This is a genomic window from Solirubrobacter deserti (assembly GCF_027587175.1).
In the GTDB taxonomy this organism is placed as follows: Bacteria; Actinomycetota; Thermoleophilia; order Solirubrobacterales; family Solirubrobacteraceae; genus Solirubrobacter; species Solirubrobacter deserti.
In genome coordinates, this window is record NZ_JAPCID010000015.1 from 1 (window position 1) to 55598 (window position 55598).

A 55598-nucleotide genomic window follows, 5' to 3' on the forward strand; every position below is an offset into this window, starting at 1 on the left:
CCGCCGCACCAGACCCCGCCCGGTCACGCGGCCTACGCGAGCCCGCCGCCGCAGCCCACGCCCGTCGGCGCGCCGCCGCACGGAACGCCGCCAGGCCAGGCGGGCTACGCGAGCCCGCCGCCGCAGCCCACGCCCCTGGGCGCGCCGCCGCACGGGACGCCGCCGCCGGTCATCGACGCGACCTTCTCCCCGCAGCGCCCGCTCCCCACGCCGCCGCCCGGCCCGACGCCGGTCGGCGAGCGCCGCCGCGGGCGCCGGCTCGGCCTGCTGGTCGTGCTCGTGCTGCTCGCCGGCGGTGCTGCCGCCGGCGCCTTCCTGGCGCGGCCCGACGGCGCCGCCGAGCAGCCGCCCGCCGCGTCCGCGACACCGGCGCCCAAGCAGGAGGCGCCGGCCGCCCAGGAGCTCGAGAGCGACGCGTACCGGCTCGTGCTGCCCGCGGGCTGGTCGACGATGTGCGAGGGCGGCAACGCGGGCTACTGCCAGGCGTCGGACCAGCGGTGGGAACGCGCGGCGGTGACGAGCGGGCCGATGGTGACCTGGCTCGACCACTCGCCCGAGAACCGCTGGGACCGGGGCGTCGGCCTGCAGAACGTCGCGCAGATCATCCAGTCGAACTTCAGCCTCACGCTGGACTCGTTCGAGCCCACGGATGTCGGCACGGAGACCATCGAGGGGCGCAAGGTCCGCCAGATCGTCTTCACCTACGACGACCGCCAGCAGGGACGCGTTCACGGGTTGAGCTACGTGTTCGAGGAACGCGGGACGTTCTTCGCCGTCACGGGCCTCGCGAAGGACGCCGACAGCGCCCGCCGCGCGGCGCGCGCGATCGTGCAGCCGCTCGAGCCCCGCTAGCCAGTTCGGCGGTTCGAGGTCGTTTGGATGCGGGTAATCCTCAGAACATGTTGCTGTCGCGTCGCGACATCGATGTGGTCCGTCACCACGCCTTGGTGCACGGGTTGCTGCAGCCTCCGGACGCCGACCTCGAGGAGATCGTCGAGGCCCTGCGTGAAGAGGTCCGGACCCTGCGTGCGCAGCTGTCGGAGCTGCGCACCGCACAGTCCTAGCTCGACCCTGCATACCAGAATTCGGCGGCCCGGGCCAGTGATTGCGCTGGCTCTCCGGAGTCTGTAGGGATCCCAAACGTGGTTGGATTCCGTGAGCACCCCCGTGCGGTGCGAGTCGCTCTTCTCTTCGTGGTCCTCGCCGCCGGCTTGGCGGCCGGGTGGTTCGTCGGTGGAGGACGCGAGGCCTCCGTGGCCAAGGCGGAGGAGGTTCCCTTCATCCCCGCCTCGTCGACGCAGCTCGCCGCGTTCACGCCGCCGGCCGAGGTCAAGAGCCTCGTCACGATCAAGAGCTCCGCGCAGTTCGGGGGCACCGGCTCCAACTACGTGTGCGACCGTGAGCGGCTGGTCGCCGCGCTGGCCGCCAAGCCCGACCACCTGAAGGCCTGGGCGCGCGTGCAGGGCCAGCGCCCGACCGCGGACGCGGTCGCGGGCTACATCCGCAAGCTGCGCGCGGTCACCCTGGTGGAGCCGACCCGCGTCACCGACCACGCGTTCGTGAAGGGCCGCGCCGAACCGGCGCAGGCGATGCTCGCCCAGGGCACCGCGGTGCTCGTGGACGCCGATGACGTCGTCCGCGTTCGCTGCCGCAGCGGCAGCCCGCTGCGCCCGCCGGTGATCGCGGAGAAGGAGGAGTGCAAGGGCTGCCCGGAGACCTTCCAGGCGCCGCCGCCGCTGCTCAGCTCCCCGTCCTACGTTGTGCACCCCGCGCCGCCGCCGGCCAAGGGCGACGTGAAGTCCGACGCCAAGCCGGTCACGCGCCCGACGACGATCCAGGTCGTCAAGCGGCTGCCCGTCCAGCAGGTCGAGCAGCGCAGCGAGACCGACGCCGAGGGCAAGACGGTGGTCAAGACCGTCACGGTCACCAAGGAGGGCACGCCCCAGCCGCCCGTCATCAAGATCAAGCGGGTCCCGGGGCCCACGCGCACCGTGATCGTCCGTCGCACCCGCACCCGCACGGTCCAGGTGCCGGTCGTGCGCACGCGCACGGTCGTGGTCGAGAAGCCCGTCATCCGCTACCGCACGCAGATCGTCTACGAGGGCTCGGGATGACCCCGTGCTCGGTTGTTCGGTGACGGTCGCTCTTCGCGCATCGATGCGCCGACTCGCCGGTCTGCTGCTGGCGCTGTGCGGCACGCTCGCCGTGGCGGGCGTCGCGGCGCCGGCGGCGAACGCGGGTGACGTGTGGCTGTGGGTCTGCCAGGGGCCTGAGGGTCAGCCGCTGCCCCAGACGGGCGATCGCGCCTCGAGAGCCGGCGGTGACGCCGCGGCCAACCGCTGCGGTGACGCCTCCGGGCGCGCGCTGACCGCGCGCCCCGCCTCCGGCCGCGCGGGGTGGTCGTTCTCCGTGCCGAGCCCGACGACGTTGAGGAGCGTCAAGCTCAACCGGAACGTGAGCCTTACGGAGGGCCAGCGCTACCAGCTGCTGGTCGGCGACACGCCGTTGGAGACCGCCGCCCCGGTCAACGGCGCGGCGGCGTACGACGCGACCGGCTCGCGCGTGGCCTTCGACGTCCAGTGCGTCGCCACCCGGTGCGACACCCCGGGCGGCGCCGAGGTCTCCTCGCTCGCGATGCGGGTCAGCGACACCGCGGCGCCCACGGGCGCGGTGGCCGGCTGGCGCAACCCGGCTTCCGGCGCGATGAAGATGGAGGTCAGCGCGATCGACAACGGAGTCGGCCTCAAGGAAGCGGTGCTCGCGGTGGACGGCGTGGAGAAGGGTCGCGCCACGTTCGGCGGCCCGGACCCGGCCTGCAAGGACCTGTCCAGCGACCCGGCTTCGGTCGACCTGGCATACGGGCTCGTCGGCCAGAACGACGTCGATTTCCAGCCCGTCGGCTGCATCACCCGCGGGCGCGTGGAGCTCAACCTCGACACGACCTCGCTTCCCGAGAGCTTCACCGCGGCCGACCTGCGCGTGATCACCGTGACCGTCACCGACCACGCCGGCAACGCGACCACGGTCATGACCCGCGGCACCGAGGTCATCAACCGGCAGCTGATCGAGAACATCCCGCAGCGCTCGCTGGTGATCGGCTCGAGCTTCACCGACCCGTTGATCCCGCAGCCCGGCAGCCCGGGCGGCGGCGTCCAGGGCGCCCAGGCGTCGTCGCCGGGCACGTGCGCCAACCCCGCCCTGACGATGGTCCTCGACCAGCCGCCGCTGCGGACCACGCGCGGCGTCATCGTCCTGCGGCGCAACAAGCGCTACCGCTTCGCGGGCCGCCTGACCTGCACCGTCGGCGGCGTCCGCCGCTCGGCGCCCAAGCGCACGCGGATCGACATCCGCACCACGATCGGGGGCAGGACCCGGAACGCGACCGCCCGCACCGGCGAGCGGGGCGCGGTCCGGGCCTTCCTGCGCGCGTCCCGCTCCGGCGCGGTCGTCTTCCGCTACACCAGCCCGGGCGGCAAGCGCTCGCAGGTGACGATCCGCTTCCGCGTCGAGCAGTCCCTGCCCCGCGGCACGACGATCTACGGCCGCTGGCTGCGCTACGAATCCCCGAGCGACCGCGTCCGCTTCACCGAGCTGGAGGCGCGCAAGGTGCCCGCCGGCGCGACGGTCACCGTCCGCTGCCGCGGCAGCGCCTGCCCCGGTGCCCTGGCCCGAAGCTTCTCGGTCGGCAAGTCCGCCCGCGGGTCGATGTCGCTGCTGGCCGCGGTGAACGGTGCTTCGCTGCGCCCGGGCGCCGCGATCGACGTCACGATCACCAAGCCCGGCTTCGCGGGCATCGGCAAGCTCTACTGCGTGCGCTCGGGCCAGAAGGTCCAGACCCGCTCCTACCGGGTGGGCGAGAACCGCCCGGCCTGCAGCGCGGGCGCGAGCGCCGCGGCCAAGCGCCCGCGCATCCGCGGCGCGATCCGCGAATCGGGCTGACGCTCGGCCGCGCGACGTTTAGCCGACGGTGGAGAAGGCGTACACCTGAGATCGGCGAACGGCCCGTCGGTCACCGTCGGACGACCGTCGCGCCCACGCACGGTCGTCGCGGTCGTCGCGGTCGCCGACGGCTGCAAGGGCTCGCCCTGCCACGCGATGCCGCCGCGCGAGCTCGGCGTGGAACTCGTCGAACGCCGTCACGGCCTCCAGGAACTCCGCGGGCGGGAGCGCAGAATCGACACGCGCACGCGAAACTGGCGCGACCCCGCTCGCGGCGTCAACTGCGGGGTGACGTTCGTCCGCGCGGGCCTGTGGCGCTCAGCCTGGCCGGCAGGCCGTTCGGTACGGCATGGCGGGGAGGGCTTCTCGCCATTCGCGCGAGGTCAGCTCACGCCCGGCGACGCGGCAGGCGTGCTGCTTTCACACGCGGATCGAGAGGTCCCAGCGCAGTGCGGTACGGCTCGTGGAGAGCGCGAACAGGTGGCGGCCGTCCGGCGAGAGCGCAGCGGCCACGAAGTCTTGGGGCTCGACGTCCAGCGGTACGCCGACCGGTGTCCGCGTGGCCATGTCGGGGAGCTCGATCTCGCGCTGAGTGCCGGCGCGCTGTGGGCAGCGAGCGCCGCGGACGACAGCGTCCTCCGGCTCGACCCGGACTCCGGCCGGCTGAGCGCTCGGATCCCGATCGCCGCGGCGGCCGGCGGGCGGGTCGCGGGGCCGTCAGCGGTGGTCGGCGGCTTCGGCTCGATCCGGGTCGCGAACAGCCTGGCCGGAACGGCCAGCCGCATCGATCCGCAACTCAACGCGGTGACCGCCACGATCCGCGTCGGCGAGCGCCCGACGCGCATCGCCGCCGGTGAGGGCGGCGTCTGGGTGCTGGACGCCGCTGACGGCAAGGTCGTTCGCATCGACCCACGACGCAACGTGCCGCTCGCAGCGCTCGACGCCCGCAGCCGCATGTCGGCCAGACGCCTGCCCGTGCCTCCGCGGCCCTCCACGCTCGCCGCCGTCGCGGCCGCCGAAGCGCTGCTCGACGCGGTCGCGCGCTCCGACGGCACGCGCGCTTCGGTCAACGCTTGGCTCCGGCGTCTGCGGACCACGACGATCATCGGCGCGGTGCGCTTCGACGGCGGCGGCGACATCGTCGGCCCTCGCTTCATGGTCATGCGCTCCCAGGCCGGCGCCACCGGAGCTGCCACCGGCGTCCCCAACACCCGTGCTCGATTCGTGTGTTGACGCCCGCGACCGGGAGCGCGTCGCGCGACGCGGGTGGGTGATCGCGGGGCCGCTCAACCCGCCGTACAGGCCCCTCCGTCGGCTGAACCGGCTTCCGTCGCGCCGTGCACCTGGTCGGACGTGCAGCGCACAGGTTCGCCGCCGCACCGTATTTTCGCCGGATGAATGGTCCGGGCGCGCGCTGCACGCGCGTGCATCCCTTCGCAACGTCCGCCGCACCCGGATGGACACCGGCCGCAGGACCGCACGGTCGCGGCCGATGGTCCGCCCGCGCGCTCGCCTGCGCACTGCTCGCACTTGCGGCTCTGGCCGTCGCCGCGGCGGCGGAGGCCGCGCCGCACTGCTTCGGCGCCGCTTCACGCGACCCCGAACGTCGCTGCCTGAACCCCGGGCTGGCCCGACTGGTCGCGCCCACCCCCGATCAGGCCCTCCTCAATCCCAACTTCGCGTGCCGTCCCCACAAGGTCACCGAGCAGCTCTCGCCGTGCACATTCGGCGCGACCCACCCAAGCGCGACCGTCGCGCTGATCGGCGACAGCCATGCGCAGCACATGCGCCCGGCGCTCGCGGTCGTCGCCAGGCGACGCAACTGGCGAGTGGAGGACGCCTCGGTGCCGCTGTGCATGTTCTCGACGGCGACCACGGGCGCCGGGCCGCCGTTCGATCAACGCTGCCCGCAATGGAACGCCGACGTCATGTCGTGGCTGCACGACCACCCGGAGATCCGGACGATCTTCGTCGCCGGCAAGGCCGAGCAGTTCGTCATGCCCGCGCCCGGCCAGAGCGCGCACGCCGCCCGTCTGGCGGGCTACATCGCGCGCTTCTCCGAGCTGGCCGACAGGAACGTGATCGTCGTCCGCGACGCGCCCGCGGAGCCCATCGCAACCAAGGACTGCGTCCGTCGCCGGATGGCTCACCAGCGCCCGCTCGAAGGCGCCTGCTCGTACCCGCGCCGGCTCGCTCCGGATCCAGCCGCCGCGGCCGCGCGTGCGACCGGCCGGCCGGCCATCGACCTGACACGCCAGTTCTGCGACTCGCGGCGCTGCTATCCGGTGATCGGCGGCGCGCTCGTGCACAAGGACACCGACCACCTCACGCAGGTCTTCGCCCGCACGCTCGGACCGTTCCTGGACCGCGCGCTGACCAAACACGCCGGCACGCGTCCGTCACGACCGTCGGCAGTCGCAGCGCCGGGCCACGGCCCACGATCAGGTCGGAAGGACCGCAATGGCCTCGATCGAGACGAGGAGACCCCGCGGAAGCCGCACGTGCGCCGGAGCGGAGCGCGCCGGCGGCGGGTCGGGCATGTGCCGCGCGTACACCTCATTCAGGCGAGCGAAGTCCTCGACGTCGGCGTAGAAGATCGTCGTCTTGACCACGTCGTCCATCGACGCGCCCGCCGCCTCGAGCACGCGCGCCAGGTTGGTCAGCGCCTGCTCGGTCTGAGCCTCGATCCCCTCCGGGATCGCGCCCGTCGGATCGATGCCGGCCATCCCGGAGCAGAAGACGAGGCCGTTGGCGACGATCGCCTGGCTGTACGGACCGAGTGCTGCCGGCGCCTGCTCGCTGGACACTGCGCGTCTGGTCATCGAGCAAGTCTCCCTTACGAGCCGCCATCGCGCCACGCGCGACGACAGGTCCGCCCGCGGACATCGACCCGACCGATGTGATCGTGGGTCGCGACCTCCGGCCGGGGGAGATCGACGGCGAGGAACAGGACGCGCGTCACGCGCGGAGTGACACGCCGCGGCCCGGCTGAGAGCATCCGCGTACAACGGTCGCTCAACCCTGAGCGCGCTGGACAAGCGGAGGTTCGATTCGTCGCCACCGCTCTCGGTGGCATCGTGGCCGCGGCTTTCGCGGCCCTCCTCGGGATCTTCATCGCCCGCCCCGCCGCCGCTCAGAGCGATGGTTCCAAGCGCCCATGGCGCCGCGGACGCCACGACCACCCCGAGACCCATGATGCTGCCAACCTGCGCTCGTGACCGGCCCAAGCGCGCCGATCCGCAAGGCCTATCGCGACAGACTTCCCGCGGAAGTGGCGGAGACAGGTCGCGGCAACGAGCTCTGGTACCTGCTTCCCGAGCTGATCGACGAGCGAGAGAGGGCGGAGGCGGGCGGTGATGCCCCGTCTGCGCCCACAGACACCCCGGGCGCGCCGGCCGCAGAAACCGTCCGTACTGCGAAGTAGCGCCGTCAGGCACCAAGGTGTGGACGTCCGAGGACGTCGGTGCCGGGCTGGGTTCGCGCTCAAAGCTCGACTCCACGGGCGTGGTCGCGGTCCCTGACCCGCCGGTACGGTTCCGCCCGTGAATCTCATCCGCCGCATCGAGACCGGTCACGGCGAGTTCCTGCTGTTCGCCCTCACGCCCCCGCGGCTGGCGACGGAACCCGGGCAGGTGCGCGAGATCGCCGACGTGACCACCGCCCGTCTGCGTCCGCTCGGCCTCGACGGCCTGATCCTCTACGACATCGCCGACGAGGCGGAGCGCAACCCGGCCGAGCGCCCGTTCCCGTTCATGCCCACGTTGGATCCCGCCGACTACCTCGCCGATCACCTCGACGCGTGGCCGACGCCGGTGATCGTGTATCGCGCGGTGGGCAAGTACGCGCCCGAGGAGCTGCGGGGGTGGCTGACGGCGCAGGATCCCGCCCGGGTCATGACGGTCCTGGTCGGAGCGGCGTCGAGCGCCGCGGCCACTCGAATGTCGCTCGCCGACGCCCAGGCGCTGCGCCGGGAGGCCAACGCGGCGCTCACGCTGGGCGGCGTCGCGATCCCTGAGCGCCACAGCCGGCGCGAGGACGAGCATCTGCGCCTGCTGGCCAAACAGGAGTCGGGTTGCCGGTTCTTCGTCACGCAGGTCGTCTACGACTTGAACGCCGCGAAGAGCTTCGTCTCCGACTATCACTATGAGTGTCGGTCGCGCGGCGTGCCGCGGGTCCCGCTCGTCTTCACGTTCTCGGTGTGCGGATCGATGAAGACGCTGGCCTTCCTGCGGTGGCTCGGCGTCGACGTCCCGCGGTGGATCGAGAACGACCTCCGACACGCCGCCGACCCGCTCGAAGCGTCCTACCAGCAGGCGCTGGCGACCGCCACCGAGCTGATTGCGTTCTGCCGCGCGCTCGACGTTCCGTTCGGCATCAACGTCGAGAGCGTCTCGATCCGTCGCGTGGAGATCGAAGCGTCAGTGCGCCTCGCCGAAGCGCTCCGAGCGCAGCTCAGGAGCTGAGAGCAGCCGACTGCAGCCGAAGCGAGACAATGCCAAGCGGTGCCGGCACGGGACCGGTGCCCCAGATCGCCACCTGGACCGCTGCTCGTTCGGCCTGGTTGAGACCGAAGCTGTTGTCGGCGTCGTAGCGCATCACGAACCTGATCATCTCCTCAAACACCATCGACGTCGTGCCCATGCGCGCGAGCGCGTCCACGGTGCTCTGTCCGTCGCGCGAGTCGACCAGTTCGTCAGCGTTCTGGTCGAGCCGGGCGAAGTGAAAGCTCGCCACGGCGGAAAAGTACGCTTCGGGAAGCGGCAGCGGGGGCGGCTGTGGCGATGGGGCAGTGGCGGTGGCGGCGGAGCCGGCGCGGGGGGCGCGGGAGGAGCAGGCACGAAGGGAGGCGGAGCAGGCGCGGTCAGGCCCCCCGGGCGACTCGCCGGCCACCCACCGAGTCGCGCCACGATGCGCTTGAGCTCGCCGCTGGAGACTCGTCCGTCGCTGCCGGCGTAGCGGCCGACGAAGGCGTGCAACTCCTGGCTCGATAGCCGGGCGTCGCGGTGGCGGGAGCCGGACCGTCGGTCGGCGGCGTCAAGCAGCCGGCCGGCGAAGGCGAACCCGCGCGCGTCGCGCCGGTCGATCGTTCCGTCGAACGTGCGGTCGGCGGCATATCTGAGCGCCGTCACCGCGTGACGCACGCCCTCGGGTGCTCGTGGGCCGAGGTGGGCGCGGGCCAACCCCCAGCTGGTCCAGCATCGTCCGCAGTTCGCGACTGGACGTCGTCCGGTCACGTCCAGCCGCGTGCTCGACGAACCGCCGGAGCTCGCTGTGCGAGACGCGTCCGTCGCCGCCTCGATCGGCCGCGGCGACGACCGCGCCGGCGAAATCCGAGCGACTGGCATCGGCGAGCGTCACCTCGCCGTCGAACGTCACGTCAGCGGCGTACAGAAGCGCGTTGTGGATCTGGCGTGCTGGCGTCGCGTTGATCGACTGAGCGCCTTGCGCGACTGAGACACACCTCGGAGCCGCCGCCACGACCGCGTGGTTGCGCCGTAGCTGCGGACCATCCGCGTGCGCGGAACCTCTCACCGCGCGCGAGAGCTGTCAACCGGTATCAGATGCCCTTGCAATCACCACGCCACCGTTTCGTCGCGCGTGGCGACGACCGGGACGCCGGCTTGGCGGAGCTGGTTGGCGTAGGCCTCGCCCTCGTCGCGCAAGACGTCGGCCCCGGCGGTGATGACCAGGGCCGGCGGGAGCCCGGCGAGCTGCTCGGTCCTGGCGCGCAGCGGCGAGGCCGTGATCTCCTCGCGCTGCCCGCGGGCGCCGAGACGAGCGTCACGTGCGCGCCCGAGCCCGCGAGCCGCGCGAGCAGCGCGTGCCGCGTGACCAGCGCGCGGTCCTGAGAAGGCCATACGGTCGTTCGCAGCCGCGCTCCTCGGCATCCCGGACGCGAGCCACCGGAGCCCCCTGGCGATGCAAACCGCGCCGGACCGACGGCGAATCCGAAGCGCCCCCGGTTGGATTCGAACCAACGACCTGCGGATTAGAAGTCCGCTGCTCTATCCAGCTGAGCTACAGGGGCCTGGCGGCGCAGCTTAGATGCTGCGCCGCCGGATTCCGTTAACAGGGCACCGGCTTGGCCGCGCCCGGCGCCTGGCACTGGGTCGTGACGACCGGGGTCTTGCGCGGGAGGATCTTGAGCGTCTTGATCGCGGTGCCCATGCCGGGCTTGGAGACGGTGACGACGATCGTCGAGCCGGCCTTGAACGGCTTCTTGAGGAGCTTCTTGAGGGAGACGGTGCCGGAGGCGTTGGTCTTCTTGAACCCCTTGGTGGAGACGGTCGCGCCGTCCGGGACGCCCTTGAGGACCAGCGAGGTGAGCTTGGTCTGCTTCTTGGTCGAGTTGCTGAAGGTGAAGGTCAACGTGACGTTGATCTGCGGCGCCGACTTGCCGGTGGCGTTCAGGCCCGGGATGGTCGAGCCCGTGGGGCCGGACGGGCCGGCGGGACCGGCGGGCGGAGCCGCGGGCGCGGGCGCGGGGACGACCGTGAACGTGCGCTTGACCGGGGCGGTCTCGACGTTGCCGGCCGCGTCGGTCGCCTGGACCTCGAACGTGTAGACGCCCGGGGAGAAGCCCGCGGCGGTGTGGGCGCCGGCCGCCGAGCACGGGGCGAACGCGCCCGGGGTCAGCGCCGCCGGGTACACGCGGCAGGCGAACGCCGCGTTGGGCTCGTCTGCGCCGAACGCCCACGTCAGCGCCGTGTCGGAGGTCGTGGCGCCGTCGGCGACGCCGGCGCTCACCGCCGTCTTGGGCGCGACCTCGTCGATCGCGAACGCGCGGGCCACGTCGGTCACGTTGCCCGCCTTGTCGGTCACGCGCGCGGTGAACACGTAGGCGCCGTGTGGCTTGCCGGACACGCTGTGGGCGCCGGCGGCGCTGCAGCTCGAGAAGGCGGCCGGCGCGCCGGCCGGGACGACGCTGCAGGCCACGGAGGCGACGCCGGTGGTCGCGTCGGACGACTGGATCGTCCAGGACTGCGTGCCACCGGAGCGGAACACGGCACCGTTCGGGCCGCCGACGGTGACGGACGGGGCGGCGTTGTCGATCACGGTGTTCACGGCGGGCGAGGTCTTGGTCCGGCCGGCGGTGTCGACCGCGGTGGCGACGGCGGTCACGGTCCCGTCCTTGAGCGCCGCGGTGTTGAAGGTGGCGGAGTACGGCGCGACCGGGTCGCTGATCGTCACGCCGCCGAGGGTGAAGTCGACCCGGGCCACCCCGCCGTTGTCGGTCGCCGTCGACTGCAGCGTGACGGCGCCGCGTACGGTCGGAGTGACCCCTCCGAACGTGATCCCCGGGTCCTGGATGTCCTTGAAGACCGCGGTCACGTCGAAGCTCCGGGTCATCGACAGCGTGCACGTGACCTCCTGGTTGGAGCAGGCGCCGGACCAGCCGTCGAAGATGAAGCCGTTCGCCGTGCCGTGCGCGGTCAGCTCGACGATCGCCGGGATCTCCTTGCACGTCGGCCGCGGGCCGGTCGTGCACTGCAGCGTGCCCTGGTAGGCGCCTGAGCACGTGCCCTTCGGAGCCTGGCCGCCCGGCGCACGCTCGCAGGCGATGCCCCCCGACCCGGTGACCTCACCCGCTCCGGAGATGTCCACCTGCAGGGTGCCGCCCGCGAACGCCGGGGAGGCGGTCGCGGCGAACACAGCGATCAATATCAGGGCGAGACGACTGGCAATGGACACGGGAGGACATCCTTGGCTCGGGTGCCGCGCAAGCAAAGCCGCGCGGGCTTGCCGCATCCTTGGCGGGACCTTGGCGCGCGCCGTCTACACGCGGCGGTAGAGCCGGCCGGGCCGCCCCGGCCCTTCCGAGCGCTGGGAGCCCGTGTCCTCGAGCAGCCCGGTGGCGCGCATGTCGCGGCGGAAGTTCGCCGCGTCCACCACTTCCCCGCGCAGCGCCTCGTACAGCAGCTGCGCCTGCTTGAGGGTGAACGGCTCCGGGAGCAGCGCGAGCGCCTTGCGCACGAACCAGACCTTGTCGGCGACGCGCGCGTGCAGGCGCCAGATGCCATCGTCGACGATCGTCGCGTGGTCGAGCGCCAGCTCCGGCAGCCGGTCGACGGGATGCCAGGACGCTTCGCGCTCCGCCGGCCCGTCCTCCGGCAGCGTCTCGGGTCGCACCAGGGCCATGTAGGCGATCGACGGCAGCCAGCCGCGCGGGTCGCGCGACGGATCGGCGTACGTGCGCAGCTGCTCCAGGTGCACGCTCCCGACGCCGGTCTTCTCGCGCAGCTTGCGCTCGGCGGTCTCGCTGGGGCTCTCGCTCGCGCCCACGAACCCGCCCGGGAGCGAGAAAAGCCCGCGCTGCGGCTCCTCCAGCCGGCGCGCGAGCAGCACGCACAGGCGCCCGTCGAGCAGCGTGAACACCACGGGATCGGCGGTCAGGCCGATCGGCGCCTCGTAGCCCGCGGTGTTCGTGGCCTTCACTGCACCGCGGCGCCGACGACGTTCTTGACCGCGGCGACGAACGCGTCGACGTCCTCCTCGGTCGTGTCCCAGGAGCACATCCAGCGCACCTCGCCGGTGTGCTCGTTCCAGACGTAGAACTTGAACTCGCGCTGGAGCTCCTCCGCCGCGCCCGGCGGCAGGATCGCGAACACGCCGTTGGCCTGGACGGGCTGGGTGAGCTGCACCACCTCGCGCACGCCGTCGGCGAGCCGGGCCGCCATCGCGTTGGCGTGGCCGGCCGAGCGGCGCCACAGGTCGCCCTCGAGCAGCGCGAGCAGCTGCGCCGAGATGAAGCGCATCTTCGACGCCAGCTGCATCGACTGCTTGCGCAGATACAGCAGCGAAGGCGCGATCTCCGGGTGCAGGACGACGACCGCCTCCGCCGCGAGCAGGCCGATCTTCGTCCCGCCGAAGGAGACGACGTCCGCGCCCTCGACCACCTCGCGCAGGGAGACGTCCAGCGACGCCGCCGCGTTGGCCAGCCGCGAGCCGTCGATGTGGAACAGCATTCCGTGCGCGTGCGCGTGATCGGCCAGCGCGCGCAGCTCGTCGACGCTGTAGAGCGTTCCGAGCTCGGTCGACTGGGTCACGGAGACCACGCCGGGCTGCACCGAGTGCTCATCGCCGATCCGGATCACGCGTGTGTCCACGAGCTCCGGCGTCAGCTTGCCGTCGGGTGTGGCGACCGTGAGCAGCTTGATGGCGCCCATGACCTCGGGCGCGCCGCCCTCATCCACGTTCAGGTGCGCGGTCTCGGCGCACACGACGCCCTGCCACGGCCGCAGCATCGCCCGCAGGCCGACCACGTTCGCGCCCGTGCCGTTGAAGACGGGATAGATGTCGCGCGTGCCGAAGACGTCCTCGGCCCGGTCGCGCAGCTGGTCGGTCCACTCGTCGGCCCCGTAGGAGACGGCGTGCCCGGTGTTGGCCGCCGCGATGGCCTCCAGCGCTTCGGGGAGGATCGGGGCGTAGTTGTCGGAGGCGAAGGCGCGCATCGGCGGTGACTTTAGGACGCGCACGGTCACGGTTCCCGGCGGGACCTCCGTCAGGCCCGCGTCGCGCACCTCGGCGACGCAGTTGTCCATCGCGTCCCAGCGTTCCGGGACGATCACCCGCGCGCGGCTCACGTCGAGGCCGAGCGCGTCCGCCATCACCGCGGCGTGCGCGATCTGGGCGAGCGTCTTGCCCGTGCTCATGTGGACATCCGGGTTGATGGCGTAGACGACGGGCGCGGACGAGCTGGACGGCGGCGGGTCGAGCTCGGTCGACATCGCCTGGATCTTGGTCAGCGTCTCCGAGCGCTCCGAACGCCGCCGCGGCGGCAGCGCGATCACGCCGTCCCCACCGCTCGCGTGCGGCTCTTCCAGCAGCCGCGCGAACTGCGAAGGCTGGCGCGCCCGCAGCACGACCTTCCCCGCCCGCCGCCGCCACTCGTCCGGCAGCTCGAACTGCTTGGTCGCCCGCACGGCCGCGAGCCCCACCATCCGTCCACCCTCGCTCAACGACGTGAACGCGCCGCGCCGGATGACGATGTACATCCGGTAGGGATCGTCGGTCACAGGTTCACGCCGAGCCAGACGATCACGAGCGAGACGAGCAGGATCGCGCCCTGCAGCCAGTGGGCGGCACCCCACTTCAGGTGCGCCAGGATCAGCCCGCCGGCGACCACGAACAAGGTGAGCTTCGCGTGCAGCGTCGAGTCGTCCCACAGATCGCGATCGCTCGCCATCCACGCGCCCGTCGCCAGCAGCACGGCCAGCGCGGCCAGCGACATCCAGCCGAACCGCCGCGCGACGGCCCGCAGCCCTTCCCGGTCGCGGCCGCGCAGCCCCGGCACCACCGCGAGGCCGAGGACCAGCTGCCCGCCGACGAACGTCGCCATGGCGAGCAGGTGTAGATAGAGCGCGAGCATCGCGGGATTCGTAGCACGGGCGTCAGAGACGCACGCGCCGCATGAACGCGGGATCCCGGGGGGCACGGCCGAGCATGCGATCGACGAGGCTCGGCCGCGGCGCGGGCGACACGCTGCGGCCCGCCCACAACGCGGCGTAGTCACTCTCCTGCGGCGGAATCCGCAGCGGCTCGGTCAGGTCCACTCGGCGCGCCTGCGCGTAGATCAGCATTGGGCGCCGGCGCGGGAGGACCGGCCGGCGACCGACCTCAAGCGGATCCGACAGCTCCCACCAGCGTTCTGCGCCCTCGGACACCAGCACCCGCTCGAGCTCGTACCCGTTCTCGCGGGTGAACGCTCGGAACGGGACCTCTGGGCCCAACTGATAGAAGCCATGGCCCGCGTAGTGGTCGAACGGGCTGATCGTGATCAGATGCCCGCCCTGGGCGACCATCCGCATGCAGCTGCGCAGCGCCGTCGGGAACTCGAACACGTGCTCGAGCGTGCCGCCGTCGAAGACGCAGGAGAACTGAGCGTCGAGCGTGTCGACCGGCCGGTTGAGGTCGGCGACGATCGTCGCGCCCTCGTAGTCGGACGCGTCGAGCGACGACACCGACCCGGCGCCCAGCCGCTCAAACAGCGGCTCCGCCCAGCGGTCACCGGCGAGTAACTCCCGTGCGTCGTGCGCCGCCAGCGGCCGCCCATGATCGCGGAACGCCGCCTCCAGCGCGTCCTGCTCCAGGAATAGCTGCTGACGGCCGATCGTAAGTGTGCGGGCCAGATCGACGCCTGTCGCGGTCAGTAAGAACCGCAGTCCCGCGGCATCGACACCCACCGTCAGTGCTGGATTCGGGTCGGCATGAGCCGACACGCTAGTGATCGGGGCGCCCGGATTCGAACCGGGGACCTCGTGCTCCCAAAGCACGCGCGCTAACCAGGCTGCGCCACGCCCCGTCAGAGGTCAGTATCGCAGCGGGCTAATGATTTGCCGCCAGCTGCCGATCAAGTAGGCAACAACTCGTTCCATCTCCCGACAAAGGCAAACCATCCGCGAGGACGGGGCGCAAAGCCACGGGGCTCTCTGAGCCAGCCGGGCTACCGAAGGATTCGTGCCTGCACGGCACGTCGGGTCGACGGAACGCACTGACCCGACCACTGACCGAGACGGAGCCGTCAGCCGTGCACGCCAAGAAGATCTTCACTCGCATGATCCCCGCCGTGGCCGTCGCCGCCGGCCTCGTGTTCGCCGCGCCCGCCTCCGCCGCTCCGGCGAAGAAGGGCAGCAAGGCGACCAAGACGATCACGGCCAAGATCGCGCTCGGCGACAAGCGCTCCACCAAGGCCAAGGCGAAGGCGACGAAGGCCAAGAAGGTCCAGGCCAAGGCCTCGCTCGCGCCCTGCTCGAACACGACGATCACGCCGGACGCCGCCAACCTCGAGGTCGTGCGCGCCGCGATCCTGTGCCTGCACAACCAGATCCGCAACACCGCGGGCCTGCCGCTGCTCAAGGACAACGCGAAGCTGCGCAAGGCCGCCGCGGGCCACTCGGACGACATGGTGGCCGACGGCTTCTTCGACCACACCAGCCCGGACGGCGACACGTTCGTCGACCGCATCCTGGCCGCGGGCTACGCCAAGCGCAACGACGCGTGGACGATCGGTGAGAACCTCGCGTGGGGCACGGGCGAGCTGAGCACCCCGCAGGCGATCATGGACGCCTGGATGAACTCGGCCGGCCACAAGGCCAACATCCTCAAGAAGTCCTACAAGGAAGTCGGCATCGCGATCCGCCTCGGCGTGCCGAGCGACGCGGGCGTCGGCGCCACCGTGACGGCCGACTTCGGCGCCAAGGCCTGACCCCTATCCTCGACGTCGATGGCCGACGTCGAGCCCCTTCTGGCACTGCACTACGACCTGGTGAAGGTCGGCGGGCTCCAGCCCGTAGCCGCCCCGCCCTATGACGTGATCGATTCGGCCCAGCGAGCGGCGCTCCTGGGCCGTTCGCCGTACAACGTCGTCGAGATCGATCTTCCCTTCAGCGACTCCGACCCGTACGCGCACGCTGCGCAGACGCTCACCGCCTGGACGACCGAAGGCATCGTCACCCGCGACAACACCCCGGCTCTGTGGGCGCTCGCACAGGACTACACCGGGCCCGACGGCCGGCAGCGCACCCGCCACGGCGTCTTCGCGCGCGTGCGCGTGGAGGACTACGGCCCCGGCCGCATCCGCCCGCACGAGCGCACGCATCCCGGCCCGAAGGAGGACCGGCTGCGGCTCACGCGCGCCACACGCACGAACCTGTCGCCGATCTTCAGCCTCTACGACGACCCGCAGAACGCCGCGTGGAAGGCGATCGCGCCGTTCACGCAATCGGCGCCCTGGGGCGAGGTCAGCGACGACGAGGCCACCACGCACAAGCTCTGGCGCGTCGATGACCCGCAGGCGATCGAAGCCTTCAAGGCCGCGCTCTCGGGCACCGAGCTGCTGATCGCCGACGGCCACCACCGCTACGAGACCGCGCGCGTCTACCAGCAGGAGAACCCGGCCGCGACCCACGTGCTGATGTGCCTGGTCGCCCTGCAGGACGAGGGCCTGACCGTCTTCCCGACCCACCGCCTGGCCACGAACGCCGACATGGAAGCGCTCACCGCCGCGTTCGGGCGCGACTGGACCACCGAGCCGCGTGCCACGCTGAGCATCGGGTACTACGCCAACGGTGAGCTCTCCACGCTCTACCTCAAGGACTGGGAGGTCGCCGACGCGGCGCTCATCGGCAAGCCGGAGCCGTACCGGCGCCTGGACACGGCCGTGCTGGAGAAGCTGATCCTGATGGACGCGCTCGGGCTCACCGAGGACGACATCTCCCACCTGCACGGCCTCGACTACGCGCGCACGCCGGAGCAGGCCAAGGCGAAGGTGGACGCGGGCGAGGCCGACGCGGCCTTCCTGATGAACGCGAGCCCGGTCGAGCGCGTGCGCGACGTCGCCGTGGCGGGCGAGAACATGCCGCCGAAGTCGACCTATTTCTTCCCGAAGGTGCTGACGGGGATGGTGTTCAATCCCCTGGAGGACTGATGGCACTCATCAACCGGTCAGAGAAGACCTCGTCCCAGGCGATGCGGGCCGTCGCGCGCAAGCGCGAGCGCTACACGCATGACGTCAAGACGGGACGGCACACGATCACCGTCGACGAGCCGGAGAACCAGGGCGGGCAGGACATGGGCCCGAGCCCGCAGGAGCTGCTGGCCGCGGCGCTCGCCGCCTGCACGGCGGTGACGATGGAGATGTACGCCGAGCGCAAGGGCTGGAACGTGGACGGCCTCGAGGTCGACTGCCGCTACTCCCCCGCCCAGCGCGGCTGCCCAACCCGCTTCGAGATGGTCATGCGGATGCCGGCCCACCTGAGCGAGGAGCAGGTCGAGCGCCTGCAGGTGATCGCCGCCAAGTGCCCGGTGCACCGCACCCTCGAGGGCGAGGTCGCCTTCGACGAGCGGGTCGAGCTCACCTGACCACGCGCGAGCAGCTGCAGGCGCGCCTCCTGGACCCCGAGGAGGCGCTCGGCATGGCCGTCTACGGCGGGCGGACGCACTCCGCCGTGCTCGTGCCGCTGTTCACCGACCACGCCGGGCGGCTGCACGCCGTCTTCACCAAGCGCCGCGAGGACCTCTCCCGGCACGCCGGCGAGATCTCGTTCCCGGGCGGCCGCCGCGACCCCGGCGAGAGCCTCGAGGAGACGGCGCTGCGCGAAGCCCACGAGGAGATCGGGCTGCCGCCGTCGGAGGTGGACGTGATCGGCGCGCTCGTGCCGGTCGGAACGGTCGCCACCGACTACGCCATCTATCCGTTCGTCGGCCTGATCGAGCCCGGGTTCGCGTGGGTGATGCAGGAGACCGAGGTCGCGGAGGTGCTCGAGCTCGCGCTCGACGACCTCGTCGCCGGCCATTCCCTCAAGCGGATGGTGCGGCGCGGGATCGCGTTCCGGACCGACGTCTACGAGGTCGACGGCCACATGGTCTGGGGCGCGACGTCGCGCATCCTGACCGACCTGCTCAACCGCCTAGAAGTCGGTCCACGGCGGCCTTGGCGTCTTGAGCGGGAGTGACGACCTCCAGCGGGATCTGCCAGGTCTCCGAGCTGCGCCGCGCCAGCGCCTCGAACGCGCCCTCGTAGACCACGCCCCGCACGTGCGTGTCGACGAGCTTCTCGAAGAACATCCGCAGCCGGCCTTCGGGGATCTCGATCGTGCCGGCCAGCCAGCACACGATCGTGACGCCGTGCAGCGCGTCCATCAGCGTCGCGATCCGGTCGGGATCGCCGACGTAGGGCTCCGCCCCGGCCGCACGGATCTCCTCCACATGGGCGCCGCGCGTGGTCCCGCGCACGGCGTGGCCGTCGGCCCGCAGCGCCGACGCCAGCGCGCGCCCGCGGCAGCCGCAGGGCACGATCAGGACGCGCGCCACTCGTCCTCGATGTCCTCGAGCGTGCGCTCGGGCTTGCCGCGGCGGCGCCGCAGCTCGTTCTGCGCGGCGACCATCTGCTCGATGTCGTCGAGCTCGTTCTCAGCCTCGACCTCGGGCGAACGGGTCGGCTTCCAGTCCAGGATCTCGTGCGTCGACCGTTTGCTGAAGAGTCCTAACAGCAACACGGTCACGACGAGCGCGCCGACCAGTACGGTCGAGACCACAGTGAACGTGTCCACGCCGCGAGTGTAGGCTCGCCGCTCCGATCGCCCTCCCCAGGTGTTGAGCTTCCCGTGACCCGAGCCGTCCTTGCCGCCACTCTCGCCCTGCTCGTGAGCGCTCCTGCAGCGCACGCCGCCCTGCCGGAGCTCCCGAACCAGCTCCCGGGCGACGTGACCGCCTCGTCGGTGCGTTCGGATCCTGACACTTGGCTCGTCGGTGCCACACCGGGCGCAGCGTCGGCGAAGATCGCGGAGCGCTTCGGCGCCCGCCACTCCGGCCTCGGGAACTACGTGGTCGAGCGCTCGCAGGCCAAAGCGCTCGCGGCCGCGCTGGAGAAGGCGGGCCTGCTGCTCTACGCGCAGGCCAACACGATCCTGGACACCAAGCAGTCGGTGCCGGACGACCCGCTCTCGACGCCGCCGAACGCGTGGCGCGCGAAGGTGGCGCCGCCGAGCTTCGTCCCGCCGGTGGTCGCGCCGACCAGCCCGCTCGTCGCGCTCGTGGATGCGGCGGCGGACCCGTCGCACCCTGACCTGGCCGGCAACCCGAACTTCAGCGCGCTGCCGGGCGTCCCGATCACCAGCTCGCACGGCACGGCGACCGCCGCGGTCGCGTCGGCGCCGCAGAACAACGTCGGCATCCTCGGCGTCTGGCCCGGCGCGCGAGCGGTCAACGTCCCGCTGCCCGTCGCCGCGGGCACCGAGGGCGGGATCACGTGCGCGTCCTCGGGCGAGGCGATCGGCAAGGCGATCCAGGCCGGCGCCGCCGTGATCAACATGAGCTACGGCTCGCCGTCGCGCTGCGCCGCGGAGTGGGTGCAGCTGTACTTTGGGATCGCCAAGGGGATCATCCCGGTGGCCGCCGCGGGCAACGAGTTCCAGGAGGGCAACCCGCTCGAGTTCCCGGCCTCGCTGCCGCACGTCGTCACCGTCGCGGCCACCACGCCGGACGACCGCAGCGCGATCTTCTCCAACGCCAACACGGCGGTGGACCTGAGCGCGCCGGGCGTGGGCATCCTCACCGCGGTCCCGCCTTCGCTGGACGGGGACGGCGTCCAGGACGGCTACCAGGCGATGGACGGCACGAGCTTCTCGGCGCCGATGGTGTCGGCCGCGATGGCCTGGGTCCGTGCCGCGCGGCCCGACCTCTCGCCCGATCGCGTGGTCGAGGCCGTCAAGCGCAGCGCGACCGACGTGGTCGCGCCGGACGGCGTGAACCGCCCGGGCTGGGACCCGCTGACCGGCTTCGGCGTCCTCAACGTCGGCGGGGCGCTGACCAAGCCGGCCGAGCAGCTGCCGATCCAGGACCCGGTGGAGCCCAACGACAACCTCGTGTGGGTGGACGGCACCGCGTTCGGCAAGCCCGCGACGCCGATCTGGTCCGGCGGCAAGGGCGTCGAGCTCAGCGCGCTGCTGGACAAGACCGAGGACCCGGTGGACGTCTACCGGATCGTCATCCCGGCCCGCGAGTCCGCCCGGATCACGGTCCTGCCGCGCTTCGGCGACCCGGCGCTGGAGGTCTTCACGACCGACGCGATCTCGGTCAACGACGTCGACGGGCGCGTGGCGCGTTCGCGCAACTCGGGCACCAAGAAGGCCGAGCGCGTGACCGTCCGCAACCGCGGCTCCAAGAAGCGCTCGTACTTCATCGCCATCAAACCTCAGGGCAGTTCGCGCTACCAGGAACGCCAGTATTCGTTGCGCGTTCGCTGATCTCGTGATTAGAGTCGGCGGGATGCGCCGAGCCGTCGTCTTTGCTCTCGCCGCGCTCGCGCTCTCGTGCGCGGCGCCTGCGTACGCCACCCGCACCGTCGCGCTCGACGCCGCCGGCGCCGTGCACGCGTACGTCGTCGGCAGCGACGGCGCGCTCTACCACGCGCCCCCCGGCGGCGTGCTGACGCGGCTCGGCGGTGAGCAGCTGGCGCAGCAGCCGGTCGCGGTCGAGCGTGACGCCACCGGCACCCTGCTGGTCGCCGCGCGCGCCGAGGACGGCACGGTCTACGCGCTGCCGGACGGCGAGTGGTCCGCGCGCGTACCGATCGGCACCGGCGCGGCGGGCCCGCCCGATCTGCTGCTCGACGACGGTCGCCTCGCGGCCTTCTACCGCGGCGTGGACGGCAAGCTCTGGACCGCGACGCAGGCGGCGACGGGCTGGAGCGCGCCCGAGGCGCTGGCCGAAGACGTCGCCGGCGAGCCGGCCGCGATCCTCGACCGCAACGGCGACCGGGTCGTGACCGTCCGCGCGGGCGACGGCACGCTCACCACCGCCTGGCACACCGGCGCCGCGTGGGCGCGCGACTCGCTGGGCGGCCCGGTCACCGGTGACCCGGCGCTCGTGCGGCACCCCGACGGTCGGCTCGAGGTCTTCGCGCGCGGCACGGACGGTGCGCTGTGGCGCAGCGCCCAGGAGCCGCCGGCGTTCGCGTTCAGCGCGTGGGCGCCGCTCGCGCCCGACGCGATCGCGGGTTCCCCCGCCGCCGCGCTGGACGGCGCCGGCCACCTCCACGTCTTCGCGCGCGACGCCGCCGGCGCGCTGCGCCTGTTCAGCGGCGGCACGGTCGAGTCGCTCGGCGGCGCGCTCACCGGCGACCCCGCCGCGATCCGCGCCGGCTCCTCGCTGATCCACGTCGTCGCGCCGGGCGAAGGCGCGCGCTGGTTCGTGCGCTCGCAGGCCGGCCTGCTGACGTGGGAGCCGCTCTTCCGCGCGCTCGGGGAAGCCGCTCCGCCCAAGGCGCCGGACCCGGTCATCGTGGTCCCCGCGCCGCCGCGCGCGCCCGAGGTCGTCTCCCCCGTCTACGCACCCAAGCGCCTGCTCGTCGACCTGCGGGCGAACGCGAAGAACGGCGTGTTCAAGGCGCTCACGCTGCGCGGCGTGCCCGCGGGCGCGACCGTCACGGCCACGTGCGCGAAGGGCTGCAAGCGCCCGTCGCTGACGTTCACCAACGTCAGCGGGACCGTGTCGCTGAAGGCGTTCTTCGCCAAGCGGGCCAAACAGGGAACGCTCAAGGCCGGCACCAAGATCCGCGTGGTCGTGTCGGCGCCGAACATGATCGGCGCCGTCAAGACGCTCACGGTGCGGGCGCGCAAGGCTCCGTCGGTCGCCACGCGGTGCCTGGCACCGGGCGCGACGACCGAGTCGCTCTGCTAGCCGGCCCGCTCGTAGGTCGCGGTGAACGTGCCGCGCGCGACGGCGCCCTCGAGCTTGTCCAGCACGGCCTGCGGCTCCGCGCCCGCTTCCAGCGCCGAGGCGTCCTTGAGCGCATACATGCTGAACACGTAGCGGTGCGGTCCGTCGCCCTCAGGCGGGCACGGCGCCGCCCAGCCTTCCTTGCCGGCGGAGTTCTTGCCGTACTTCGTGCCCGTCGGGAACTGGCCGTCCGGCGCGAGGCCGGCGCCGGTGGCGGCCGAGATGCCGAACGCGGTCCAGTGGATGAACGGGCCGTCCTCGGCGTCGGGGTCCTCGACCACGAGCACGGTCTCGACGGCCTGCCCGGCCGGAACCTCACGCCACACGATCGTGGGGATCGTGCCGGCGCCGTCGCACGTGTTGGCGGCCGGCAGCTTGCCGTCCTTCACGACGGGCGAGGAGAGCTTGATGGTGTTCGGCGCGGTCGGCAGCGTGCTGGCCGCGGGCTCGTCGTCGCCGCCGCAGCTCGAGACGCCGAGCGCGGCGGCGGCGAACGCCGCTAGGAGCGGGCGGCGGGCGCCCACTGCTCTTCGGCCAGGTTGCCGGTCCCCTCGAGGGCCTTCGGCGTCGGAACGGCGGGGTTGTCGCGCAGGTACCACTCGGCGTCCAGGGCGGCCTGGCAGCCGGAGCCGGAGGCGGTGATGGCCTGGCGGTACGTGTGGTCGACGAGGTCGCCGGCGGCGAACACGCCCGGGATGTTGGTGCGGGTGGAGCGGCCTTCGACCTTCACGTAGCCGTCTTCGTCGGTCTCGATCAGGCCGTCGACGATCGCGGACTGCGGCTCATGACCGATCGCGATGAAGGCACCCGCCATCGGCACCACCAGCTCTTCACCGGTCTCGGTGTTGATCAGGTCGGCACGGTCCAGCTGGCCGTTGTCGCCGGCCAGGAAGGCCTTGACGACGTAGGGCGTCAGGAACTCGATGTTCTCGGTCTTCTGCGCGCGCTCGAGCATGATCTTCGAGGCGCGGAACTCGTCGCGCCGGTTGACGATCGTGACCTTCGAGGAGAACTTCGCGAGGAAGATGGCCTCCTCCATCGCGGAGTCGCCGCCGCCGACGATGATCGTCGTGCGGTCCTTGTAGAAGGCGGCGTCGCAGGTCGCGCAGTAGGACACGCCGCGGCCGCCGAGCTCCTCCTCGCCGGGCACGCCGAGCTTCTTGTGCTCCGCGCCCATCGCGAGGATCACCGTGCGGGCCTTGTACTCGTCGTCCTCGACCCAGACCGTGTGCGGCTCGCCTTCGGCACCGGGCTCGAACCGCGTCACGTTGTCGGTGATGAAGCGCGTGCCGAAGCGCTCCGCCTGGTCGCGGAACTTCTGCATCATGTCCGGGCCCATGATCCCCTCGGGGAAGCCCGGGTAGTTCTCCACGTCGGTCGTCTGCTGCAGCAGGCCACCCCAGAGGAAGCCCTCGATCACGAGCGGGTTCAGATTGGCTCGGGCCGTGTACAACGCCGCCGTGTACCCGGCGGGTCCACTGCCGATGATGATCACGTTCTCGACGTCTGCCATTCGTCCCTTTCCACGCTCACGCTTTACTTTGTATAGTAGCGCCGCGTTCCCGGCGCCATGTTTCCACGCGCGCGCGAAGCTTGAAGAAGGAGATCACTCCTGGGAGCAGTGGTAGCCAGAACGTGAGGGCGCGGAACACCAGGACCGCGACGACCGCGAGCCCGGCGTCCACGCCGAACGCCGCGAAGGCGCCGATCATGCCACCTTCGACGCCGCCGACGCCGCCCGGGATCGGCAGCAGGTTGCCGAGCATCCCGACGAAGAAGGCCTGGATCAGCACGGCGACCGGCGGCGCGTCGCCAAAGGCGCGGAACGCCGCCCACAGCACGGCGATCTGCGCGGCCCAGAACAGCAGCGCGCCGAGCAGAGCCGGGTCCCGGCTGCGCAGGTGCGCGAGCGCGTCGTGCAGGCCGGCGCTCGACGCGGCGGGGATGGACGCGAGCCGCTGGGCGATCCGGCCGAGCATGCCGGTGCGGCGCGCGAAGCCGTCGAGGCGGCGCTGGAGGTCGGTCGGGACGAGCAGGATCAGTGCGGCGACGCCCATCATCACGGTCGCGATGATGGCCGGGACGACGGTCATCGGGAACGGCGCCTCACCGGGGAACAGGCCGACGCGCAGGCCCACGCCGCAGATGATCACGGCCGCCGCGTAGGGGAAGTAGGTCAGGACGAGGAAGCTGATCGTCTTGTCGGCGACGACGCGCTTGGGCAGGCCGGCCTGGCGCAGCGCCCACGCCTGCAGGACGAGCCCGCCGGCGCCGCCCGCGGCGAAGATGCGGCTCGCGGCCAGGCCCGCCATCGTGATCAGGAAGCTCTCGGTGCGCCCGATCACGCCGTCGCCGACCTTCGAGAACACGCCGCGGAACATCTCGATGTAGCCCCAGAACATGCCGAGCGTGAGCAGCAGGGCGAGCACGATCCAGAACGGCGAGCCGTCCTCGATCCGGCTCCACGTGTCGTCCAGGCCGGTGAGCTGCGGCAGCAGCAGGTAGAGCCCGAGGATCATCGCGGCGAGAAAGCCGCACAGGGTCAGGACGCTGCGGCCGGTGAACTCCAGCCCGCGGTCATCGTCGTCGTGCTCGTCGCCGGGCGGGCGGGGATCCACCGTCTGCTCCGGCGCGCGGGTCATGCCCGGGCCCTCGCCTCGAGCTGTTGCAGCGTCCGGCTCAGCCGCGTCGCCGTGGGAGCGACCTTCGGCGTCGCCACGCGGATGCCCTCCGCGAGCGCCAGCCCGGCCGCGAGGTCGGTCACGTAGTGCTCGCCCAGGTACACGAGCGCGAGCCCGAGCGTGCTGGCGTAGATCCAGCCGAGCAGACCCGCGACACGGCCCGTGTCGCTGAGCACGTGCGCGGCCGTCACGGACGTGGCGAAGTGCAGCGACGGCATGGCGGCCAGGGGGTTGCCTCCGAGGACACCGTACAGGGGCGCCCAGCCCTGCCTCCAGAACTGCTCGCCGTACTCGACCATCATGCGGCGCAGCTCCGGCGTGCGGCCGTCCTCCATCAGGCCCTGCTGGGCCGCGTACCACGGCGGGGCCGTCGGGATCGCCCAGTAGCCGATCACGCCGACGTCGAAGGTCGCGTAGATCCGCGCCGCCGCGCTCGGGAACTGGTCGCGGTGCTTGAACAGGACGTAGGCCACGGTCCCGTGCGGGAACGCGAACCACACCCAGTGCGACCACACCAGGACCTTCTCCCACAGCTTGAACCCGTTCTCGGTCCCGAGCGCGCGCTGCAGCCGCATCGTGGGCGTCGTGCCGAAGCCGATCAGCCGGTCCAGCACGACCGGGTACTTGACCCGCACCCGCGCCTCGAGCTTGGCCGGGTCGTCGTTGGGCATCTGGTACGTGGCCAGATAGGCGTACATCTGCAGCACGCACATGCCGAAGTCCCGCCCGCGGCTGCGCGGCAGCAGCGTTCCGAGGGCGAAGGGCGTAGCCGCCGCAGCGGCGATCACCACGGGTGGCTTCAGGCGGAGCCGACGGCGGAGCAGCGGCGCCGCGAGGCCGACGGCGAGCACCGTGCAAGCGGCCGCGCGGGTGGCGGTCGAACGGGGCACGGACTCAAGAACTTATCGAGTCGCTCGGATGGGCTGGTACGGGCAGCCCTAGTCCCCACGCTGGGGCGTGCTGGCGTGCGGCCGCTACGCCGCGACCAGCGCGGCTTCCGAGACGAACGAGCGCACGACCTGCGAGCGCGGGTCGACCTCCGGGTGCCACTGCACCCCGAGCGCCCACGACGCGTCCGGGAGCTCGATCGCCTCGACGAGGTCGTCGAGCACCGACCATCCGCTCGCGACGATCCCGTCGCCGAGCTCGTCCACGGCTTGGTGGTGGTGCGACTTGGTCGCGTGCAAGGTCTCCCCGCACGCCCGCGCGGCCAGCGACCCCGGCTGGAGCCGGACGTCGTGGTCGGCGTTGTCGAAGGAGCCGAGCGACCGGCGGTGGTCGGTGTGGCCGACGTCGTCCGGGAGGTGCTGGATCAGCGTGCCGCCGCGCGCGACGTTGATCAGCTGCATCCCGCGGCAGATGCCCAGCACGGGCAGGTCGCGCTCCAGCGCTCGGGTGAACAGCGCGATCTCGGCGCGGTCACGGTCCACGCGCGTGTTGGTGACCTTCGGGTGACGTGGGCCGCCGTAGCTGGAGGGGTCGATATCGGCGCCGCCGGCCAGCATCAGGCCGTCGAGGCCGCCCAGGACGTCGTCCGGATGGTCGGCGACCCATTCGTCGGGCGGCAGCATCATCGCGATCGCGCCGGCGCCCTGCAGAGCGTCGACGTAGGCGCGCGAGAGCAGGAAGGCCTCGCGGTCCCAGACGGTCCAGCGAGCCCGCTCCAGAGCGGTGCAGAGCCCGATCCGTGGTCTGCGCCCGTCGTCCATGAGGCTATGGAGTACCCACCTTTCCAGCACAATCACACCATGAGCGTCCTAACCGAGCGCGACGGCGCCGTGACCACGATCACGCTGAACCGGCCGGAAGCGATGAACGCCGCCAACACGGACCTTCGCGACGGCCTCCGGCAGGCCGTGGAGGAGGCCGCGGCCGATTCTCACACGCGGGCCGTGATCCTCACGGGCGCGGGGAAGGCGTTCTGCTCGGGCGCGGACCTCAAGTCCGGCTTCGAGCCGGCCGAGGACGGCATGCCGGACATCCACACGGCGCTCGACCAGCACTTCCACCCGATCATCCGCGGCCTGCGGACGATGCCCAAGCCCGTGATCAGCGCGGTCAACGGCCCGGCGGTGGGCATCGGGATCTCGTTCGCGCTCGCCTGCGACCTCGTGCTGGCGGCCGAACGCGCCTACTTCATGCTCGCGTTCGTGAACATCGGCCTGGTGCCGGACGGCGGGTCCAGCTTCCTGATCCCGGAGCGGATCGGCTTCGCCCGCGCGACCGAGATGGCGATGCTGGGCGAACGCGTCCCGGCCAGCCAGGCGCTCGACTGGGGCCTGATCAACCGGGTGGTCGCCGACGACGAGCTGCAGGCGCGGGCGCACGAGCTGGCAAGCCGGATGGCGCAGGGCCCGACGCGCTCCTACGCGGGCTCCAAGCGCCAGCTCAACGCGTGGTCGTTCGGGCGCCTGGAGCAGCAGCTCGAGCTCGAGGCGGACCTCCAGCACGAGGCCGCCCGGACCGCCGACTTCCTCGAAGGCGTCACCGCGTTCGTCGAGAAACGACCCCCGAATTTCACGGGTTGTTAGACGGCTGCATGCAGGGACGTGCACGCAACGGCGTCAAGTTCTGGAGCCCCACTTGACCGTCATCAGGCCGACCGCGCCGCGAAGGCGTCCTCTCGCTCCTTATACTCCCGGCCCTCGTGTCCGAAGGTCGTAATCGTCGACGCCTGCTGCTCGCGCTGCCCCTTGCGCTGGTGGCCGCGCTCCTTGCCGCACCGGCCGCCAAGGCTGGTCTGCTGTTTCCCGAAGCCGGCGGCTCGCCGAACGCGGACAGCATCAAGACGCTCTACATCATGGTGTTCATCCTCGCGTTGTTCATCTTCGTGGGGGTCGAGGCGACGCTGCTGTGGGCGCTGTTCAAGTTCAAGGCCAAGAAGGGCCGCACCGCGGCCCAGATCCACGGCAACACGAAGCTCGAGATCGGCTGGACGGTCGGCGCGTTCGTGATCCTGATCTTCATCACGGTCTTCACCTTCATCCAGCTGCCGTCGATCAAGAACCCGCCGCGATCGCTGATCGACGAGAACGGCAACCCCGTCGCCAACGTCGAGAACGTCCAGTACGCCGCGACGAACCAGTCCGCGCCGGACGGCCCGTCGATGACGATCGAGGTCAACGGCCAGCAGTACGTCTGGCGGTACCTGTACCCGGGCAACGACCGGCTGCTGACCTACACGGACATGGTCGTGCCCGTCGGCATGACGGTCCTGCTCGACATCACCGCCGACGATGTCGCGCACTCATGGTGGATTCCCAAGCTCGGCGGCAAGATGGACGCCGTCCCGGGCTACACGAACAAGCTTTGGTTCCGGATCCCGCCGGACGCCATTCCGGAGGGCGAGTCGCAAGTTGTGTACACGGGTCAGTGCGCCGAGCTGTGCGGGCGCAACCACGCCAACATGTACGGCCGCGTGATCGGCATGCGCATGGAGGACTACAAGCGCTGGTACGCCGAGAAGGTCCAGCAGGTCAAGACCGCTGAGACCAACGTCACCGAGCAGCAGAAGCAGCTGAACGAGCAGCAGTCCGCGGGCGGCGAGAACTGATGGCCGATCAGACCATGGTCGGGCGTCCGCAGATCATCGCCCGCGCGATCGACGACCCGGACAAGACCCGCGGCTGGACCTCGTGGTTCACCACCACCGATCACAAGAAGATCGGGATCATGTACCTCGCCACGGTGCTGGTCTTCTTCGTGCTGGGCGGTGTCGAGGCGCTGCTGATCCGCACGCAGCTCGCCGTGCCGGACAACACGCTGCTCACGCCTGAGCGGTACAACCAGATCCTCACGATGCACGGGACGACCATGGTCTTCCTGGTCATCGTGCCGGTGTGGGCGGGCTTCGCGAACTACCTGCTGCCGCTGATGATCGGCGCGCGCGACGTCGCCTTCCCGCGCCTGAACGCGTGGTCGTACTGGATGTACCTGTTCGGCGGCCTCGCCCTCTACGGGTCGATGCTGTTCTCCCCGCCGGAGGCCGGTTGGTTCTCGTACGTCCCGCTCAGCCTCAAGCAGTACTCGGGCACCAACGGCCAGGAAGCGTGGATCTACATGGTCCACCTCACCGGCCTGAGCTCGATCATCGGCGCGATCAACTTCATCGCCACCATCCACAACATGCGTGCGCCCGGCATGGGCTGGGGCCGCATGCCGCTGTTCGTGTGGACGATCCTGATCTACGCCTATCTGGTGATCGTCGCGCTGACGTCGCTCGCCGCGACCGTGACGATGCTGCTGCTGGACCGCAACTTCGGCACCGGCTTCTTCGACCCGTCGCAGGGAGGGTCGGCGCTGCTGTGGCAGCACCTGTTCTGGTTCTTCGGGCACCCCGAGGTGTACATCCTCGTGCTGCCGGCGTTCGGCGTCTTCTCGGAGATCCTGCCGGTGTTCGCGCGCAAGCCGATCTTCGGCTACAAGGCGATCGCGGCCGCCACGGTCGGCATCGCCTTCCTCGGCATGCTCGTGTGGGCGCACCACATGTTCGCCACACCGATGTCGACGACCGTGCTCGCGTTCTTCATGTTGATGTCGTTCGTGATCGCGGTGCCGACGGGCGTGAAGATCTTCAACTGGATCGCCACGCTGTGGCGCGGAACGGTCGAGTGGACGACGGCGCTGCTGTACTGCGTCGGCGGCATCGCCACGTTCACGATGGGCGGCATCACCGGCATCTTCCTGGCCGTCTTCCCGATCGACTGGCAGCTGACGGACACCTACTTCGTCGTCGCGCACTTCCACTACACGGCGTTCGGCGCCTCCGCCTTCGCCATGGTCGCGGCGCTGTACTTCTGGTGGCCGAAGATGACCGGCCGGATGCTGAGCGAGCCGCTCGGCAAGCTCGGCTTCGCGCTGATGTTCATCGGCTTCCACATGACCTTCCTGATCCAGCACTCCGCGGGCCTGTCGGGCATGCCGCGACGGATCTACGAGTACTCCGACGAGAGCTGGACGGTCTACAACTTCATCTCCACGATCGGCGCGTTCATGATCGCGCTGAGCGTCGCGGTGACGATCTTCGGCGTGGTCTGGTCGCTCAAGCGCGGCGCGATCGCCGGCCCGGACCCGTGGAAGGCGAACACGCTCGAGTGGTTCACGCCGTCGCCGCCGCCGGAGAACAACTTCGACGTCATCCCGCGCGTGCGCTCGGTGGAGCCGATGAAGGACATCCGCCGCGAGATCGAGCAGCGGACCAACGCCGAGCAGCGCTACCGCTCCGGACAGCCCTTGATGCGGTAGGTCGATGGGCGCCTCGAATCCCGCACTTCCCGTCCCGGGCGTCAAGCAGGTCGTCGCCGACTACTTCACGCTGACCAAGCCGAAGGTGCAGCTGCTGCTGCTCCTGACGACGATCACGACGATGTACGTCGCCGGGGACCCGTCGATCGGGCTCGTGGCGGTCGCCGTGATCGGCGGCTTCCTGAGCGCGGGCGGTGCGGGCGCCTTCAACCACTGGTACGACCGCGACATCGACGAGGCGATGGCCCGCACGGCCACGCGCCCGATCCCGGCCGGCCGGATCTCGCCGCGCGCGGCGCTGGTCTACGCCTTCGGCCTGCAGGTCGCGAGCTTCGTGATCCTCACGGTCGGGGCGAACCTGCTGTCGGCGTTCCTGGCCCTGGCCGGGTTCGTCTGGTACACGCTGATCTACACGGTCTGGCTCAAGCGCCGCTCGCCGCAGAACATCGTCATCGGCGGCGCCGCCGGCGCTGTCCCGCCGCTCGTCGGCTGGGCCGCGGTCACGGGCAGTGTCGCCCCCGCCGCGCTGTACCTGTTCGCGATCATCTTCTACTGGACGCCGCCGCACTTCTGGGCGCTCAGCCTGCTGATGAAGTCCGAGTACGAGCGGGTCGGCGTGCCGATGATGCCGGTCGTGCACGGCGAGCAGGAGACGCGCCGCCAGATCGTCCTGTACACGCTGCTGCTGACGTTTCTGACGCTGCTGCCGTTCGTGTTCGGCTTCTTCGGCGTGCTCTACGCCGTCGTCGCCGCCGGCCTGGGCGCCGTGTTCATCACGCTCGCCATCCGCCTGCAGCGCGAGGCCGACCGCGCCAGCGCGCTCAAGACGTACCTCTTTTCCCTCAGCTACCTCGCGGCGCTTTTCGTCGCCATGGTGCTCGACGCCCAGCTATAACTCACGCCAGATGGATCGCAAGCTCGCTCGCAGAAACCTCCGTACGGCGTTCTACGCCAGCATCGTGGGGCTGCTCTTCTTCGCCATGACGTTCGTCGCTGCCTGGATCTATCTCCAGTAATGACCGAGCACACCGAAGACCTCAACGGCCACGGCGCCACTCCTCCCGTCGGGGAGGAGATCCACATGCCGGCCCCGAGCATCCTGCCGTTGGTCAACTCGGCGGCGCTCGCGGCCGCGATCGTGTGCATCACCCTGTCGTGGATCCTCGTCGCGATCTTCGTCGCGGTGTTCCTGATCACGACGATCCGCTGGGTCGCGGACGTCCGGCGAGACATCGCCGAGCTCCCGCTGGATCATTCGCATCACTAGTCGCGTAGGGTTCCGCTGAGGTGGGGCCCGACGACGGCACCAACGGCGCATCCGCGCTCACAGCTCGCTACTCGGCGGCCTTCTCCGCGTACCTCGCGGACGGCAGCGAGTCGGCGCTCGGCGTCGCCTATGACCTGGGACGCGAGGCGGTCGCGGCTCAGCTGAGCGTGCTCGACCTCGCCGAGGCGCATCACGCGGCCCTGCGCGCGGCCAACGTCCACGACGAGAAGGGGCTGCTGGCCTCGGCCGACTTCCTGCGCGAGAGCCTGTCGATGTTCGAGACCGTACACCGCGGATACCTCGAGGTGCAGGAGGTCGCACGGCTCGAGCACGAGTACGTCGAGCAGCTGCGCGCGCTCGCGGACGCGTCCGTGGCGATCAACCTGTCACTGACGGTCGAGGCGATCCTGCAGCTCACGGCGGACGCCGCGCGCGGCATCCTGCGCTCCGCGCGGGCCACCGTGGCCGTCCTGGCCCCCGACCCGCGCCTGCGCCCGCTCACGGCCACCTCTCCCCCGCGCCTGGGCGGCGGCGAACCGCAGCCCGCGCGGCTCTCCGCGCAGCTCACGGGCCGCGGGAAGGAGCTCGGGATGGTGGAGGTCATCGACAGCCACGAGCGCGAGTTCACCGCGCGCGACGAGGCCGTGCTCACACAGCTCGCCCAGCTCACGTCCGTGGCGATCTCCAACGCGCAGCTGTACGAGCGCGAGCGGACGATCGCGCGCACGCTTCAGCGCAGCCTGCGCCCCGGTGGCCTGCCGCCCGTGCCCGGGCTGAGCGCCGCCGTCCGCTTCCGGCCCGCGGGCGAGGGAATCGAGCTCGGCGGCGACTTCTACGACCTCTTCGGTGCCGGCGACGGCGCGTGGACCGCGCTGATCGGCGACGTCCAGGGCAAGGGTCCGGACGCCGCCGCCGTCACCGCGCTGGCCCGGCATACGATGCGCGCCGCCGCGGCCTACGAGTCGCGGCCGAGCGGCGTCCTCGCGCTCCTGCATCGCGCGCTGCGCGACCAGACCGGCGACGAGGGCCGCTTCTGCACGGTCTGCTACGCCCACCTGCGCGTCAACGGACGCACCGTGAACCTCGAGCTGGCGTGCGGCGGGCACCCGCTTCCGCTCGTGGTCGCGCCCGACGGCAGCGTGACGCCGGTCGGGCGCCTGGGCACGCTGCTGGGCTCCGACATCGACCCGTTGCTGACGGACGTCTCGGTCGAGCTGGCACCGGGCGAGGTGCTCGTGTTCTACACCGACGGCGTGACCGAGGTCCGGCGCCGCCGCCAAGAGGTGTTCGGCCACGGGGAGCTCGTCGCCCTGCTCAGGACGTGCGCCGGGCTGCCGCCGGACGCGGTCGCCGACCGCGTCGAGGCAGCCGTTATCACCGCCTCGGACGGTCGCCTGCGCGACGACATGGCGATCCTGGCCTTCGGCCCCACCCCTCAACCCAAGGAGAACGATGGCTGACCCGACCGCCGACCCCTCACCGGACGCTCGGGACGACCTGCTGCGCGAGTTGGTCGCGCACCTCCGCAACAACCGCACCGAGCTGCGCCAGGACTGGGCGCGCCGCATCGGCGAGGCACAGCTGCTCACGGCGCTGACCGAGGAGGAGATCTTCTCGGAGGCGACCTCGGTCTACGACAACTACGTCGAGGTGCTCGAGACGGGCTCGGTCGAGGCCCTGCGCGGCTACGCGCGCAACCTGTCCGAGCGCATCATCCCGCGCGGTGTCGAGACCGACGAGGTGCTCGGCATCGTGCTGCTGCTGCGCGACGTCCTCTCGCGCTCGCTGTTCAAGAAGTACCCGGACGACATCTTCCGCGTGCTCGACGTCTACGAGCCGGCGGCCAACCGGATCGCGAACACGGTGGCGATCAACTTCGTGACCGAGCGCGAGCGCGTCATCCGCCAGCAGCAGGAGGCGATCCGCGAGCTCTCCACGCCGGTGCTCCAGGTGCGCGAGCGGCTGCTGATCCTCCCGATCATCGGCGTGCTCGACGGCCAGCGCGCCCGTCAGCTCACCGAGCAGCTGCTGCGCGGCATCCGCACCAACCGCGCCCGCGTGGTCGTGATCGACATCACGGGCGTGCCCGCGATCGACTCCACGGTCGCCAACCACCTCGTGCAGACCGTCGACGCCTCGCGCCTGATGGGCGCCTCGGTGATCATCACCGGCCTGTCCTCGGAGATCGCCCAGACGCTCGTGACGCTCGGCGTGGACCTGAGCAAGGTCAACGCCGTGGGTGACCTGCAGGGCGGCATCGAGGAGGCCGAGCGGCTGCTGGGCTACACGGTGATCTCGGGCGCGGTCACCTCCGAAAAGGCCGAAGACAGAGGGTGAGAGGCGCGCCATGGCCGTTCCGATCCTCAAGCAGGGGCCGTTCCTGATCGCGTCGATCCAGTCCGCGCTGACCGACACCGACGTGCTCCAGCTGCGCGACGACGTGATGGCGCAGGTCACGCGCCACCGGTCGCGGGGGATCATCGTCGACGTCACGTCGCTGGACGTGATGGACTCGTTCGTCTCGCGCTCGCTGCAGGGCATCGCCCGGATGACCCGGCTGCGCGGCGCGGAGACGGTGATCGTCGGCATCCAACCCGAGGTCGCCTTCGCGATGGTCCAGCTCGGCATGAGCTTCGAGGACGTCCAGACGGCGCTCGATCTGGAGGAAGGGCTCGCGCTCCTAGAGGCGGGGTTCGGTGGCACCTGACGCGGTCGAGCGGATCGCTATCGAATCCGACGCAGACGTGGTCACTGCGCGCCAGCGGGCGCGAGCGCTCGCGGTCACGCTCGACATGCCGAGCACCGACCAGACGCTGCTGGCGACCGCGATCTCGGAGATCGCCCGCAACATCACGACCTACGCCAAGCGCGGCGAGGTCTGCATCGAGCTCGTCCGCGACGCGAACGGCCGCCGCGGCGTGAAGGTCGTGGCGCGCGACCACGGCCCGGGGATCGCCGACCTCGAGCGCGCGCTGACGGACGGCTACACGACCGGCGGCGGGCTGGGTCTCGGCCTGCCCGGCGCGCGGAGGCTCGTGGACGAGTTCGACATCCAGACGGCGCCCGGCGAGGGCACGACGGTGACGCTGGTGAAGTGGACCCGTGGCTGAGTGGCCGCAGGCGCTGGACCGGGGCGTCGCGGGGGCGCCGCTCGCGGGTGAGGAGCGCTCGGGCGACAAGGCCGTGTTCGTGCCGACCGCGACCGGCGCGCTGGCCGGGCTGATCGACGGCCTGGGGCACGGGCCCGAGGCGGCCGACGCGGCCGAGCTGTGCGCGGGCATCGTGCGTCAACTTGCCGAGGCAAGCGCGCAAGAGCTCTTGCAGGCGTGCCACCAGGCGCTGGTGGAGACGCGCGGCGTCGTGATGACCCTCGCCTGGTTCGACCTCGAACGCTCACTGCTGACGTGGGCGGGGGTCGGCAACGTCGACGCGCGGCTCGTGCACCAGGGGCCGGAGCGGCGCGAGGACGTGGCACTCGTGTTCGGCGGCGTGCTCGGCTATCGCCTGCCGAACGTACGCCCAGCCACGATGGCGCTGGAGCGCGGCGACCTGCTGGTGATGATCACGGACGGCATCGAGAGCGCGATCTCCCCGGCCCTCGCCGGCGGCGGCGCCGCGCAGACGCTGGCCGACCGGATCTTCGACCAGCACGGCAAGGGCACCGACGACGCCCTGACCGTCGTGGTCAGATATCGATGAGGCTGGGAGCGTCAACATGCCAAAAGTGGCGCGTAGGCGACCTATGAACATCCGAACCGGGGTTTACTGCGTACTAGATACGTGCCCATGCAACGAGCCTCAACCATTCGCTTGCGCACCTCGCTGTTCCAGGAGGCCGCTGAGATCGTCGATCGAGAGTACGCCTCCGACCTGTCGCTCGACGACATCGCCCGCCGCGTCGCGTCATCCCGCCGCCAGTTGCAGCGGGCTTACGCGGAGATCGGGGAGACAACGTTTCGCGACCACCTGACCCGGGTGCGGATGCAGAAGGCGGCCGAGATGCTGTCGACGCGCGCGCTGACGGTCCGGGAAGTGGCGCATCGCGTCGGCTACCGCCAACCCGCCCAGTTCGCGAAGGCCTTCCGCCGCTATCAGGGGGTGGCTCCGTCCGACTTCCGCGCCGGTGGCCGGCCCGAGACGACTCCCGCGCGCCCCGCCCAGGCGCGCCGCTTCGAGCCGCGCCCGGCGTACCGCGCGGCGTAGCTCAAAGCTCCCCCTAAGCGCCAAATTGTTCGCCGGACGACGGTCCGGCTCCGCGTCCGACGCCGCGCTCCCTTAGGATGCCGCGACGATGGGGCTTGAGGAGAGGAGTCTCGCGCAGACCGGTCCACGGCCGGAGCGCCCGCACGCACGTGCGGACTGGAAGCAGATGCTCGGCATCGGGATCGTCGCGTCGATCCTGGGCGTTGTCGCCGGCCTGCTCATCGACTGGTTTCCGATCGCCGCCTCCAACGAGGCGAAGCCGATCGACACGTTGTGGGACGTCCTGATCATCGCGTCCGTCCCCGTCTTCGTCGGGGTGTGCGTGGTGGTGCTGTTCAGCGTCATCAAGTTCCGGATGCGCGACGGCGAGGAAGAGCTCGACGGCCCGCCGATCCACGGCAACACGCGGCTGGAGGTCATCTGGACCGCGATCCCGGCGATTCTGCTGGTGGGCCTGTGCACCTACGCCTTCATCGTCCTCGAGGACGTCGAGAAGGCGCAGGCGAACACGATGGAGGTCCGCGTCGTCGGAGAGCAGTTCGCGTGGACGTTCTTCTATCCGAACCCGGACGGCAGCGGCGAAGAGATCGCGGCCACGCGCGGCGAGCTGTACCTGCCCGTCAACCAGCCGATCAAGTTCAACCTGCAGGCCAAGGACGTGTTGCACGACTTCTGGGTGCCGGCCTTCCGCATGAAGAAGGACGCGGTGCCGGGCATGACCGTCAGCTACCGCGTCACGCCCAACCGGATCGGCCGCTACCCGATCGTGTGCGCCGAGCTCTGCGGCCTCGGCCACGCGACGATGCGCGCCACGGCCGTGGTCGTGTCCCGGGAGGACTTCGACGCCTGGCTCGAGGAGCAGGCGAACCCGCCCGAGCCCACGCCCGCCGCGGGCGGCGGCGGCGGTTCCGGCGCGGCGGCGGACGGCAAGCAGCTGTTCACGGCCAACTGCGCCAGCTGCCACACGCTGTCCGACGCCGGCGCCAACGGCACCACGGGCCCGAACCTCGACGAGACGCTGCCCGGGCAGGACGCGGCCGCCATCAGGACTTCGATCGCGGAGCCGTCGGTGGAGATTGTCGACGGGTACACGAACATCATGCCCAACGACTACGAGCAGCGGCTGGGTGCCGAAGGCGTCGATGCGTTGGCTGAATACCTCGCGGAAGTGACCAAGGAGGGCTGATGACGGCTCGACTGCGCGCACCAGGACTGACACGGGCGGGGCTGTTCCTCGTCCTCGGCACGCTGTTCTGCGCGGCGATCATCGTCGCCGTGCGCGAGGCGTACGGGTATCCGGTCTTCGCCGACGGCGGGATCGTGCCCAAGGCCCAGAACGCGATCCTGCTGCTCTCGCTGCTGATCGCGCCGCTGTGGTTCCTCGTCGGCCTCGGCGCGTTCGACTACTGGTTCTACTGGGCCGCGGGCAAGCGCACGCGGCCCGAGGACCACTCCGGTCACGGCGCGACCTCGTGGAAGGACTACTTCCGCGTCAACACCGATCACAAGGTGATCGGCATCCAGTACGTGGTCACGTCGTTCTTCTTCATGCTGATCGGCGGCCTGCTGGCGATGCTCGTGCGCGCGGAGCTCGCCGCGCCCGGCTCACAGTTCGTGGACGCGAACGCGTTCAACGGGCTCTTCAGCGTGCACGCGTCGCTGATGATCTTCCTGTTCATCATCCCGGTCTTCGCCGGGCTGGCGAACTACGTGCTGCCGCTGATGATCGGCGCGCCGGACATGGCCTTCCCGCGCCTGAACGCGCTGTCGTTCTGGATGCTGCCGATCGCGGGCGTGATGATGACCGCGTCGTTCTTCGCCCCCGGCGGCTCGTTCTCGACCGGCTGGACCGCGTACGCGCCGCTGTCCACGAGCGCGCCGATCGGCCAGATGTTCTTCACCATCGGCGTGCAGTTCGCGGGCGCGTCATCGATCGCGACCGCGCTGAACTTCCTGGTCACGATCATCACGATGCGCGCGCCGGGCATGTCGTTCTGGCGCATGCCGCTGCTGGTGTGGGCGAACTTCTCGACGTCGCTGCTGGTCGTGATCGCGACGCCGTTCATCGCCGCGTCGCAGTTCTTCGTGCTCTTCGACTACGCGCTGGGCTTCAACTTCTTCCGCCCCGAGCGCGACGGCGACATCCTGATGTACCAGCACGTCTTCTGGTTCTACTCGCACCCGGCGGTCTACATCATGATGCTGCCGGGCTTCGGGATCATCTCCGAGGTCCTGGCGGTGAAGGCACGAAAGCCGATCTTCGGCTACCGGATGATGGCGTTCTCGCTGCTGGCCATCGTGCTGCTCGGGTTCACGGTGTGGGCGCACCACATGTTCGTCTCCGGCATGCAGGACTGGATCCGGATCCCGATGATGGTCACCACCGCGATCATCGCCGTGCCGACCGGCATCAAGATCTTCAGCTGGCTCGCGACGCTCTGGAAAGGCGTGCTCCACATGGACACGCCAATGCTGTGGGCGCTGGGGTTCATCACCATGTTCACGCTCGGCGGGATCTCGGGCGTGGTGCTGGCGATGGTGCCGATGGACATCTACGTCTCGGACACGTACTTCATCGTCGCCCACATCCACTACGTGCTCTACGGCGGGTCGCTGTTCACGATCTACGCCGGCGTCTACTACTGGTTCCCGAAGATGACGGGCCGGATGTTCGACGAGCGGCTCGGCAAGATCCACTTCTGGATGACGTTCGTGTCCTTCAACGCGACGTTCGGGCCGATGCACCTGGTGGGCGTGAAGGGCATGCCGCGGCGGGTGGCCGACTACGCCGAGGAGTTCGCGGCGTGGAACCTGTTCATCTCGCTGAGCTCGTTCGTGCTCGGGCTCTCGACGCTGGTGTTCATCTACAACATGGTCGCCTCGTGGCGGGGCGGGCGGCGCGCGTCGGCCAACCCGTGGCGGGCGCTCACGCTCGAGTGGCAGGTCACGTCCCCGCCCCCGGTGTTCAACTTCGACCGCATCCCGACCGTGGTCGGCGGCCCGTACGAGTACGGCGTGCCGGGCCACGTGCACGGGATCATGGAGCCCGCCGAAGAGGCGCGGCCAAAGCAAGCAGCCGGCGCGTCGTCGGCTGAGGAAGGGGTCTGAGTCGTGCCGACGGTGCTGATCCTCGCCAACGAGACGATTGCGGGCGGAGCGCTGCTCGAACGCATCAAGGAGCGCGCGGAACAGGGCGCACGCTTCTTCGTCGTGGTGCCGCAGACCCGCCCGCGCCACGGCAACGTGATCTACGACGACGTCGTGCGCGACTCGGCGCAGGTGCGCATGGAGCTGGCGGTGGAGTACATCCGCGACCTCGGAGCCGTCGGCGACGGCGAGGTCGGCGACACCGACCCCTTCAACGCGGCGATGGACGCCTTCCGCGCGCAGCCGATCGACGAGATCATCATCGGCACCAAACCGGTCGAGGCCTCCTCCTGGATCAAGCGCGACCTCGTCGAGCGGCTCGAGGAGGCGACCGACGTCCCGGTCGAGCACGTCATCGTCGACATCGACAAGGACGGCCTGCCGTTCGAGGTCACGCTCGTGGTGGCGAACCTGACGAGCGCCGCGCCGGAGCTGCTCGAGCGCCTGAAGGCGATGGCCGACGCGACCGAGAAGCCCAAGCGCTACATCCTGATCGTCCCCCAGGACGGCACCGAGGGCCACCGCGTGCGCGAGGCGCGCCAGCGCGGCCGGCGACTGCTCGCCTCGCTGGACGACGCCGGCATCATCGCCGCGGGCATGATCGGCGACCCCGATCCGTACACGGCGATCATGAACGCCGTCCAGTACTTCTACATCCACGACATCCTGATCTCGACGCTGCCCGAGGGCTCCTCGCAGTGGGTGGCGGACAAGCTCGTCGAGCGCGTCCGCGACTCGACGCACCTGCCCGTCGAGCACATCGAGGCCCGCGCGACCGAGCCGGCGGAGGCCTAGGTGGCAGCCGCCGCGCACCTCGGCTCGCACGAGCACGAAGACCACCACCATCACGGCCCGCCGGAGGCCAACCGCTCCTCGCGGGTGGACCCGGCGACGCTCGGGATGATGCTTTTCATCATCTCGGAGATCATGGTCTTCGGGGCCTTCTTCACGGCCTACTTCTTCATCCGGGTCGTGGGCGGGGCCGAGTGGCCGGCGGAGGGTGACCATCTGCCGAAGCTGATCGCGGGCTTCAACACCGCGATCCTGGTGTCCTCGTCGTTCACCCTGCACTACGCGCAGGAGGCGATCCGCAAGGACAACCGGCGCGGCCTGCAGCTGGGCATGCTCGTGACGTTCCTGCTGGGCGCCACGTTCCTGTTCATCCAGATCAACGAGTACGTCCACGTCGGGTTCTCGCCGCAGGACCACGCGCAGGGCACGATCTTCTACGGGCTCACGGGCCTGCACGGCGCGCACGTGACGATCGGCCTGGTGCTGCTGCTGTTCGTGGTCATCCGCTCGTTCCGCGGCCACTACTCGTCGCAGAGCCACCTCGGCATGGAAGTGCCGGGCATCTACTGGCACTTCGTCGACGTCATGTGGATCGTCGTCTACCTCACCGTCTACATCATTTGAGCGACGACCGTTTCAATCCCTTGAAGTACGAGCGGGACGCGTTCCGCGTCCTGCTCTACGTGCTCGGCGTCGCGGCGGTCGTGCTCGTCGTGGCGCTGGTCATCCAGGCGTTGTAGAACTTCGCGTCAAATGACGCGGTCCTCGACGCGCGAGTTCGTCGGTCAGTTCGCCGCCCCGCTGCGCAGCTACCTGCACACGGAGACGGGCGGCGCCGGGCTGCTGCTCGCCGCCACGATCCTCGCCCTCGTGTGGGCGAATTCCCCGCTCTCGGGCCTCTACGAGGACCTGTGGGGAATGCACATCTCGATCAGCTTCGGGGACTTCTTCGACTACGACCACGACCTGCGGCACTGGGTCAATGACGGGCTGATGGTGCTGTTCTTCTTCGTCATCGGCCTCGAGCTGCGGCGCCAGCTCTCGATGGGCGAGCTGACCGACCGCAGCCGCTTCACGATCCCGGCCCTCGGCGCGATCGCCGGCCTGATCGTGCCCGCGGTCGTCTACCTGGTGTTGAACCCGAGCGGCGAGGAGGCGCGCGGTTGGGGCATCGCGATGGCCACCGACACCGCGTTCGTGCTCGGCGCGCTGGCGGTGGTGGGACCCGCGTTCCCCGCGCACCTGCGCGTCTTCATGCTGTCCCTTTCGGTGGTGGACGACATCGGCGCGCTGCTGGCGATCGCCGTCTTCTACTCCGACGACGTGTCGTTGACGCCGATCGTGGTCGCGGCCGCGTGCGTGGCCGCGATGGCGCTGGTGAGCCGCGCGCTGGTCTTCCGCGGGCCCGTCTACCTCGTGGTCGGCCTCGTGCTGTGGGTGGCGATGGTCGAGTCGGGCATCCACCCCACGCTGGCGGGTGTCGTGCTCGGCCTGCTGGTGTCCGCCTTCGCGCCCAGACCCGAGGACGTGCGCGAGGCGGGCGCGCTCGCCCGCGCGTTCGGCCAGTCCCCGCTGCCCGCGCTCGCGCGCTCGGCGAAGCTGTCGGTCGAGCGCGCGGTGTCCCCGAACGAGCGCCTGACCGAGCTGCTGCACCCGTGGTCGAGCTTCTTCGTCGTCCCCGTGTTCGCGCTGGCCAACGCCGGCGTCGCGATCGACGGCGAGCTGATCGAGCGCGCGGTCAGCTCCACGGTCACCTGGGGCGTGATCGCCGGCCTCGTGTTCGGCAAGCTGGCCGGGATCGGCGCCATGAGCCTCGCCGGCGTGCGCTTCGGCCTCGGGCACCTCCCCGGGCGGATCCGACCGGGCGAGCTGCTCGGCGGCGCTGCGCTGGGCGGGATCGGCTTCACGATCTCGTTGTTCGTGGCCGACTTGGCGTTCGATTCCGCCGCGCTGGCCGACGAGGCGCGCGTCGGCATCCTGGCCGCGTCGCTGCTCGCGCTCGGCGTCGCGTGGGCCATCTTCGCGCTGGACAAGCGGCTGGCCGCGGACGAGGACGACGCGCCGATCATGGTGCTCGACCGGCCCGTCGACCCCGCGGTCGACCATATCCGCGGCCCGGTCGACGCACCGCTCGAGCTTGTCGAGTACGGCGACTTCGAGTGCCCGTTCTGTGGGCGCGCGACCGGCGCGGTGGAGGAGCTGCGCGAGCGGCTCGGGGACCGGCTGCGCTACGTCTTCCGCCACCTGCCGCTGCCCGACGTGCACCCGCACGCCGAGCTCGCGGCCGAGGCGGCGGAGGCCGCCGCCGAGCAGGGCGCGTTCTGGGAGCTGCACGACCGGCTGTTCGCCCACCAGGACCAGCTGTCCCCGACCGATCTGGTGGATCACGCGCAGGTGCTCGGGCTGGACGTGGAGCGCTTCGCGCGCACGCTCGGGTCGGGCGAGCACGCGGCGCGGGTGCGCGAGGACGTCGCCAGCGCCGAGGCCAGCGGCGCCGAGGGCACGCCGACGTTCTTCGTCAACGGCCGCCGGCTGATCGGCCGCTACGACGCGGACGCGCTGGAGGCCGCGCTGCTCGGCGGCGGCGAGCTGCCGCCGCTGCCCGCCACCGAGCCGGAGATCGAGCGGGTGCGCATGCCCGACGACGGCTCTGGGCCGAGCGAGCTGGTGCTCGACGACTTCGACGAGGAGCCGGCGAGCGACGCGTTCCCGCGCCTGTCGGACGGGCACATCGCGACGCTCAGCGCGTTCGGCGAGCGCCGGCCGATCACGCGCGGCGAGCCCGTCTTCGGAGACGGGACGCCGACCGCGGACTTCGTCGTGGTGCTGAGCGGCGCGGTCGCGATGGTCGTCGGCTACGGCGAGCGCAACCTGGTCGGGCGCGTGCACGGGCCGCGCTCGTTCGTGGGCGAGCTGGCGCTGCTGCGCGGCGAGCTGATGCTCACGACCGCCGTCGCCGCGCGTGACGGCGAGGTGCTCGTCGTGCCCGCCGAGCGCTTCGCCGACGGGCTGGCTGCGGACCTCGAGCTGCGCGACATCATCTCCCGCGCCTACCTGCTGCGCCGCTCCATCCTGCTGTCGATGCAGGCGGGCGGCGACCCTACTCGACCGTGAGCGTGCCCTCCATGCCGCCCTCGCGGTGGCCCGGCACCGAGCAGTAGAACGAGTACTCGCCCGGCTGCAGATCCACGGTGATCTCCGAGACGCCGCCGGCTTCCACGACGGGGCCCTTCTCGTCGAGGCCGTTGCCGTCGACCGCGATGTTGTGCGGGACGCTCTGGGGGTTCGCGGACGTGAAGCGGACGCTGCCGGCGGGGGTACGCGCGTCCGCGAAGCGATAGGCGAGGCCGGCCTCGGCGACCGGGATGTCGAGCACGCCGTTCTCGGCCTCAGCCGTGCCTTCGGCCTGGGCGGCGCCGACGGAGGCGAGCTGGCCCTTGTCTTCGCCGGGCACCGCGGCGGCCTGCGCGACGTAGGCCGCGACGTCCTTCGCGTCCTGGCCCGTCACCAGGTCCGCGGGCATCTGCTGCGTCGTCTCGCGCCGATTCGCAGGGTTGAGTTGAGGGTTACGGTTCGGGTGCAGGATCTGCGTGTAGACCACGCCCTCGAACGTGCTCTCCCCCAGGCCGTCCTTGCGCGACTGCGCGAACGCGGCGTCCAGGTTGGGACCCGCGGTGCCGGTCGTGCCGGCGCGCGACAGCACGTGGCAGGCGCCGCACTCCTGCACGAACAGCTGCTTGCCGTTGACGACGTTCGCGTTGTCCTTCAGCTGGCAGCCCGTGAGTACGGACGAAGCCGAAATCACCCCGACGATCAACGCCAGCTCTCTCCTCATTGGCGGCATCCTAACCGGACGCGGGGACGTGGGCGCCGCCGGTGCGCCCACGTGTCATACGCGTGGCAAATCGTCCAGCTCGCCGCGTCCCGCGGCGATGACGGTGCGGGCGACGCCGTCCCACGAATAGCGCTCGCGGGTGACGGCCACGATCGCCTCGCGCGTGCGCTCCCGCAGGTCCTCCGGCGCGGCCAGCCAACCCGAGAGCGCGTCGGCGAGCTGGGTGACGGACTGATCGCCGAGTTCGAACGAGAGCCAGCCGCGCGCCTCCTCGGGCACGGCCTCGCGCAGCGTCCGCGCGACCTCGCCCAGCCCGGAGTGGTCGGCCACCACGGGCAGCGCGCCGCACGCCGCCGCCTCGGCCGCGACCATGCCGAACGCCTCGGGCGTCGTCGACGGCACCGCCATCGCCTCCGCGGCGGGCAGCAGCGCCGTGAGCTCGTCGTGGTCGAGCCGGCCGGCGAAATGGACGCGGTCGGCGATCCGCGCGTCCGGTAGCTCGGCGTCGTTCATGAAGGCCGCCAGCTGGGGCAGCTCGCGGCCGTCCTCCCCGCGCAGCTCGCTGCGGTCGCCCGCGTCGAGCTGAGCGACGAACTGCTCCAGCCGCTCCCGGAAGGCGCCGAAGCCGACGATCAGCAGCCGCGCGCGCGGCTCGCGCGCGAGCACGGCCGGGAACGCCGCCAGCAGCAGCTCCACGCCTTTGGAGGCGATCAGCTTGCCGACGAACACGATCAGCCGGTCGCCGGGCTCGATCGCGTCCAGCGCCGCGACGGCTTCCCGCGGGTCACGGGCGAACGAGGAGCCTTCGGTCGGCGCGGTCTGCTCGAGGCGGGCGCGCAGGCCGGCGAGGTCGCCCTGGTCTGGGCCGAAGCGCTCCACGTCCACGCCTGGCGGCCCGAGCCGCGTGCGCTCGGCGAGCTCGTGGCCGAGCTGGTCCCACAGCACCTCGCCCGTGTGGCGGGAGCCGACGAGCAGCCCGCGGGCCTTCTCCGCACCCTCCGCGGCCGCCGGCCGGAAGCGCGGGTACGGGTTCACGACGTAGGTGAGGTCGCTGCCGTGGACCTTTACGGCGTACGGGACGGCGCCGTTCAGCGCCCGCGCGAGGATCACCGGACCCATCACCAGGTGGTTGGCGAGCGCGACCTCCGGCTGGGCGCGTTCGACGACGTCGCGGACGGCGCGCACGTTGAGCTCGATGTAGCGCTCGACCTCCTCGTCGCTGAGCTGGGGGAACGGGCGCGCGTCGAAGCCCGCGTAGTGGTCGGCGACGTACAGCGGCAGCACACCGGCGATGTCGGGCCGGTAGACGGTCGCGCGCGCGGGCTGCCGGCGTGCCTGCACCTGCAGCTCGCCGCTGTCCCAGTCGCCGGTCGCGTCGACCCAGGGCAGCGAGTACGGGTCCGATTCCTGGCAGAGCAGGTGCAACTCATGGCCGCCGCGCACGAGCGCGGCGCCGAGCTCGGCGTTGTAGATGTTCGACCCCGTGCCGTGCAGCAGGTAGCCGTGGAAGACGAGAATGCGCAAGAGAAGCCGAACAGCCTACGCCCCGCGGACGCCGAGCCCGCTGCTAGGCTCCCCGCCGATGTCCGAGGGCCAGCTCTACCGCCTGCGCGCGCCGTCCACCGGTCGCGAGCTGCTGCTCCCCGCCGTGCCCGGCAAGGTCTACCGCGACCAGGACACGGGCGAGGAGCTCGAGGTGGTCGGGAAGGTCCTTCCGCTGCCGCCGTCGAAGTCAAGCCTGCCATGGGCCGTGGAGACACTCCGTTTTTGCAACTGGTGCGATCAGCCCGCCCAGAAGGACCTGAACGACTGCCCCACGTGCGGCCGCCGCATGGCCGCGCTGCCCCGCTGAGAGGAGGTCGCTGCATGCGCCTCGCGCCGCGCCTTGCCGCTGCTTTTGTTGTGCTCCTGCTGACCGTCGCCGGCTGCGGCGGCGCGAACGTCGCCTACCGCGAGGTCCCGGGCGGCCCCGTCAACCTCGACGTCCCCGGCGACGGCGCCGCGATCGGCGGCGCCGCCACCCCGACCCCCACGGCCGAAGCCGACGCCGAGGAGACCCCGGAGGGCGAAGAGGGCGCGGACGCCGCCACCTCACAGCCGGAAGAGACCCCCGCGCCGGACGCCGCCGGCGACGAAGGCGCGGCCGACGGCGGAGCCGAAGCGCCCCCCGCGCAGGAGCCCGACGACACCGCTCCTCCGGCCGAGACGCCGGACGCAGGGTTGGACGACTACTGCGCCGCGAACCCGGGCGCCTGCTGAGTTCAGTCCACCGCGTGTGGTGGACGCTGGCCCCAAGGGGAGTGATGTACAAACGGGTCCTCTCAGGACCCGTTTGTACATCACCCCCTTTGTCCGAACCGCGGTTGAGCCCGAGCGTGCTCGTTTCGGTCCCGGAACAGGACGAAACGACCACTCCCGCACCACGTGGTCTCCGTAGCCCGTACCTTGACGGTACGCAGCACGCGGAGGTTCGCGCCACGCGGGGCTCGGAGGCGCTGAGTCCGGGCGCGCGGGGAAACGCCGCCCCCTTCCCTCTCGGTGAGCCGTTGTCAGCGCCCGTACCGCACCCTGGCGCGCTGGGACGTGAGCGCTACGCCGCGCGTACGCCCCGCGCGCGCGGGTATGGGGAGCTCAAGTAGGACGTGGATCGGCCGATTACTCCGGTCCACGGAAGGCATACACACTGCGCACCGCAACCGACACCAGCGTGGGCGCGGCGAGTCCGCTCGCCCGCGTCGCACAGGAGGCCGCCTCGGCGACGAAGCCGGGCGCGCTGACCGCTGCGCTGGAAGCCGCGCTGAGGGCGGTGCTGGACGCCGATCACGTCCGCCTGCTCGAGATCAGCCAGGACCGGCGCGGGGCGAGCGACGAGGGCCAGGGCGCGGACGCCTACGTGCGCTTCGAAGACGGTCCTTCGGGCACGGAGCGCGTGCTTGAGACCGGCCGGCCGTTCGCGGTGCCGGACGCGCGCAACAGCGACGCGATCGTCGCGGACCGCGCCGCGCAGTACGGGATCGCCTCGGCGCTGTTCGTGCCGCTGGTGTGGGGCGGTCAGATCCGCACCGTGCTCTTCGTCGCGTGGAGCGCCTCGCGGGAGATCTCCCAGGCCGACATCGCCGACGCACGGCTGCTGGCTGACCAGGCCGCCGCGGGCTTCGCGCGCCTGGAAGCCGAGGAACGCCGCGCCGCGGGCTCCGTCCAGGACCGCGCCGTCGTCCGCGCCGCGCGGGCGCTCGGGCGCTCGCTGGACCTGCAGGAGATCCTGGAGACGCTCGTCGAGGAGGCGGCGCTTGCGCTGGACGCGGACATGTCCGGCTTCTACCTGGCCGACCTCGAGCACGGCGGCGCCGTCGCGACGGCCGGGTTCAACGTGCCGTCGACCTGGGTGGGCCTCCGTGTCGAACCCGGTGAGGGCGCCGCGGGCCGCGTGCTGGAGACGGGCCAGGCGTTCATCAGCCACGACTACCAGCTGCTCGCCGGCCAGCTCGACCACCCGATCGGTGACGAGCTGCTGTCGGCGCTGTCGGTGCCGATCGCGTGGGACGACCAGCTGCGCGGCGCGCTGTCGGTGGCGTGGAAGACCCGCCGTCACATGCACGACGAGGACCTGCGCACGCTGGAGGCGATCGCCGGCCTCGCCACGGTCTCCTGCCGCAACGCCGAGGCGTTCGAGCACGTCCAGCACGTCGCCCGCACCGACGCGCTGACCGGCGTGCTCAATCACGGCGCGATGCAGCTGCGCATCCGCGAGGAGATCGCCCGCGCGCGCCGCGACGGGCACCCGCTCGGCGCCGTCATCCTCGACCTCGACGACTTCAAGGGCGTCAACGACACCCAGGGCCACGCCGCCGGCGACGAGCTGCTGCGCACCGTCGCCCGCGCGCTGCAGGGCGAGCTGCGCCCCTACGACCAGGTCGCGCGCTACGGCGGCGACGAGTTCGTCCTGCTCCTCCCGGGCTCCGACGAGGCCGAGACGGCCGCGGTCGCCGAGCGCTGCCGCGACGCGATCGGCGGCAAGTGCTCGATCGGCGTCGCCGCCTGGCACGAGGGCCTGGACGCCGACGGGCTGCTCGAGCAGGCCGATCGCGCGCTGATGCTGGCCAAGCGCACCGGCAAGGGCCGCGTCGCGGTCGCGAACCCCGAGGTCGAGCGCGAGCTGGCGCTGCTGCAGTCGCGCTCGGGCTCGCCCGCCGCGGTGCAGGCGCTCGCGGCCGCGATCGAGGAGCGCGACAACTACACGCACGAGCACACGCAGGAGCTCGTCCGGCTCGCCCGCGGCGTCGCGATGATGCTCGGGCTCGACGTCGACCATGTGGAGCGGATCGCACACGCGGCGCTGCTGCACGACGTCGGCAAGCTCGCGATGCCCGAGGAGCTGCTGGAGAAGGACGGCCCGCTCACCCGCGAGGAGTGGGAGGTCATGTCCGAGCATCCGATCGTCGGCGAGCGCATCCTCGCCCGCACGAAGGAGCTCGCGGCGCTCGCGCCGATCGTCCGCCACGAGCACGAGCACTGGAACGGCACGGGCTATCCGGACGGGCTCGAGAAGACGCGCATCCCGGTCGGCTCGCGCGTGATCCTCGCCTGCCACGCGTGGGTGGCGATGACGACCGAGCGGCCCTACCGCGCCGCGCTCACGCCCGCACGCGCCGTCAGCGAGCTGCGCGCCGGCGCCGGCTCCAAGTACGACCCGGACGTGATCGAGGGTCTGCTGGACCTGCTCGGCCACGACAAGCCGCAGGTGCCCGACCGCGCGGCCGGCGTGAAGCTCGCGGCCGCGCCGCCGAAGGAGCCTACGTCCCGGCGGGGGCGTTCTTCGGAGTGGGCACCGGGCGGGTGACGAGCGTCGCGCTGTAGGTGAGCCGCGCCTTGTAGAGGCAGCGGTACTGCGTGACCAGATCGAGCCGCTGCTGGGCCGTCTGCGTGCCCGTGTCGTTGCACTTGCCCTTCGCCCGTGAGGCACGCCAGGAGCTCTGATCCGTGAGCAGCGGAGTCAGCGCCGGCGCCCAGGTCGGGACTGTCAGTGCAATGACATATCCCTTCTTGACGTTGAGCGCGCGGCCCAGCGGGAACTGCACCGTCTGGCCGAAGAACGGCTCGAGCTTCTGCACCGGGGTCTGCGTGACGGTGCGCGAGTACAGCGTCCGGCCCTGGCGCAGCACGGTCAACCGCGCGGACGCCTCACCGCCCAGGTTCATGTCGAAGTAGGCGATCTGTTCCGCCGACGGCGTCCCGAGCGCGATCGACCAGGCGACGATCTTCCCGTCCTCGGGCACGGTGAACGCGTTGCGCTCCGCGCCGACCTTGATCTGGTAGCCGGTGGTGCGAGACACGGCCAGGCAAGGTGCAGCCGGGCAGGCCGGCGCAGCGTCGGTGCGACCGACCTCGATGACCTTCCCCGAGGCGGGCGCAGACGCGGCCAGCGCCGCGGCAAGCGTCGCCGCGGCCAGCAAGAGCGTGCGATGGGCCATCACACGCATTCAACACGACGAGGCCCCGGGGGATGCGGTTCCCCCCGGTTCCACGGCGTCGCTACAGCTTCTGGACGTTGATCGCCTTCGGACCCTTGTCGCCGTTCTCCTCTTCGAACGTGACCTTGGCGCCTTCGCTCAGCGATCGATATCCGTCGCCGGTGATGCCGGAGAAATGAACGAATAGGTCACGCCCACCCCCATCAGGCGTGATGAAGCCGAAGCCCTTCTCGTCTGAGAACCACTTGACCGTACCGGTGCCCACAGATGACCCCACTTGACTACTGCTCGGCGTCTAACCACGCCGCACTAATTTCGACCGGTCGGTGCGTCCGGCCCCAACGGGGGAGACGCTATACATGTCTGGGAGCGCGGCGCAACTGCGTTCGCTGAACGCTGGCCGTTGAGATGTCTACGCGCTCAGGGCTTCGGCCGCTCGCGCGATCTCGTCCCGGTCCCCCGGAGCGGGCTGCCACGGCAGCCGCAGCGGGTCCCCGTCGTAGCGCGGGATCACGTGGATGTGGAAGTGGAAGACGGTCTGCCACGCCTTCGGCCCGCAGCTGTTGATCAGGTTGATCCCGTCCGCCTGCAGCGCGTCTTTGGCCTTTCGCGCCATCACCTGCGCCGTGCGCGCGCACGCCGCCAGGTCCTCAGGGTCGATCTCGAGCAGGTCCTTCGCGTGCTCGCGCGGGATCACCAGCAGGTGCCCGCGCGTGCCCGGGTTGATGTCCATGAAGGCGATCGTCCGCTCGTCCTCGTAGACGCGCGTGGACGGGATCGCACCGGCGACGATCTTGCAGAACAGGCAGTCGGGATCAGCGGCCATGACCGCAGCCTAATCAGCGGCGGGGCGACGTGAAGCGCTCGCGGCGGACGGTCGCCTTCTTGCCCTTGATCGTGGTGCCGCGCAGGGCGCTGATCACGTGGTCGAGGGCGTCGGCCGGGACCTCGACGAGCGAGAAGCGGTCGGCGATCTCGATGCCGCCGATGTCGCGGCCCGCGAGGCCCGCCTCGTTGGTGATGGCGCCGACGAGGTCCTTCGGGCGGATGCCGGCGACGCGGCCGGCGCCGACGAACACGCGCGCCATGCTCTCGTCCCCACGCTGAGCGGGCTTGGCGGGGCGCTTCGGGCGGTCCTTGGGCGGCGGCGCGACTTCGGGGATCTCCTCCTCGTCGACCGTGACCCCGCTCGCCTCGTGCGCGAGCTTGACCGCGGCGGCGGCGACGTCCATCACGTCGTAGGACTCGGCGAGGGTCTCGACGACGACGCGGAAGTGGTCGAGGTCGCCGTCCTCGAGCAGGGACTCCTCCAGGCTCGCGCGGGTCAGCTCCAGCCGGCGCGCACGCAGGTCCGCGACCGTCGGGAGCTTCTCGAACGAGATCCGCTGCTTGGTGATCTTCTCGACCGTCTTGAGGTAGCGGTGCTCCCGCGGCTGGGCGAGCGTGATCGCGGTGCCCTCACGCCCCGCGCGGCCGACGCGGCCGATGCGGTGCACGTAGGACTCGGGGGAGGACGGCACGTCGTAGTTGATGACGTGGGTCAGCAGGTCGATGTCGAGGCCGCGCGCCGCGACGTCGGTCGCGAGCAGGAGGTCGGCCTGCCCGCCGCGCAACCGGTGCATCACGCGGTCGCGCTGCTGCTGGGACAGGCCGCCGTGCAGCGCCTCGGCGCGGTAGCCGCGGCCGTTGAGCGTCTCGGTGAGCGTGTCGACCTCGTCGCGGGTCCGGCAGAAGACGAGGGCGGCCGTGGGCTGCTCGACGTCCAGGATGCGACCGAGCGCCGCCGCCTTGCTGGCGCGCGGGACGATGTACGCGCTCTGTCGCACCCGCTTGGCCTCAGCCTCGACGTCGGCACGGCCGATCTCGATGACCTGGGGCTCGCGCAGGTGGCGCTTGACGATCCCGTTCAGCCGCGGCGGCATCGTCGCGCTGAAGAGCACGGTCTGGCGCGACTCGGGCACCGCCTCCAGCAGCGCCTCCAGGTCCTCGGCGAAGCCCATGTCGAGCATCTCGTCGGCCTCGTCGAGCACGACGGTCTCGACCGTGTCCAGGTTCAGTGTGCCGCGATTGAGGTGGTCGATCGCGCGGCCCGGCGTGGCGACCACCACGTCCACGCCGCGGTCCAGCGCCTTCAGCTGGCGGACGATCGGCTGGCCGCCGTACACCGGCAGCACGCGCACGCCGAGCTGGCGGCCGTACTTGTGCATGGCCTCGGAGACCTGCATCGAGAGCTCGCGCGTGGGCACCAGCACGAGCGCGGCGGGCTCGCGGGTGCGGCGCCCCGGCTCCATGCGCTGCAGGATCGGGAGCGCGAACGCGGCGGTCTTACCCGTGCCGGTCGCGGCCTGGCCGAGCAGGTCGCGGCCTTCGACCAGCGGGCCGATGGCCTCGCGCTGGATCGGGGTCGGCTCCTCGTAGCCCAGGTGGGTGAGGGCGCTCAGCAGCTCCTCTCGAAGGCCGAGGTCCGCGAAGGTGGGTGCGATCTCGTCTTCGGCCACGTCGCCCACCTACGCTAGCGGGCGACGTGGATCCAGCAGGATTCAGGAGTGGTGCTGGCCCGCCCACGCCATCATGGCGAAGAACGCGGCGGCGCCACACACGATGAGGACGGCGGCGATCTGGGTCATGTCCCCCATGATCGGCCGCAACCCCGAAAACTTGCTGAAGGTCACCTCAAAGGTTCCATAAGGCGGCGACCTTCCCGCGGGGTGCTAGGCGGTCGTGAGCTCGCGCTCGGCCGTCAGCCAGTGGTGGACCGGGTCGCCGCCCTGCTCGAGCGCGAGGAAGTACGCGCGAGTGGCGATGTCCTCGTGCGTGACCTTGATCGTCGCCGTGATCCCGTCCTCGGTGACGTGCGTCTCGACGACCTCGACCTCGACGGCGGTCGGAGCCGCGGGCGCGGCGGCCGGCGCGGCGTCCGCGAAGCGCGCGCGCCACTCGGCGACGCCGCCGTGTTTGCCCATGGCGGTGCTCAGGCCACCGAGACCGCGCTCGGAGAGCTCCTCGCGCTTCGGGAAGCGGCCCAGTTCAGCGACGATCGGCTCGAGGGTGGCGTGGATGGTTTCAGGATCCCACTTGCGACGGGTAGTCATACGCGCGAGTATCGCCCGCGTTAGCGGAATCGTCTGCTGCAATGGGTGAAGAAACCCCCTGAACGGGGGCGATGGTCAGCGCTGAGACCCTGGGCTCGCCTCGTCGTCGAGATCGAGCAGCGCGTCTATGGCCGCGACCAGCGACGAGGACTGCCGCGTGCCGACCTGCAGCAGGACCTCGCGACAGGCCATCAGCAGCTCGTCGCGCAGCTCCAGCGCTTCGGCGAGATCATCCGTGGCCACGCCCGCGACGTTAGACGGCCTACCGGATCACATCGTTCCACGGGGTCGGCACGACGGCACAGTTGGCGCGTGCGTAGGCCCGCACCGGGCCCGCGTCGCGAGCCAGCGCCGCGGGCGCGACGGCGTTCCAGCCCTGCGTGCGCTCGTACGGGTCCTGGAGCGAGGCGCGCAGCGTCGGCCAGTGCGGGACGTCCTGCAGGACGGCCGTCGCGCTCGCCAGCGCGGACTCGTTGCCCTGCTCGAGCGCGAACAGCCAGAACGTCGCCCACGCGCAGCCCGCGCGGAACTCGACCAGGAACTGGACCGTGCCGCGATCGTTGATCGAGGCCATGTCGGTCGGCCCGGGCGGCGTGCCCTCCCAGTCCATCGACTCGCCCGCGCCGGGCGGGTACGGCACGCGGGCGGCGATCTCGCCCGCCGCCGCGCGCAGCTCCGAGTGTTCCAGCCGCTCGGTGCGCGCGTTCAGCGGCGCGGCGGGGGCCGCGACCAGCGCGTCCGAGCGCGCGAGCGCGGCGGCGGGCACGGTGACCGGCGGCGGAGCGGCCGGCCCCGTGGCCTCGCGCTCCGGGACCAGCGCGACGACCAGCGCGGCCGCGCCGGCGGCCAGTGCCGGTGCCGCCGCCCAGCGGACCCAGACGCGCCGGCGGCGGCCGCGGTAGCGGCGGTGGGCGGCCGCGTCGAGCGCGGACTCCAGCTCCGGGAACACGCTCATAGAAGCTCCCTCAACGTCGTCAGCCCGCGGCTCACGCGCTTGCGCACGACCGCCTCGGAGACCTGCACGGACGCGGCGATGTCCTTGTAGGAGCGCTCGTCGAGCACGTGCGCGCGGATCGCCTCGGCCTGGTCGGCCGGGAGCCGGTCGAGCAGCTCGACCGCCCGCTCCTCCCCCGCGAGCCGCTCGATCCGCTCGATCAGCTCGTCGTCGACCTCCAGGCGCGGCATCGCGAGCTTGCGCCGCGCGCGGTCCTCCACCCGCCCGCGCTCGAACGAGCGCATCAGCCGGTGGCGGGCGATCCCGTACAGCCACGCGACCGCGTTGCCGTCCCCGCGGAAGCGGGACGCCCCCAGCAGCGCCGCGGCGAACGTCTCGGCGGCGAGGTCGGCGGCGAGCTCGGCGTCGCCGGTGCGGCGCATGAAGTAGCCGAGCATCGGCCCTTCGTGGCGCCGGTAGAAGACGGCGAACGCCGCCGGGACCGAGGGGGTCTCGGTCAGAAGGCGCTCATCGCTCCAGCCGTCCACACCCCCCAATACCGCGAGAGGTGTGGATTTGTGACGGTCGTATCGCGAGGGCGCGCGCCGCCGTGCGAATCGCTACACGTCCGCTTCGACCAGACGGCGGATCGCGTCGAGCGTGCCCATGACCTCGGGATCGGGTGCGTCGCCGTGCACGGTCGCGACGAACAACGTGAGCCGCGAGCCCTGCTCGTCCGGGTCGACCTGCAGCCAGCCGTGGTAGTCGCTGCCCTCGGCGCCCCACTCGATCCGGCGCTTGGAGTCGTCGGTCTTGAACCACCCCTCGCCGTGCTGGGTGTGGCCCTGGTAGCGCGCCTCGACGGTGACCTTGTCGCCGTCGTGCGGCTCGGCCTTGGTCATCTGCGGCACGTAGTGCGGCAGGTTGCGGATGTCCGCGAGCGCGGCGTACACCTTGTCGGCATCCGCGGCGACGTGATGGGTGTGCTCGTGCTTCACGCGCCGGAGGCTACAGCCACGAGGCCCGCGCGGGCGGCGAACCCGTCGAACAGGACCTCGGCGGCCCGCGCGGCGTCGGCCGCATGGGGCGCCGGATCCAGGTCCTCCGCCGTCACCCCTGCCCGCTCCATGTCGGCGTGATCGCTGCTCGCCCAGCGCTCGACGATCGGCGGCGTGACCTCCGGGTGGAACTGCACGCCGAGGTGGCGACGGTCGCAGAACGCCTGCACGCCGAACGCGTTGGAGGCGAGCTCGTAGGCGAGCGGCGGGAGCGTGAATCCGTCTTCGTGCCACGCCATCCACGGGCCGGGCGGGATGCGGTCGGTGTCGCTGGAATTGACCGTCACCCATCCGACCTCGGGCACGGTCAGCCGGTGCACCGTGCCGCCGAGCGCGGCGGCCAGCACCTGCGATCCGAAGCAGATGCCGAGCACGGGCACGTCGGCGGCGTCCGCCGCGCGCAGGAACTCGATCACGCGGCCGACCCACTCCGGCCCGCCGCCCGCGGCGCTCGCGCTCGACCCGAGCGCGACCACGAACTCGAACTCGCGCGGGTCGGGATAGGGGTCCTTCCCGTCGACGCGCAGCGTCCGGAGCGTGAACCCGCGCCGCCGCGCCCAGTCCTCGAGCCGCCCGGCCGGGGCGTCCGCCTGGGTCTGCAGCACGAGGCCGGTCATCGGGCGATCACCGTCGGCTCGTCCGGTGAGATCTGATCCGGCAGGTTGATCTCGACGCCCTCCTCCGGCTCGATCGGGCCGTGCAGCAGCGGGTCGTCGGTCGCCTGCATCCAGTCCAGCAGGCGCCCGCGCAGCTCGGCGAGCACGTCCGCGTGCCCCGGGTCCTCGGCGAGGTTGCTCGCCTCGCCCGGATCGAAGACGAGGTCGAACAGCTCCTCCTCCGCCGGGCGCCGGTCCGCGAGCCCGTGGGCGAGCAGATAGTCCTTGCTCGGGCTGTCGTCGATGTTCGCGAGCACGGGGCCCTGGTGACCGTTCTCGAAGCGCCGGATGTACTTGTACCGCTTCGTGCGCACCGCGCGCTGCGGCTCGTACGCCGCGTGGAACGTGATCTCCGCGAACACCGCGTCGTTGCGCTCGGCGGCCAGCAGCGACCGCCCGCGCACCCACTCCGGCCGCTCGATCCCCGCCAGCTCGCAGATCGTCGGGAACAGGTCGATCTGCGAGACGAGGTCGTCGGACACCTTGCCGCCCTCGAACCCCGCGCCGCGGATGATCAGCATGACGCCGATCCCGCGGTCGCTCAGCGTCGCCTTCGAGCCCGGGAACGCGAGCCCGTGATCGGTGGTGAGGATCACCAGGGTGTTGTCGGGCAGCGCGTCGAGCACCGTGCCGACGCCCTGGTCCAGCGACCGCGCGCTCGCCTTGTAGGCCGCCATGTCCCGCCGGGTCTCCGGCGTGTCCGGCAGGTTCGCCGGCGGGAGCGAGTACAGCGCGTCACGCGCCGAGGTGGGCTCGAAGTAGTCGCGGTGGGTCTCGAAGAAGCCGACGCTCAGGAAGAACGGCTGCTCGTGCGCCTCGCGCAGCACGCCCGCCGCCGCGGGGGCGACGTGCGCCGCGTGCGAGCTGTCGATCTCGACGATCCGGTCATAGCCGATGTCGGCCGGGTCCGACGACAGGTGCTGCTCGCCGATCAACGTCGACGTGTAGCCCGCGGCACGCAGGGTGTGGACGAGGTGATGGTCGTAGTCCGCGAGCCGGTAGCCGCGGTGCGCGAGGCCGAGCATCCCGTTCGTGTGGCTGTACTCGCCGGTCAGCAGCG

General features: G+C 71.2%; 59 protein-coding genes, 2 tRNA genes, 4 pseudogenes and 1 riboswitch (1 of these 66 running past the window's edge). Of the genes and pseudogenes, 33 read left to right on the forward strand and 32 right to left on the reverse strand.

The window, feature by feature from the left end; genetic code table 11:
* The 4 genes and pseudogenes from OJ962_RS12275 to OJ962_RS12290 form a co-directional block, all read left to right on the forward strand.
* Positions 1-852: pseudogene (locus OJ962_RS12275) on the forward strand (hypothetical protein); the annotation flags it as partial.
* Between the two features lie 47 nt (positions 853-899).
* Entirely contained in the window at positions 900-1064 is a 165-nt protein-coding gene (locus OJ962_RS12280; RefSeq protein ID WP_202957964.1) for a hypothetical protein, read from the forward strand.
* 108 nt (positions 1065-1172) lie between these two features.
* Positions 1173-2114: a DUF6777 domain-containing protein gene (locus tag OJ962_RS12285; RefSeq protein ID WP_202957963.1), complete on the forward strand. Its 942-nt coding sequence runs from the start codon at positions 1173-1175 to the stop codon at positions 2112-2114.
* A gap of 43 nt (positions 2115-2157) precedes the next feature.
* Positions 2158-3939, forward strand: coding sequence for a hypothetical protein (locus tag OJ962_RS12290; RefSeq protein WP_202957962.1), 1782 nt, complete (start codon positions 2158-2160; stop codon positions 3937-3939).
* Positions 3940-3983: 44 nt separating this feature from the next.
* On the opposite strand, the pseudogene OJ962_RS34390 reads toward OJ962_RS12290, so the two are convergent.
* A pseudogene (locus tag OJ962_RS34390) lies at positions 3984-4085 on the reverse strand (YciI family protein); the annotation flags it as partial.
* A 10-nt stretch (positions 4086-4095) separates the two neighbouring features.
* On the opposite strand from OJ962_RS34390, the gene OJ962_RS12295 reads away from it, so the two are divergent.
* Both OJ962_RS12295 and OJ962_RS34395 read left to right on the forward strand, forming a co-directional pair.
* Positions 4096-5172 carry an NHL repeat-containing protein gene (locus OJ962_RS12295; RefSeq protein ID WP_270006365.1) on the forward strand — a complete coding sequence of 359 codons (1077 nt, stop codon included), beginning with the start codon at positions 4096-4098 and terminating at the stop codon, positions 5170-5172.
* A gap of 161 nt (positions 5173-5333) precedes the next feature.
* A pseudogene (locus OJ962_RS34395) lies at positions 5334-6293 on the forward strand (SGNH hydrolase domain-containing protein); the annotation flags it as partial.
* Between the two features lie 87 nt (positions 6294-6380).
* On the opposite strand, the gene OJ962_RS34400 reads toward OJ962_RS34395, so the two are convergent.
* Complete coding sequence (locus tag OJ962_RS34400; RefSeq protein ID WP_407697508.1) at positions 6381-7133, reverse strand: Rid family detoxifying hydrolase; 753 nt, start codon at positions 7131-7133, stop codon at positions 6381-6383.
* A gap of 348 nt (positions 7134-7481) precedes the next feature.
* Here OJ962_RS34400 and OJ962_RS12305 point away from each other — a divergent pair, with 348 nt between their 5' ends.
* Positions 7482-8402: a methylenetetrahydrofolate reductase gene (locus OJ962_RS12305; RefSeq protein WP_202957955.1), complete on the forward strand. Its 921-nt coding sequence runs from the start codon at positions 7482-7484 to the stop codon at positions 8400-8402.
* On the opposite strand, the gene OJ962_RS12310 is transcribed toward OJ962_RS12305, so the two are convergent.
* Complete coding sequence (locus OJ962_RS12310) at positions 8392-8673, reverse strand: hypothetical protein (protein WP_202957954.1); 282 nt, start codon at positions 8671-8673, stop codon at positions 8392-8394. The genes OJ962_RS12305 and OJ962_RS12310 overlap by 11 nt on opposite strands.
* Before the next feature lie 510 nt (positions 8674-9183).
* Between OJ962_RS12310 and OJ962_RS12315 the strand changes: the two genes are divergently transcribed.
* Entirely contained in the window at positions 9184-9393 is a 210-nt protein-coding gene (locus OJ962_RS12315; protein ID WP_202957953.1) for a hypothetical protein, read from the forward strand.
* Positions 9394-9533: 140 nt separating this feature from the next.
* Here OJ962_RS12315 and OJ962_RS34405 read toward each other — a convergent pair.
* The 8 genes and pseudogenes from OJ962_RS34405 to OJ962_RS12355 form a co-directional block, all read right to left on the reverse strand.
* Positions 9534-9698: pseudogene (locus tag OJ962_RS34405) on the reverse strand (alpha/beta hydrolase fold domain-containing protein); the annotation flags it as partial.
* A 195-nt stretch (positions 9699-9893) separates the two neighbouring features.
* Positions 9894-9967: transfer RNA gene (locus OJ962_RS12325), tRNA-Arg, on the reverse strand.
* Between the two features lie 38 nt (positions 9968-10005).
* Positions 10006-11592 carry an Ig-like domain-containing protein gene (locus tag OJ962_RS12330; RefSeq protein WP_202957951.1) on the reverse strand — a complete coding sequence of 529 codons (1587 nt, stop codon included), beginning with the start codon at positions 11590-11592 and terminating at the stop codon, positions 10006-10008.
* A gap of 123 nt (positions 11593-11715) precedes the next feature.
* Positions 11716-12375, reverse strand: coding sequence for an NUDIX hydrolase (locus tag OJ962_RS12335; RefSeq protein ID WP_202957950.1), 660 nt, complete (start codon positions 12373-12375; stop codon positions 11716-11718).
* On the reverse strand, positions 12372-13391 hold the full coding sequence (locus tag OJ962_RS34410) for a threonine aldolase family protein (protein WP_202958012.1): 1020 nt from the start codon (positions 13389-13391) through the stop codon (positions 12372-12374). The genes OJ962_RS12335 and OJ962_RS34410 overlap by 4 nt, the downstream gene beginning before the upstream one ends.
* Before the next feature lie 560 nt (positions 13392-13951).
* Positions 13952-14308, reverse strand: coding sequence for a hypothetical protein (locus OJ962_RS12345; protein ID WP_202957949.1), 357 nt, complete (start codon positions 14306-14308; stop codon positions 13952-13954).
* Positions 14309-14330: 22 nt separating this feature from the next.
* Positions 14331-15158 carry a methyltransferase domain-containing protein gene (locus OJ962_RS12350; RefSeq protein WP_202957948.1) on the reverse strand — a complete coding sequence of 276 codons (828 nt, stop codon included), beginning with the start codon at positions 15156-15158 and terminating at the stop codon, positions 14331-14333.
* Between the two features lie 8 nt (positions 15159-15166).
* Positions 15167-15241: transfer RNA gene (locus tag OJ962_RS12355), tRNA-Pro, on the reverse strand.
* Positions 15242-15315: 74 nt separating this feature from the next.
* Positions 15316-15390: riboswitch (cyclic di-GMP riboswitch) on the forward strand.
* A 103-nt stretch (positions 15391-15493) separates the two neighbouring features.
* On the opposite strand from OJ962_RS12355, the gene OJ962_RS12360 reads away from it, so the two are divergent.
* Genes OJ962_RS12360 through OJ962_RS12375 form a run of 4 tightly spaced genes read left to right on the forward strand, consistent with a single transcriptional unit; the run spans position 15494 to position 18392 of the window.
* Entirely contained in the window at positions 15494-16144 is a 651-nt protein-coding gene (locus OJ962_RS12360; RefSeq protein ID WP_202957947.1) for a CAP domain-containing protein, read from the forward strand.
* An 18-nt stretch (positions 16145-16162) separates the two neighbouring features.
* Positions 16163-17365 carry a DUF1015 domain-containing protein gene (locus OJ962_RS12365; RefSeq protein WP_202957946.1) on the forward strand — a complete coding sequence of 401 codons (1203 nt, stop codon included), beginning with the start codon at positions 16163-16165 and terminating at the stop codon, positions 17363-17365.
* Positions 17365-17799, forward strand: coding sequence for an OsmC family protein (locus tag OJ962_RS12370; protein WP_238932458.1), 435 nt, complete (start codon positions 17365-17367; stop codon positions 17797-17799). Before OJ962_RS12365 ends, OJ962_RS12370 begins: the two co-directional genes overlap by 1 nt.
* A 53-nt stretch (positions 17800-17852) precedes the next feature.
* Positions 17853-18392: an NUDIX hydrolase gene (locus OJ962_RS12375; protein ID WP_202958010.1), complete on the forward strand. Its 540-nt coding sequence runs from the start codon at positions 17853-17855 to the stop codon at positions 18390-18392.
* Here OJ962_RS12375 and OJ962_RS12380 read toward each other — a convergent pair.
* The gene (locus OJ962_RS12380) at positions 18340-18750 is read right to left on the reverse strand and encodes an NAD(P)H-binding protein (RefSeq protein ID WP_202957945.1); all 411 of its coding nucleotides are present in this window, start codon (positions 18748-18750) and stop codon (positions 18340-18342) included. The two genes, OJ962_RS12375 and OJ962_RS12380, sit on opposite strands and share 53 nt — an antisense overlap.
* Positions 18735-18989, reverse strand: coding sequence for a hypothetical protein (locus OJ962_RS12385; RefSeq protein ID WP_202957944.1), 255 nt, complete (start codon positions 18987-18989; stop codon positions 18735-18737). Before OJ962_RS12385 ends, OJ962_RS12380 begins: the two co-directional genes overlap by 16 nt.
* A 93-nt stretch (positions 18990-19082) precedes the next feature.
* Between OJ962_RS12385 and OJ962_RS12390 the strand changes: the two genes are divergently transcribed.
* Positions 19083-20684: a S8 family peptidase gene (locus OJ962_RS12390; protein WP_270006369.1), complete on the forward strand. Its 1602-nt coding sequence runs from the start codon at positions 19083-19085 to the stop codon at positions 20682-20684.
* A gap of 22 nt (positions 20685-20706) precedes the next feature.
* Positions 20707-22119 (forward strand): hypothetical protein, encoded by a 1413-nt coding sequence (locus tag OJ962_RS12395; protein WP_202957942.1) that lies wholly within the window; start codon positions 20707-20709, stop codon positions 22117-22119.
* Here OJ962_RS12395 and OJ962_RS12400 read toward each other — a convergent pair.
* The 5 genes from OJ962_RS12400 to OJ962_RS12420 all read right to left on the reverse strand — a co-directional run bounded on the left by OJ962_RS12400 (position 22116) and on the right by OJ962_RS12420 (position 26548).
* Positions 22116-22682, reverse strand: coding sequence for a YbhB/YbcL family Raf kinase inhibitor-like protein (locus OJ962_RS12400; protein ID WP_202957941.1), 567 nt, complete (start codon positions 22680-22682; stop codon positions 22116-22118). The two genes, OJ962_RS12395 and OJ962_RS12400, sit on opposite strands and share 4 nt — an antisense overlap.
* Positions 22658-23671, reverse strand: a complete 1014-nt coding sequence (gene trxB, locus OJ962_RS12405) for a thioredoxin-disulfide reductase (RefSeq protein ID WP_202957940.1) — start codon at positions 23669-23671, stop codon at positions 22658-22660. The genes OJ962_RS12400 and trxB overlap by 25 nt, the downstream gene beginning before the upstream one ends.
* 16 nt (positions 23672-23687) lie before the next feature.
* Positions 23688-24800: a lysylphosphatidylglycerol synthase transmembrane domain-containing protein gene (locus OJ962_RS12410; RefSeq protein ID WP_202957939.1), complete on the reverse strand. Its 1113-nt coding sequence runs from the start codon at positions 24798-24800 to the stop codon at positions 23688-23690.
* On the reverse strand, positions 24797-25729 hold the full coding sequence (locus tag OJ962_RS12415; protein WP_270006370.1) for a phosphatase PAP2 family protein: 933 nt from the start codon (positions 25727-25729) through the stop codon (positions 24797-24799). The genes OJ962_RS12410 and OJ962_RS12415 overlap by 4 nt, the downstream gene beginning before the upstream one ends.
* A gap of 84 nt (positions 25730-25813) precedes the next feature.
* Entirely contained in the window at positions 25814-26548 is a 735-nt protein-coding gene (locus OJ962_RS12420; RefSeq protein WP_202957938.1) for a gamma-glutamyl-gamma-aminobutyrate hydrolase family protein, read from the reverse strand.
* Positions 26549-26587: 39 nt separating this feature from the next.
* On the opposite strand from OJ962_RS12420, the gene OJ962_RS12425 reads away from it, so the two are divergent.
* The 16 genes from OJ962_RS12425 (at position 26588) to nhaA (ending at position 42606) form a co-directional block, all read left to right on the forward strand.
* Positions 26588-27370 (forward strand): enoyl-CoA hydratase-related protein, encoded by a 783-nt coding sequence (locus OJ962_RS12425; RefSeq protein ID WP_202957937.1) that lies wholly within the window; start codon positions 26588-26590, stop codon positions 27368-27370.
* 116 nt (positions 27371-27486) lie between these two features.
* The gene (coxB, locus tag OJ962_RS12430) at positions 27487-28392 is read left to right on the forward strand and encodes a cytochrome c oxidase subunit II (protein WP_202957936.1); all 906 of its coding nucleotides are present in this window, start codon (positions 27487-27489) and stop codon (positions 28390-28392) included.
* Complete coding sequence (ctaD, locus tag OJ962_RS12435) at positions 28392-30083, forward strand: cytochrome c oxidase subunit I (protein WP_202957935.1); 1692 nt, start codon at positions 28392-28394, stop codon at positions 30081-30083. The genes coxB (OJ962_RS12430) and ctaD (OJ962_RS12435) overlap by 1 nt, the downstream gene beginning before the upstream one ends.
* Before the next feature lie 4 nt (positions 30084-30087).
* Positions 30088-30978, forward strand: a complete 891-nt coding sequence (locus OJ962_RS12440) for a heme o synthase (protein WP_202957934.1) — start codon at positions 30088-30090, stop codon at positions 30976-30978.
* A 120-nt stretch (positions 30979-31098) separates the two neighbouring features.
* A complete protein-coding gene (locus tag OJ962_RS12445) occupies positions 31099-31350 on the forward strand; it encodes a hypothetical protein (RefSeq protein ID WP_202957933.1) in 252 nt (83 codons plus the stop codon).
* Between the two features lie 20 nt (positions 31351-31370).
* Entirely contained in the window at positions 31371-32810 is a 1440-nt protein-coding gene (locus OJ962_RS12450; protein WP_202957932.1) for a PP2C family protein-serine/threonine phosphatase, read from the forward strand.
* Positions 32803-33687: an STAS domain-containing protein gene (locus tag OJ962_RS12455; protein ID WP_202957931.1), complete on the forward strand. Its 885-nt coding sequence runs from the start codon at positions 32803-32805 to the stop codon at positions 33685-33687. The genes OJ962_RS12450 and OJ962_RS12455 overlap by 8 nt, the downstream gene beginning before the upstream one ends.
* 10 nt (positions 33688-33697) lie before the next feature.
* Positions 33698-34057 carry an STAS domain-containing protein gene (locus OJ962_RS12460; RefSeq protein WP_202957930.1) on the forward strand — a complete coding sequence of 120 codons (360 nt, stop codon included), beginning with the start codon at positions 33698-33700 and terminating at the stop codon, positions 34055-34057.
* A gap of 37 nt (positions 34058-34094) precedes the next feature.
* Complete coding sequence (locus OJ962_RS12465; protein ID WP_270006371.1) at positions 34095-34460, forward strand: ATP-binding protein; 366 nt, start codon at positions 34095-34097, stop codon at positions 34458-34460.
* Complete coding sequence (locus OJ962_RS12470; RefSeq protein WP_202957928.1) at positions 34453-35049, forward strand: SpoIIE family protein phosphatase; 597 nt, start codon at positions 34453-34455, stop codon at positions 35047-35049. The genes OJ962_RS12465 and OJ962_RS12470 overlap by 8 nt, the downstream gene beginning before the upstream one ends.
* 111 nt (positions 35050-35160) lie before the next feature.
* Complete coding sequence (locus OJ962_RS12475) at positions 35161-35553, forward strand: helix-turn-helix transcriptional regulator (RefSeq protein WP_238932457.1); 393 nt, start codon at positions 35161-35163, stop codon at positions 35551-35553.
* 88 nt (positions 35554-35641) lie between these two features.
* Positions 35642-36739, forward strand: coding sequence for a cytochrome c oxidase subunit II (gene coxB, locus OJ962_RS12480; RefSeq protein WP_202957926.1), 1098 nt, complete (start codon positions 35642-35644; stop codon positions 36737-36739).
* Positions 36739-38661, forward strand: a complete 1923-nt coding sequence (ctaD, locus tag OJ962_RS12485; RefSeq protein WP_202957925.1) for a cytochrome c oxidase subunit I — start codon at positions 36739-36741, stop codon at positions 38659-38661. Before coxB (OJ962_RS12480) ends, ctaD (OJ962_RS12485) begins: the two co-directional genes overlap by 1 nt.
* 3 nt (positions 38662-38664) lie before the next feature.
* Positions 38665-39495: a hypothetical protein gene (locus OJ962_RS12490; RefSeq protein WP_202957924.1), complete on the forward strand. Its 831-nt coding sequence runs from the start codon at positions 38665-38667 to the stop codon at positions 39493-39495.
* Complete coding sequence (locus OJ962_RS12495; protein ID WP_202957923.1) at positions 39496-40116, forward strand: cytochrome c oxidase subunit 3; 621 nt, start codon at positions 39496-39498, stop codon at positions 40114-40116.
* Between the two features lie 129 nt (positions 40117-40245).
* Positions 40246-42606, forward strand: coding sequence for a Na+/H+ antiporter NhaA (gene nhaA / locus OJ962_RS12500; RefSeq protein ID WP_202957922.1), 2361 nt, complete (start codon positions 40246-40248; stop codon positions 42604-42606).
* Here the strand turns inward: nhaA and OJ962_RS12505 are convergent.
* On the reverse strand, positions 42593-43327 hold the full coding sequence (locus OJ962_RS12505) for a c-type cytochrome (RefSeq protein WP_202957921.1): 735 nt from the start codon (positions 43325-43327) through the stop codon (positions 42593-42595). The genes nhaA and OJ962_RS12505 overlap by 14 nt on opposite strands.
* A 54-nt stretch (positions 43328-43381) precedes the next feature.
* Positions 43382-44851 (reverse strand): glycosyltransferase family 4 protein, encoded by a 1470-nt coding sequence (locus OJ962_RS12510; protein ID WP_202957920.1) that lies wholly within the window; start codon positions 44849-44851, stop codon positions 43382-43384.
* Positions 44852-44909: 58 nt separating this feature from the next.
* Here OJ962_RS12510 and OJ962_RS12515 point away from each other — a divergent pair, with 58 nt between their 5' ends.
* From OJ962_RS12515 to OJ962_RS12525, 3 genes are all read left to right on the forward strand, one after another.
* Entirely contained in the window at positions 44910-45179 is a 270-nt protein-coding gene (locus tag OJ962_RS12515) for a hypothetical protein (RefSeq protein ID WP_202957919.1), read from the forward strand.
* A gap of 50 nt (positions 45180-45229) precedes the next feature.
* Positions 45230-45586 (forward strand): hypothetical protein, encoded by a 357-nt coding sequence (locus tag OJ962_RS12520; RefSeq protein ID WP_270006372.1) that lies wholly within the window; start codon positions 45230-45232, stop codon positions 45584-45586.
* A gap of 448 nt (positions 45587-46034) precedes the next feature.
* Positions 46035-48167, forward strand: coding sequence for a diguanylate cyclase (locus tag OJ962_RS12525; RefSeq protein WP_202957917.1), 2133 nt, complete (start codon positions 46035-46037; stop codon positions 48165-48167).
* On the opposite strand, the gene OJ962_RS12530 is transcribed toward OJ962_RS12525, so the two are convergent.
* The 12 genes from OJ962_RS12530 to OJ962_RS12585 all read right to left on the reverse strand — a co-directional run.
* Positions 48121-48798, reverse strand: a complete 678-nt coding sequence (locus OJ962_RS12530) for a hypothetical protein (protein ID WP_202957916.1) — start codon at positions 48796-48798, stop codon at positions 48121-48123. The genes OJ962_RS12525 and OJ962_RS12530 overlap by 47 nt on opposite strands.
* Before the next feature lie 61 nt (positions 48799-48859).
* Positions 48860-49063, reverse strand: a complete 204-nt coding sequence (locus tag OJ962_RS12535; RefSeq protein WP_202958008.1) for a cold-shock protein — start codon at positions 49061-49063, stop codon at positions 48860-48862.
* Positions 49064-49210: 147 nt separating this feature from the next.
* Positions 49211-49624, reverse strand: coding sequence for an HIT family protein (locus OJ962_RS12540; protein WP_202957915.1), 414 nt, complete (start codon positions 49622-49624; stop codon positions 49211-49213).
* Between the two features lie 13 nt (positions 49625-49637).
* Positions 49638-51296: a DEAD/DEAH box helicase gene (locus OJ962_RS12545; RefSeq protein WP_202957914.1), complete on the reverse strand. Its 1659-nt coding sequence runs from the start codon at positions 51294-51296 to the stop codon at positions 49638-49640.
* 42 nt (positions 51297-51338) lie between these two features.
* The gene (locus OJ962_RS12550; RefSeq protein WP_270006373.1) at positions 51339-51470 is read right to left on the reverse strand and encodes a hypothetical protein; all 132 of its coding nucleotides are present in this window, start codon (positions 51468-51470) and stop codon (positions 51339-51341) included.
* A gap of 39 nt (positions 51471-51509) precedes the next feature.
* Positions 51510-51890 carry a DUF2934 domain-containing protein gene (locus OJ962_RS12555; RefSeq protein WP_202957913.1) on the reverse strand — a complete coding sequence of 127 codons (381 nt, stop codon included), beginning with the start codon at positions 51888-51890 and terminating at the stop codon, positions 51510-51512.
* Positions 51891-51965: 75 nt separating this feature from the next.
* Positions 51966-52133, reverse strand: coding sequence for a hypothetical protein (locus tag OJ962_RS12560; RefSeq protein ID WP_202957912.1), 168 nt, complete (start codon positions 52131-52133; stop codon positions 51966-51968).
* Positions 52134-52152: 19 nt separating this feature from the next.
* Positions 52153-52845, reverse strand: a complete 693-nt coding sequence (locus OJ962_RS12565; protein ID WP_202957911.1) for a hypothetical protein — start codon at positions 52843-52845, stop codon at positions 52153-52155.
* A complete protein-coding gene (locus OJ962_RS12570; protein ID WP_202957910.1) occupies positions 52842-53372 on the reverse strand; it encodes an RNA polymerase sigma factor in 531 nt (176 codons plus the stop codon). The genes OJ962_RS12565 and OJ962_RS12570 overlap by 4 nt, the downstream gene beginning before the upstream one ends.
* 72 nt (positions 53373-53444) lie before the next feature.
* Entirely contained in the window at positions 53445-53822 is a 378-nt protein-coding gene (locus OJ962_RS12575; RefSeq protein WP_202957909.1) for an SRPBCC family protein, read from the reverse strand.
* On the reverse strand, positions 53819-54499 hold the full coding sequence (locus OJ962_RS12580) for a type 1 glutamine amidotransferase (RefSeq protein ID WP_202957908.1): 681 nt from the start codon (positions 54497-54499) through the stop codon (positions 53819-53821). Before OJ962_RS12580 ends, OJ962_RS12575 begins: the two co-directional genes overlap by 4 nt.
* Positions 54496-55598: the 3' portion of a sulfatase family protein gene (locus OJ962_RS12585; RefSeq protein ID WP_202957907.1), read on the reverse strand. Its footprint extends 172 nt past the window's final position; the window shows 1103 of its 1275 coding nt (coding positions 173-1275); its start codon lies off the right edge, out of view — the gene reads right to left on this strand; the stop codon is at positions 54496-54498. Before OJ962_RS12585 ends, OJ962_RS12580 begins: the two co-directional genes overlap by 4 nt.

Excerpts from the sequence above, each read along its gene's own strand:
- OJ962_RS12280 (WP_202957964.1), top strand. The coding sequence starts at position 900 with ATGTTGCTGTCGCGTCGCGACATCGATGTGGTCCGTCACCACGCCTTG.
- OJ962_RS12290 (WP_202957962.1), top strand. The coding sequence starts at position 2,158 with ATGCGCCGACTCGCCGGTCTGCTGCTGGCGCTGTGCGGCACGCTCGCC.
- OJ962_RS12295 (WP_270006365.1), top strand. The coding sequence starts at position 4,096 with ATGCCGCCGCGCGAGCTCGGCGTGGAACTCGTCGAACGCCGTCACGGC.
- OJ962_RS34400 (WP_407697508.1), bottom strand. The coding sequence starts at position 7,133 with ATGGGTCTCGGGGTGGTCGTGGCGTCCGCGGCGCCATGGGCGCTTGGA.
- OJ962_RS34410 (WP_202958012.1), bottom strand. The coding sequence starts at position 13,391 with ATGCGCGCCTTCGCCTCCGACAACTACGCCCCGATCCTCCCCGAAGCG.
- OJ962_RS12345 (WP_202957949.1), bottom strand. The coding sequence starts at position 14,308 with ATGCTCGCGCTCTATCTACACCTGCTCGCCATGGCGACGTTCGTCGGC.
- OJ962_RS12360 (WP_202957947.1), top strand. The coding sequence starts at position 15,494 with ATGATCCCCGCCGTGGCCGTCGCCGCCGGCCTCGTGTTCGCCGCGCCC.
- OJ962_RS12365 (WP_202957946.1), top strand. The coding sequence starts at position 16,163 with ATGGCCGACGTCGAGCCCCTTCTGGCACTGCACTACGACCTGGTGAAG.
- OJ962_RS12370 (WP_238932458.1), top strand. The coding sequence starts at position 17,365 with ATGGCACTCATCAACCGGTCAGAGAAGACCTCGTCCCAGGCGATGCGG.
- OJ962_RS12375 (WP_202958010.1), top strand. The coding sequence starts at position 17,853 with ATGGCCGTCTACGGCGGGCGGACGCACTCCGCCGTGCTCGTGCCGCTG.
- OJ962_RS12395 (WP_202957942.1), top strand. The coding sequence starts at position 20,707 with ATGCGCCGAGCCGTCGTCTTTGCTCTCGCCGCGCTCGCGCTCTCGTGC.
- trxB (WP_202957940.1), bottom strand. The coding sequence starts at position 23,671 with ATGGCAGACGTCGAGAACGTGATCATCATCGGCAGTGGACCCGCCGGG.
- OJ962_RS12410 (WP_202957939.1), bottom strand. The coding sequence starts at position 24,800 with ATGACCCGCGCGCCGGAGCAGACGGTGGATCCCCGCCCGCCCGGCGAC.
- OJ962_RS12420 (WP_202957938.1), bottom strand. The coding sequence starts at position 26,548 with ATGGACGACGGGCGCAGACCACGGATCGGGCTCTGCACCGCTCTGGAG.
- OJ962_RS12425 (WP_202957937.1), top strand. The coding sequence starts at position 26,588 with ATGAGCGTCCTAACCGAGCGCGACGGCGCCGTGACCACGATCACGCTG.
- ctaD (WP_202957935.1), top strand. The coding sequence starts at position 28,392 with ATGGCCGATCAGACCATGGTCGGGCGTCCGCAGATCATCGCCCGCGCG.
- OJ962_RS12440 (WP_202957934.1), top strand. The coding sequence starts at position 30,088 with ATGGGCGCCTCGAATCCCGCACTTCCCGTCCCGGGCGTCAAGCAGGTC.
- OJ962_RS12445 (WP_202957933.1), top strand. The coding sequence starts at position 31,099 with ATGACCGAGCACACCGAAGACCTCAACGGCCACGGCGCCACTCCTCCC.
- OJ962_RS12455 (WP_202957931.1), top strand. The coding sequence starts at position 32,803 with ATGGCTGACCCGACCGCCGACCCCTCACCGGACGCTCGGGACGACCTG.
- OJ962_RS12460 (WP_202957930.1), top strand. The coding sequence starts at position 33,698 with ATGGCCGTTCCGATCCTCAAGCAGGGGCCGTTCCTGATCGCGTCGATC.
- coxB (WP_202957926.1), top strand. The coding sequence starts at position 35,642 with ATGGGGCTTGAGGAGAGGAGTCTCGCGCAGACCGGTCCACGGCCGGAG.
- ctaD (WP_202957925.1), top strand. The coding sequence starts at position 36,739 with ATGACGGCTCGACTGCGCGCACCAGGACTGACACGGGCGGGGCTGTTC.
- nhaA (WP_202957922.1), top strand. The coding sequence starts at position 40,246 with ATGACGCGGTCCTCGACGCGCGAGTTCGTCGGTCAGTTCGCCGCCCCG.
- OJ962_RS12505 (WP_202957921.1), bottom strand. The coding sequence starts at position 43,327 with ATGAGGAGAGAGCTGGCGTTGATCGTCGGGGTGATTTCGGCTTCGTCC.
- OJ962_RS12515 (WP_202957919.1), top strand. The coding sequence starts at position 44,910 with ATGTCCGAGGGCCAGCTCTACCGCCTGCGCGCGCCGTCCACCGGTCGC.
- OJ962_RS12530 (WP_202957916.1), bottom strand. The coding sequence starts at position 48,798 with ATGGCCCATCGCACGCTCTTGCTGGCCGCGGCGACGCTTGCCGCGGCG.
- OJ962_RS12540 (WP_202957915.1), bottom strand. The coding sequence starts at position 49,624 with ATGGCCGCTGATCCCGACTGCCTGTTCTGCAAGATCGTCGCCGGTGCG.
- OJ962_RS12555 (WP_202957913.1), bottom strand. The coding sequence starts at position 51,890 with ATGACTACCCGTCGCAAGTGGGATCCTGAAACCATCCACGCCACCCTC.
- OJ962_RS12565 (WP_202957911.1), bottom strand. The coding sequence starts at position 52,845 with ATGAGCGTGTTCCCGGAGCTGGAGTCCGCGCTCGACGCGGCCGCCCAC.
- OJ962_RS12580 (WP_202957908.1), bottom strand. The coding sequence starts at position 54,499 with ATGACCGGCCTCGTGCTGCAGACCCAGGCGGACGCCCCGGCCGGGCGG.